Annotated in this window: 52 protein-coding genes, 2 rRNA genes and 1 other RNA gene (1 of these 55 only partly in view); 43 read left to right on the forward strand and 12 right to left on the reverse strand. The window is 58.2% G+C overall.

Going from position 1 to position 56151, the window contains the following annotated elements; all coding sequences use genetic code 11:
* The first annotated feature begins 239 nt into the window (after nt 1-239).
* The 14 genes from C7H10_RS01210 to C7H10_RS01275 all read left to right on the forward strand — a co-directional run bounded on the left by C7H10_RS01210 (nt 240) and on the right by C7H10_RS01275 (nt 13858).
* A 23S ribosomal RNA gene (locus C7H10_RS01210) occupies nt 240-3131 on the forward strand.
* Nucleotides 3132-3237: 106 nt separating this feature from the next.
* Nucleotides 3238-3351: ribosomal RNA gene (gene rrf, locus C7H10_RS01215) — 5S ribosomal RNA — on the forward strand.
* 120 nt (nt 3352-3471) lie between these two features.
* Complete coding sequence (locus C7H10_RS01220; RefSeq protein WP_106693352.1) at nt 3472-5022, forward strand: 2-isopropylmalate synthase; 1551 nt, start codon at nt 3472-3474, stop codon at nt 5020-5022.
* A gap of 42 nt (nt 5023-5064) precedes the next feature.
* A complete protein-coding gene (locus C7H10_RS01225) occupies nt 5065-5874 on the forward strand; it encodes a hypothetical protein (RefSeq protein WP_146136786.1) in 810 nt (269 codons plus the stop codon).
* Nucleotides 5874-6353: a ribosomal protein S18-alanine N-acetyltransferase gene (gene rimI, locus C7H10_RS01230; protein WP_058092407.1), complete on the forward strand. Its 480-nt coding sequence runs from the start codon at nt 5874-5876 to the stop codon at nt 6351-6353. The genes C7H10_RS01225 and rimI overlap by 1 nt, the downstream gene beginning before the upstream one ends.
* 61 nt (nt 6354-6414) lie before the next feature.
* Nucleotides 6415-7995 carry a peptide chain release factor 3 gene (gene prfC / locus C7H10_RS01235; RefSeq protein ID WP_106693354.1) on the forward strand — a complete coding sequence of 527 codons (1581 nt, stop codon included), beginning with the start codon at nt 6415-6417 and terminating at the stop codon, nt 7993-7995.
* A gap of 19 nt (nt 7996-8014) precedes the next feature.
* Nucleotides 8015-8782 (forward strand): TatD family hydrolase, encoded by a 768-nt coding sequence (locus C7H10_RS01240; protein WP_106693356.1) that lies wholly within the window; start codon nt 8015-8017, stop codon nt 8780-8782.
* 219 nt (nt 8783-9001) lie between these two features.
* Nucleotides 9002-9430, forward strand: a complete 429-nt coding sequence (gene rplM / locus C7H10_RS01245; protein ID WP_022988664.1) for a 50S ribosomal protein L13 — start codon at nt 9002-9004, stop codon at nt 9428-9430.
* Between the two features lie 12 nt (nt 9431-9442).
* Nucleotides 9443-9835 carry a 30S ribosomal protein S9 gene (gene rpsI, locus C7H10_RS01250; protein WP_058092410.1) on the forward strand — a complete coding sequence of 131 codons (393 nt, stop codon included), beginning with the start codon at nt 9443-9445 and terminating at the stop codon, nt 9833-9835.
* A gap of 236 nt (nt 9836-10071) precedes the next feature.
* Nucleotides 10072-10668 (forward strand): ubiquinol-cytochrome c reductase iron-sulfur subunit, encoded by a 597-nt coding sequence (gene petA, locus C7H10_RS01255; protein WP_106693358.1) that lies wholly within the window; start codon nt 10072-10074, stop codon nt 10666-10668.
* Nucleotides 10668-11900 (forward strand): cytochrome b, encoded by a 1233-nt coding sequence (locus C7H10_RS01260; RefSeq protein ID WP_106693359.1) that lies wholly within the window; start codon nt 10668-10670, stop codon nt 11898-11900. Before petA ends, C7H10_RS01260 begins: the two co-directional genes overlap by 1 nt.
* Nucleotides 11900-12655 (forward strand): cytochrome c1, encoded by a 756-nt coding sequence (locus C7H10_RS01265; RefSeq protein WP_106693360.1) that lies wholly within the window; start codon nt 11900-11902, stop codon nt 12653-12655. The genes C7H10_RS01260 and C7H10_RS01265 overlap by 1 nt, the downstream gene beginning before the upstream one ends.
* 105 nt (nt 12656-12760) lie before the next feature.
* Complete coding sequence (locus C7H10_RS01270) at nt 12761-13390, forward strand: glutathione S-transferase N-terminal domain-containing protein (RefSeq protein ID WP_058092414.1); 630 nt, start codon at nt 12761-12763, stop codon at nt 13388-13390.
* 57 nt (nt 13391-13447) lie between these two features.
* Nucleotides 13448-13858: a ClpXP protease specificity-enhancing factor gene (locus C7H10_RS01275; RefSeq protein ID WP_228263750.1), complete on the forward strand. Its 411-nt coding sequence runs from the start codon at nt 13448-13450 to the stop codon at nt 13856-13858.
* Between the two features lie 27 nt (nt 13859-13885).
* On the opposite strand, the gene C7H10_RS01280 is transcribed toward C7H10_RS01275, so the two are convergent.
* Genes C7H10_RS01280 through C7H10_RS01290 form a run of 3 tightly spaced genes read right to left on the reverse strand, consistent with a single transcriptional unit; the run spans nt 13886 to nt 16737 of the window.
* The gene (locus tag C7H10_RS01280; RefSeq protein WP_058091019.1) at nt 13886-14476 is read right to left on the reverse strand and encodes a D-sedoheptulose-7-phosphate isomerase; all 591 of its coding nucleotides are present in this window, start codon (nt 14474-14476) and stop codon (nt 13886-13888) included.
* 8 nt (nt 14477-14484) lie between these two features.
* Nucleotides 14485-14850, reverse strand: a complete 366-nt coding sequence (locus C7H10_RS01285; RefSeq protein WP_106693362.1) for a YraN family protein — start codon at nt 14848-14850, stop codon at nt 14485-14487.
* 12 nt (nt 14851-14862) lie between these two features.
* Nucleotides 14863-16737 carry a penicillin-binding protein activator gene (locus tag C7H10_RS01290; protein ID WP_106693363.1) on the reverse strand — a complete coding sequence of 625 codons (1875 nt, stop codon included), beginning with the start codon at nt 16735-16737 and terminating at the stop codon, nt 14863-14865.
* Between the two features lie 151 nt (nt 16738-16888).
* Between C7H10_RS01290 and rsmI the strand changes: the two genes are divergently transcribed.
* The 18 genes from rsmI (at nt 16889) to lpxC (ending at nt 36560) form a co-directional block, all read left to right on the forward strand.
* A complete protein-coding gene (gene rsmI, locus C7H10_RS01295; RefSeq protein ID WP_061333006.1) occupies nt 16889-17767 on the forward strand; it encodes a 16S rRNA (cytidine(1402)-2'-O)-methyltransferase in 879 nt (292 codons plus the stop codon).
* Between the two features lie 39 nt (nt 17768-17806).
* Nucleotides 17807-18158, forward strand: an RNA gene (gene rnpB, locus C7H10_RS01300) — RNase P RNA component class A.
* Between the two features lie 304 nt (nt 18159-18462).
* Nucleotides 18463-18915, forward strand: a complete 453-nt coding sequence (gene mraZ / locus C7H10_RS01305) for a division/cell wall cluster transcriptional repressor MraZ (RefSeq protein WP_061333007.1) — start codon at nt 18463-18465, stop codon at nt 18913-18915.
* The gene (gene rsmH, locus C7H10_RS01310) at nt 18912-19868 is read left to right on the forward strand and encodes a 16S rRNA (cytosine(1402)-N(4))-methyltransferase RsmH (protein WP_106693365.1); all 957 of its coding nucleotides are present in this window, start codon (nt 18912-18914) and stop codon (nt 19866-19868) included. Before mraZ ends, rsmH begins: the two co-directional genes overlap by 4 nt.
* Before the next feature lie 26 nt (nt 19869-19894).
* Nucleotides 19895-20299, forward strand: coding sequence for a cell division protein FtsL (gene ftsL, locus C7H10_RS01315; RefSeq protein WP_106693366.1), 405 nt, complete (start codon nt 19895-19897; stop codon nt 20297-20299).
* Nucleotides 20300-20330: 31 nt separating this feature from the next.
* On the forward strand, nt 20331-22073 hold the full coding sequence (locus tag C7H10_RS01320; protein WP_061333043.1) for a peptidoglycan D,D-transpeptidase FtsI family protein: 1743 nt from the start codon (nt 20331-20333) through the stop codon (nt 22071-22073).
* Between the two features lie 4 nt (nt 22074-22077).
* Complete coding sequence (locus C7H10_RS01325; protein WP_106693368.1) at nt 22078-23562, forward strand: UDP-N-acetylmuramoyl-L-alanyl-D-glutamate--2,6-diaminopimelate ligase; 1485 nt, start codon at nt 22078-22080, stop codon at nt 23560-23562.
* A complete protein-coding gene (locus C7H10_RS01330) occupies nt 23559-24956 on the forward strand; it encodes a UDP-N-acetylmuramoyl-tripeptide--D-alanyl-D-alanine ligase (protein WP_106693369.1) in 1398 nt (465 codons plus the stop codon). Before C7H10_RS01325 ends, C7H10_RS01330 begins: the two co-directional genes overlap by 4 nt.
* Nucleotides 24941-26026: a phospho-N-acetylmuramoyl-pentapeptide-transferase gene (gene mraY / locus C7H10_RS01335; protein ID WP_058091011.1), complete on the forward strand. Its 1086-nt coding sequence runs from the start codon at nt 24941-24943 to the stop codon at nt 26024-26026. The genes C7H10_RS01330 and mraY overlap by 16 nt, the downstream gene beginning before the upstream one ends.
* 15 nt (nt 26027-26041) lie before the next feature.
* Nucleotides 26042-27382: a UDP-N-acetylmuramoyl-L-alanine--D-glutamate ligase gene (gene murD, locus C7H10_RS01340; protein WP_106693371.1), complete on the forward strand. Its 1341-nt coding sequence runs from the start codon at nt 26042-26044 to the stop codon at nt 27380-27382.
* Nucleotides 27382-28581, forward strand: coding sequence for a putative lipid II flippase FtsW (gene ftsW, locus C7H10_RS01345; RefSeq protein WP_058091009.1), 1200 nt, complete (start codon nt 27382-27384; stop codon nt 28579-28581). Before murD ends, ftsW begins: the two co-directional genes overlap by 1 nt.
* A complete protein-coding gene (gene murG / locus C7H10_RS01350; RefSeq protein ID WP_106693372.1) occupies nt 28574-29659 on the forward strand; it encodes an undecaprenyldiphospho-muramoylpentapeptide beta-N-acetylglucosaminyltransferase in 1086 nt (361 codons plus the stop codon). The genes ftsW and murG overlap by 8 nt, the downstream gene beginning before the upstream one ends.
* On the forward strand, nt 29652-31091 hold the full coding sequence (gene murC / locus C7H10_RS01355) for a UDP-N-acetylmuramate--L-alanine ligase (RefSeq protein ID WP_058091007.1): 1440 nt from the start codon (nt 29652-29654) through the stop codon (nt 31089-31091). Before murG ends, murC begins: the two co-directional genes overlap by 8 nt.
* Nucleotides 31088-32065, forward strand: coding sequence for a D-alanine--D-alanine ligase (locus C7H10_RS01360; RefSeq protein WP_106693373.1), 978 nt, complete (start codon nt 31088-31090; stop codon nt 32063-32065). The genes murC and C7H10_RS01360 overlap by 4 nt, the downstream gene beginning before the upstream one ends.
* Nucleotides 32058-32897 (forward strand): cell division protein FtsQ/DivIB, encoded by an 840-nt coding sequence (locus tag C7H10_RS01365; RefSeq protein WP_106693375.1) that lies wholly within the window; start codon nt 32058-32060, stop codon nt 32895-32897. The genes C7H10_RS01360 and C7H10_RS01365 overlap by 8 nt, the downstream gene beginning before the upstream one ends.
* 36 nt (nt 32898-32933) lie before the next feature.
* Nucleotides 32934-34169 carry a cell division protein FtsA gene (gene ftsA / locus C7H10_RS01370; protein ID WP_058091004.1) on the forward strand — a complete coding sequence of 412 codons (1236 nt, stop codon included), beginning with the start codon at nt 32934-32936 and terminating at the stop codon, nt 34167-34169.
* Between the two features lie 102 nt (nt 34170-34271).
* Nucleotides 34272-35429, forward strand: coding sequence for a cell division protein FtsZ (gene ftsZ / locus C7H10_RS01380; RefSeq protein ID WP_058091003.1), 1158 nt, complete (start codon nt 34272-34274; stop codon nt 35427-35429).
* Between the two features lie 216 nt (nt 35430-35645).
* Complete coding sequence (gene lpxC, locus C7H10_RS01385) at nt 35646-36560, forward strand: UDP-3-O-acyl-N-acetylglucosamine deacetylase (protein WP_058091002.1); 915 nt, start codon at nt 35646-35648, stop codon at nt 36558-36560.
* Between the two features lie 11 nt (nt 36561-36571).
* Here the strand turns inward: lpxC and C7H10_RS01390 are convergent, their stop codons facing one another.
* The gene (locus C7H10_RS01390) at nt 36572-37024 is read right to left on the reverse strand and encodes a DUF721 domain-containing protein (protein WP_106693376.1); all 453 of its coding nucleotides are present in this window, start codon (nt 37022-37024) and stop codon (nt 36572-36574) included.
* Between the two features lie 235 nt (nt 37025-37259).
* Between C7H10_RS01390 and C7H10_RS01395 the strand changes: the two genes are divergently transcribed.
* The 6 genes from C7H10_RS01395 (at nt 37260) to ribA (ending at nt 44616) form a co-directional block, all read left to right on the forward strand.
* Nucleotides 37260-38195, forward strand: coding sequence for a M23 family metallopeptidase (locus C7H10_RS01395; RefSeq protein ID WP_244178157.1), 936 nt, complete (start codon nt 37260-37262; stop codon nt 38193-38195).
* A gap of 89 nt (nt 38196-38284) precedes the next feature.
* Nucleotides 38285-41017: a preprotein translocase subunit SecA gene (gene secA / locus C7H10_RS01400; RefSeq protein WP_106693379.1), complete on the forward strand. Its 2733-nt coding sequence runs from the start codon at nt 38285-38287 to the stop codon at nt 41015-41017.
* 102 nt (nt 41018-41119) lie between these two features.
* Complete coding sequence (gene argJ / locus C7H10_RS01405) at nt 41120-42337, forward strand: bifunctional glutamate N-acetyltransferase/amino-acid acetyltransferase ArgJ (RefSeq protein WP_106693380.1); 1218 nt, start codon at nt 41120-41122, stop codon at nt 42335-42337.
* Nucleotides 42318-43298, forward strand: a complete 981-nt coding sequence (locus tag C7H10_RS01410; protein WP_072678056.1) for a Nudix family hydrolase — start codon at nt 42318-42320, stop codon at nt 43296-43298. The genes argJ and C7H10_RS01410 overlap by 20 nt, the downstream gene beginning before the upstream one ends.
* A 91-nt stretch (nt 43299-43389) precedes the next feature.
* Nucleotides 43390-43872 (forward strand): cyclic pyranopterin monophosphate synthase MoaC, encoded by a 483-nt coding sequence (gene moaC, locus C7H10_RS01415; protein ID WP_058090996.1) that lies wholly within the window; start codon nt 43390-43392, stop codon nt 43870-43872.
* A gap of 132 nt (nt 43873-44004) precedes the next feature.
* Complete coding sequence (gene ribA / locus C7H10_RS01420; RefSeq protein ID WP_058090995.1) at nt 44005-44616, forward strand: GTP cyclohydrolase II; 612 nt, start codon at nt 44005-44007, stop codon at nt 44614-44616.
* 56 nt (nt 44617-44672) lie between these two features.
* Here ribA and dxs read toward each other — a convergent pair whose 3' ends face one another.
* The 4 genes from dxs to C7H10_RS01440 all read right to left on the reverse strand — a co-directional run bounded on the left by dxs (nt 44673) and on the right by C7H10_RS01440 (nt 48725).
* Nucleotides 44673-46604 carry a 1-deoxy-D-xylulose-5-phosphate synthase gene (dxs, locus tag C7H10_RS01425; RefSeq protein ID WP_106693381.1) on the reverse strand — a complete coding sequence of 644 codons (1932 nt, stop codon included), beginning with the start codon at nt 46602-46604 and terminating at the stop codon, nt 44673-44675.
* Between the two features lie 136 nt (nt 46605-46740).
* Complete coding sequence (gene ispA, locus C7H10_RS01430) at nt 46741-47637, reverse strand: (2E,6E)-farnesyl diphosphate synthase (protein WP_106693383.1); 897 nt, start codon at nt 47635-47637, stop codon at nt 46741-46743.
* Nucleotides 47637-47894: an exodeoxyribonuclease VII small subunit gene (locus C7H10_RS01435; RefSeq protein ID WP_058090992.1), complete on the reverse strand. Its 258-nt coding sequence runs from the start codon at nt 47892-47894 to the stop codon at nt 47637-47639. The genes ispA and C7H10_RS01435 overlap by 1 nt, the downstream gene beginning before the upstream one ends.
* 57 nt (nt 47895-47951) lie before the next feature.
* On the reverse strand, nt 47952-48725 hold the full coding sequence (locus C7H10_RS01440; protein WP_106693384.1) for an NRDE family protein: 774 nt from the start codon (nt 48723-48725) through the stop codon (nt 47952-47954).
* Nucleotides 48726-48824: 99 nt separating this feature from the next.
* Here C7H10_RS01440 and C7H10_RS01445 point away from each other — a divergent pair, with 99 nt between their 5' ends.
* From C7H10_RS01445 to C7H10_RS01460, 4 genes are all read left to right on the forward strand, one after another.
* Complete coding sequence (locus tag C7H10_RS01445) at nt 48825-49622, forward strand: sulfite exporter TauE/SafE family protein (protein WP_106693386.1); 798 nt, start codon at nt 48825-48827, stop codon at nt 49620-49622.
* Nucleotides 49623-49632: 10 nt separating this feature from the next.
* The gene (gene lgt, locus C7H10_RS01450) at nt 49633-50421 is read left to right on the forward strand and encodes a prolipoprotein diacylglyceryl transferase (RefSeq protein WP_106693387.1); all 789 of its coding nucleotides are present in this window, start codon (nt 49633-49635) and stop codon (nt 50419-50421) included.
* Nucleotides 50418-51257, forward strand: a complete 840-nt coding sequence (locus C7H10_RS01455) for a thymidylate synthase (protein ID WP_106693389.1) — start codon at nt 50418-50420, stop codon at nt 51255-51257. Before lgt ends, C7H10_RS01455 begins: the two co-directional genes overlap by 4 nt.
* 392 nt (nt 51258-51649) lie before the next feature.
* The gene (locus C7H10_RS01460; RefSeq protein WP_061333027.1) at nt 51650-52165 is read left to right on the forward strand and encodes a dihydrofolate reductase; all 516 of its coding nucleotides are present in this window, start codon (nt 51650-51652) and stop codon (nt 52163-52165) included.
* Between the two features lie 20 nt (nt 52166-52185).
* Here C7H10_RS01460 and C7H10_RS01465 read toward each other — a convergent pair whose 3' ends face one another.
* On the reverse strand, nt 52186-53709 hold the full coding sequence (locus C7H10_RS01465) for a DEAD/DEAH box helicase (protein WP_106693390.1): 1524 nt from the start codon (nt 53707-53709) through the stop codon (nt 52186-52188).
* Between the two features lie 197 nt (nt 53710-53906).
* Between C7H10_RS01465 and C7H10_RS01470 the strand changes: the two genes are divergently transcribed.
* On the forward strand, nt 53907-54695 hold the full coding sequence (locus C7H10_RS01470; RefSeq protein ID WP_106693392.1) for an acyl-CoA thioesterase: 789 nt from the start codon (nt 53907-53909) through the stop codon (nt 54693-54695).
* A gap of 12 nt (nt 54696-54707) precedes the next feature.
* Here C7H10_RS01470 and C7H10_RS01475 read toward each other — a convergent pair whose 3' ends face one another.
* From C7H10_RS01475 to C7H10_RS01485, 3 genes are all read right to left on the reverse strand, one after another.
* Nucleotides 54708-55607, reverse strand: coding sequence for a haloalkane dehalogenase (locus C7H10_RS01475; protein WP_061333030.1), 900 nt, complete (start codon nt 55605-55607; stop codon nt 54708-54710).
* A gap of 122 nt (nt 55608-55729) precedes the next feature.
* Entirely contained in the window at nt 55730-55978 is a 249-nt protein-coding gene (locus C7H10_RS01480; RefSeq protein WP_058090983.1) for a hypothetical protein, read from the reverse strand.
* 97 nt (nt 55979-56075) lie between these two features.
* A protein-coding gene (locus C7H10_RS01485; protein ID WP_061333031.1) for a hypothetical protein crosses the window boundary here: on the reverse strand, nt 56076-56151 show its 3' end. It continues 275 nt past the right edge of the window; only the last 76 of its 351 coding nucleotides appear in the window; the start codon falls outside the window, past its right edge; its stop codon occupies nt 56076-56078.

Here is a 56151-nt window from a genome sequence, read left to right on the forward strand (position 1 = left end):
CTTTCTGATCACTGGGTCAGATTTGCTCTTTAACAAATTGGACGAGATAGAACACGAATAGATTTCTCTCATTATCTCCGAGAGAAACTGTTCAAAGTGATAGCGATTTCAAGCGTTATCCGGTGTTGTCGTTGAAGTGGTTGTTATATTGCTTCAAGTGACTGTCTCGAAACAGGGTTCTGTATCAGGCTTGCCTGGTAAAGGATGCTGAATCGTGATCAGTTGTCTTGGGGTTATATAGTCAAGCAACTAAGCGCATACGGTGGATGCCTTGGCAGTCAGAGGCGATGAAAGACGTGGAAGCCTGCGATAAGGTTCGGGGAGCTGGCAAACGAGCTGTGATCCGGACATCTCTGAATGGGGAAACCCACCTGGTTTCGGCCAGGTATCTTACACTGAATCCATAGGTGTAAGAGGCGAACCGGGGGAACTGAAACATCTAAGTACCCCGAGGAAAAGAAATCAACCGAGATTCCCTAAGTAGCGGCGAGCGAACGGGGACCAGCCCTTAAGCTGGACAACTGGTAGGAGAAGGCTCTGGAAAGTGCCGCCATAGTGGGTGATAGCCCCGTATCCGAAACCTGAGTCCAGTGAAATCGAGTAGGTCGGCGCACGAGAAACGTTGACTGAACATGGGGGGACCATCCTCCAAGGCTAAATACTCCTGACTGACCGATAGTGAACCAGTACCGTGAGGGAAAGGCGAAAAGAACCCCTGTGAGGGGAGTGAAATAGACCCTGAAACCGTATGCGTACAAGCAGTCGGAGCAGACTTGTTCTGTGACGGCGTACCTTTTGTATAATGGGTCAGCGACTTATGTTCAGTGGCGAGGTTAACCGTTTAGGGGAGCCGTAGGGAAACCGAGTCTGAATAGGGCGAATTAGTCGCTGGGCATAGACCCGAAACCGGGCGATCTATCCATGAGCAGGTTGAAGGTGCCGTAACAGGCACTGGAGGACCGAACCCACTGTCGTTGAAAAGCCAGGGGATGACTTGTGGATCGGAGTGAAAGGCTAATCAAGCCCGGAGATAGCTGGTTCTCCCCGAAAGCTATTTAGGTAGCGCCTCGGACGAATACCACAGGGGGTAGAGCACTGTTTCGGCTAGGGGGTCATCTCGACTTACCAACCCGATGCAAACTCCGAATACCTGTGAGTACTATCCGGGAGACACACGGCGGGTGCTAACGTCCGTCGTGAAGAGGGAAACAACCCAGACCGCCAGCTAAGGTCCCAAAGTACCAGTTAAGTGGGAAACGATGTGGGAAGGCTCAGACAGCTAGGAGGTTGGCTTAGAAGCAGCCATCCTTTAAAGAAAGCGTAATAGCTCACTAGTCGAGTCGGCCTGCGCGGAAGATGTAACGGGGCTCAAACTGGTCACCGAAGCTGCGGCTGCATACTTTGTATGCGGGGTAGGGGAGCGTTCTGTAAGCCTGCGAAGGTGTGTTGAGAAGCATGCTGGAGGTATCAGAAGTGCGAATGCTGACATGAGTAACGACAATGCGGGTGAAAAACCCGCACGCCGGAAGACCAAGGGTTCCTGCGCAACGCTAATCGGCGCAGGGTGAGTCGGCCCCTAAGGCGAGACCGAAAGGTGTAGTCGATGGGAAACGGGTTAATATTCCCGTACCTTGGATAGCTGCGATGGAGAGACGGAGAAGGCTAGGTGAGCCGGGCGACGGTTGTCCCGGTTTAAGCGAGTAGGGAGTGGACTTAGGCAAATCCGGGTCCACAATCCTGAGACGCGACGACGAGTGCCCAAGGGCGCGAAGTCATTGATGCCCTGCTTCCAGGAAAATCTTCTAAGCTTCAGGCTATTCGAGACCGTACCCCAAACCGACACAGGTGGTCAGGTAGAGAATACCAAGGCGCTTGAGAGAACTCGGGTAAAGGAACTAGGCAAAATGGTGCCGTAACTTCGGGAGAAGGCACGCCGGTGTGTACGTGAAGCCCCTGCGGGTGGAGCGGAAGCCGGTCGAAGATACCAGGCCCCTGCGACTGTTTATTAAAAACACAGCACTCTGCAAACACGTAAGTGGACGTATAGGGTGTGACGCCTGCCCGGTGCCGGAAGGTTAATTGATGGGGTTAGCACTCGTGCGAAGCTCTTGATCGAAGCCCCGGTAAACGGCGGCCGTAACTATAACGGTCCTAAGGTAGCGAAATTCCTTGTCGGGTAAGTTCCGACCTGCACGAATGGCGTAACGATGGGGGCGCTGTCTCTACCCGAGACTCAGTGAAATTGAAATCGCCGTGAAGATGCGGTGTATCCGCGGCTAGACGGAAAGACCCCGTGAACCTTTACTATAGCTTCACAGTGAACTTTGAGCATGCTTGTGTAGGATAGCTGGGAGGCTTTGAACCCGGGACGCCAGTTCCGGTGGAGCCAACCTTGAAATACCAGCCTGGCATGTTTGAGGTTCTAACTCTGACCCCTTATCGGGGTTGAGGACACTGTGTGGTGGGTAGTTTGACTGGGGCGGTCTCCTCCCAAAGCGTAACGGAGGAGCACAAAGGTGGGCTAAGTACGGTCGGACATCGTACGGTTAGTGTAATGGCACAAGCCCGCTTGACTGCGAGACAGACACGTCGAGCAGGTACGAAAGTAGGTCATAGTGATCCGGTGGTTCTGTATGGAAGGGCCATCGCTCAACGGATAAAAGGTACTCCGGGGATAACAGGCTGATACCGCCCAAGAGTTCACATCGACGGCGGTGTTTGGCACCTCGATGTCGGCTCATCACATCCTGGGGCTGAAGCCGGTCCCAAGGGTATGGCTGTTCGCCATTTAAAGTGGTACGCGAGCTGGGTTTAGAACGTCGTGAGACAGTTCGGTCCCTATCTGCCGTGGACGTTGGAGATTTGAGGAAAGCTGCTCCTAGTACGAGAGGACCGGAGTGGACGAACCGCTGGTGTTCGGGTTGTGTCGCCAGACGCATTGCCCGGTAGCTATGTTCGGACAGGATAACCGCTGAAAGCATCTAAGCGGGAAGCCCCTTCCAAGATGAGATCTCCCTGAGGCCTTGAGCCTCCTGAAGAGCCGTTCAAGACCAGGACGTTGATAGGCTGGGTGTGTAAGCGCTGTGAGGCGTTGAGCTAACCAGTACTAATTGCTCGTGCGGCTTGACTATATAACACCCAAGACAATTGCGGATAACGCAGAGCAGGGCAAACGCCAGGCTCCACAGAAATCAACATCACGTTCCATCTCGTCCTTCCCAGTGATCATCCGTTTTGCCTGACGACCATAGCGGTCTGGAACCACCTGATCCCATCCCGAACTCAGAAGTGAAACAGACCAGCGCCGATGGTAGTGTGGTTCGCCCATGTGAGAGTAGGTCATCGTCAGGCTCTTAATACCAAAAGCCCCAGCATCCTTGATGCTGGGGCTTTTTTATTTGTGCTTCGGGAGAAGTGATATACTCCCTACCATTATCCAAACCCAAACCAAGTTTTGATGGGAGCCTTCCAATGGCCGCAACTGATCACCTGGTCATTTTTGACACTACTCTCCGTGATGGCGAACAGAGCCCTGGCGCCACCATGAACAAGAACGAGAAGCTGCGTATTGCCAAGGTGCTCGAGAAATTGCGCGTGGATGTGATAGAGGCCGGCTTTGCAATTGCCAGTCAGGGCGACTTCGAAGCGGTCAAGGCCATCGCAGAAACCATCAAGGATTCCACGGTATGTAGTCTTGCTCGTGCCCTGGATAAAGATATTGATCGTGCGGCGGAGGCCATCCGCCCAGCGGACAGCGGCCGTATCCATACCTTTATTGCCACCTCACCGATCCATATGAAGCATAAGCTGCAGATGGAGCCAGACCAGGTGGTGGAGCAGGCGGTTCGGGCGGTAAAGCGTGCTCGTAGCCATACCGACGACGTGGAGTTTTCCTGTGAAGACGCCGGTCGTTCCGAGCTGGATTTCCTGTGCCGAATTATCGAAGCGGCGATTGATGCCGGCGCCCGAACCATTAATATTCCAGACACTGTCGGTTATGCAATCCCCGAGCAGTTCGCTGAAACAATTCGACAGCTATTGAACCGTATCCCCAACGCTGACAAAGCCATTTTTTCCGTCCATTGTCATAATGATCTGGGGCTGGCTGTGGCTAACTCTCTTGCTGCGGTTACCAGTGGTGCCCGCCAGGTGGAGTGCACCATTAACGGTCTGGGTGAACGTGCCGGTAATGCTTCTCTGGAAGAAATCGTGATGGCGGTGCGTACCCGCCAGGATCTCTTCAATATTGATACACGAATCGATACCCAGCACATCGTGCCGGCGTCCCGGCTTGTGTCGACCATTACCGGTTTTCCGGTTCAGCCCAACAAAGCGATTGTCGGAGCCAATGCCTTTGCCCATGAATCCGGAATCCATCAGGATGGCGTTCTGAAGCACCGGGAAACCTATGAGATTATGCGCGCGCAAGACGTGGGCTGGCATACCAATAGCCTGGTTCTGGGTAAGCATTCCGGTCGTAACGCCTTCCGTACCCGGTTACTGGAACTGGGCATTCAGTTCGATACCGAGTCCGAGCTGAATGAAGCGTTTACCCGTTTCAAGGCCCTGGCTGATCTGAAGCACGAGATTTTTGATGAAGATCTCCAGGCCATAGCCAGCGACACGCGTCAGAAAGACGAGGAGGGGCGTTATGGTCTCGTCTGCATGCAGGTCTGCTCGGAAACCGGTGTTGTACCCAAGGCTCATCTGACCCTGACCATGGATGGCAAGGAACACACGGTTGAGGCCGAGGGCAGTGGTCCGGTGGATGCAACATTCAAGGCGATTGAGTCGCTGGTTGATTCAGGCTGTAATCTCCAGCTGTATTCCGTGAATAATATAACCAGTGGCACCGATGCCCAGGGCGAAGTGACCGTGCGCCTTGAGCGTGGCGGGCGTATTGTCAATGGCGTTGGCTCTGATACTGATATCATCATCGCATCAGCAAAGGCCTATATCGAGGCGTTGAACCTGATTGCCAGAGGTGGTATTCGTCAGCACCCTCAGGTGGCCGATGTCTGATAATGACGCTGTGTGGCACTTGTCTCCGGTCAGAGGCATGACGTGATCCGAACAGAAGCGGAAAGGCAGTTCTATCTCGGGGCCGCAGGCATTCATCTGTGGTATGCCCGCGCACCGCTGCCTGGCGCGGCGGCAAGCCCGGAGTATGATTTCGGCGTTGCCGAAGTCGAGCCAGCCCCGGTCGTTGTTGATGCGCCGGCAACCAAGCGTACCGTGCCCAATCGCCCTGCCGTTGATCCCGGCAATAAAGACCGTCTGGCGCAACTCAAAAATCTGATGGAGACCGGCGCTGGTAAACCAGATAAAGCAGCGCCGCTGGCCGAGGCTGAGTCGCAAGTTGTGGATTCCGTCGAGCCAGACTCGGCCGCAGAACTGTTGGGTGAAAATCAGCCCGAGGTCAGCCCACGGGTTGCTTCGATCAAAGATATCGCTCGGCTGTGTCTGCAGTTCTGGGTGGGAGATAGAGTTCTTTTGCTTGCCAATCTCTCCGAGGAAGCCAGTTTCAGCATGCAGGACGCACTGGCTCGCAACATTCTTCGCAGTCTCGGTGAGCAGACCCTGGACATGTCAGACGTCATTCGCTGGCCACTGTTCAATAATCTGAGGGTGTCGCTCAACAGTGATGCAGATCTGACGGGCTTACTGCGGCAAGCGCTGGTCCCTGCCACTGGCAAGTCTGTCATAGCGCTTGGTCTGGGAGCCGGGGCCGGTGCGGTACCCAATATCCTTTCCGACGTTATGGGTCGCGGCCCGGAAGTGGTGTTTGACGCCTCCCTTGCTGGCCTGGCAAGTAACCCGGTATTGAAACGAGAGTTATGGCAAAAGATTCGCTCCCTGGGCACGAAGGATTAATGTCGACACAAATCCTTCGCCAGGTTCAGAATCAGGACCTGACGGTCCGCAGCCTCGTGGAATCCGATCTCCCCCGAGTGATGGAACTGGAGCGCCTGGGGTATTCTCACCCCTGGCCGGTGTCTGTATTCCAGGACTGTTTTAAGCCGCAATATCGACTGTGGGCGCTGATGCAAGGCGATGAGTTGGTAGGTTATGCCGTAGTCAACTATATGGTTGATGAGGCTCACCTGCTGAATGTCTGCGTGCATCCTGCCCTGCGGGGTCACGGAGCTGGCCGTTACTTGTTGCGCTACGCCGTGGCTGAATCTATCCGGGACGGAATGGTACAGATGATTCTGGAAGTCCGGCAAAGCAACGAAGCGGCGGCTGCGTTGTATGCCAGCGAGGGATTTGAGGAAATCGGCCGCAGGCCCGGCTACTACCCGGATGCCACTGGACGAGAAGATGCCCGCGTAATGGTCTATCGGTTCACCTGACCCCACGCTACCCCGTATAATAGTCCGTTTTTCACCCAACCCAATCAGGTTTCCGTTGTTTATGTCTAACCTATCCCAGGAAGTGGCCAAGCGCCGCACCTTTGCGATTATCTCGCACCCGGATGCCGGTAAAACCACCATTACCGAGAAAGTGCTGCTCTTCGGTCAGGCGCTTCAGAAAGCCGGAACGGTCAAGGGCAAGAAGTCCGGCCAGCACGCAAAGTCCGACTGGATGGAGATGGAAAAAGAGCGGGGTATCTCGGTCACCACCTCAGTGATGCAGTTTCCTTATGGTGGCAAGCTGGTCAACCTGTTGGATACCCCAGGTCACGAAGACTTCTCTGAGGATACCTATCGGACCCTGACGGCGGTTGATTCGTGCCTGATGGTTATCGACAGCGCCAAGGGCGTTGAGGAACGCACCATCAAGCTGATGGAAGTGACCCGCCTGCGTGATACGCCAATCATCACCTTCATGAACAAACTGGATCGCGACACCCGGGACCCGATCGAGTTAATGGATGAAGTGGAAGATGTTCTAAAAATTGCCTGCGCCCCCATCACCTGGCCGATTGGCATGGGCAAGAGTTTCAAGGGTGTCTACCACTTGTATCGGGATGAAGTGATCCTCTATCAGACTGGCCAGGGCCACACCATTCAGGAAAAGCGGGTTGTCAAAGGCCTGAATAACCCCGAGCTCGATGAAGCGATTGGCGGCTATGCCGCTGACCTGCGTGACGAAATTGAATTGGTTAAGGGTGCGTCTCATGAGTTTGATCATGAGGCATTCCTTGCCGGGCAACTAACCCCGGTGTTCTTTGGTACCGCACTCGGTAATTTCGGTGTGGACCATATGCTGGATGGCCTGGTTGACTGGGCGCCTGCGCCCCAGGGGCGCGAAACGGATGTGCGCAAGGTTGAGCCGGCGGAAGATACTTTTTCCGGTTTTGTATTCAAGATCCAGGCAAACATGGACCCACAGCATCGTGACCGGGTCGCGTTCCTGCGTATCGTGTCAGGTCGCTACAATCAGGGTATGAAGGCGCGCCATGTGCGGATTGGTAAAGAGGTGAGGTTCTCCGATGCACTGACGTTCATGGCGGGTGATCGTGAGCATGCCGAAGAAGCTTATGCCGGGGATATCATCGGCCTGCATAACCACGGCACCATCCAGTTGGGTGATACCTTCACCGCAGGCGACGACATGAAGTTTACCGGCATTCCCAACTTCGCACCGGAGCTGTTCCGTCGTATCCGGCTCAAGGATCCTCTCAAGGCCAAGCAGCTGCAGAAAGGGCTGATTCAGCTCTCCGAAGAGGGGGCTGTACAGGTGTTCCGGCCGATGAAGAACAACGACCTGATCGTGGGTGCAGTTGGTGTGCTGCAGTTCGACGTGGTGGTGAGTCGTCTCAAGAGTGAATACAAAGTCGAGGCTGTTTACGAGCCGATCAACGTCGCTACAGCGCGTTGGGTGAGTTGCAGTGATGAGCGCAAGCTGGATGAATTCCAGCGCAAGAACCAGGACAACCTGGCGCTTGATGGCAGTGACCGCCTGGCCTATATCGCCCCGACGATGGTGAACCTGAATCTGGCTCAGGAGCGTTATCCTGACATCCAGTTCCATAAAACCCGGGAACACTAACCAGCCACCGGAGGATTCCATGCAGCTGGTCGATGCCCATTGTCATTTCGATTTCCCCGAATTTGACGGGGTTCGCGATCAGGTTCTGGATACGGCCAGGGCTCGGGGTGTGGAGGCGCTGGTGGTTCCGGGGGTGCGCAGGGTGGATTGGGATCGGGTTGAGGCGCTGGCGTCCCCGGCACGCGGGCTCTGGTATTGTCTTGGCATTCATCCTTGGTTCGTCGACGAGCACAGCGAGCAGGATCTGGTGGTTCTGGAAACTCGGCTTTCGGCCCGGCCCGAGGGCTGCGTAGGGCTTGGTGAGTGTGGCCTTGATGCCCTTCATGGCGATCTCGCTGCACAATTGCCGTGGTTCCAGGCGCAGATCGACATTGCGGCCGGGCTAACCTTGCCTCTGGTCATCCATTCGGTGCGCAGCCATGATCAGGTGCATGGCCTGCTGCGATCGTCCGGCTGGTCCGGCAGGGCCCTGATTCACGGGTTTTCCGGCAGCTACCAGCAAGCCAGGAAACTGGTAGATCTGGGCTGCTTTATCGGTGTGGGGGGTGTGATTACCCACGACCGGGCCCATAAAACCCGCGATGCCATTGCACGGTTGCCCCTGGAGGCGCTGGTGCTTGAGACCGACGCGCCGGATATGTCGCCAGCCGGTGTGGCCAAGGGGCAGAATTCCCCGGTGTACCTGCTGAACGTTGTGCAAGCGTTGGCGGAGCTTCGGGGCGGGCCGGTTGAGGCAGTCGCAGAAACCCTGTACGACAACGTCCAACGGTTATATGGTTGGCGCTGAGTTCAGGGGAGAATAGGGGATTGACGAAACACCTTGAGGCAGGGTTGGCTTTCCTTGCGGCTTCGAGTATACTTCGCGCCCTGGCTTTTCAAGGCGACGTCACTATCTCAGCCCCGAATGGTGGCGACGTCAACATACAGGTATGAACCTCCTCCGGATGCCTTGCATTTACCGGTGGTGGTTTTTAACGTTTCTTATATAGCGTTCAAGGCGGAATCAATGAAGACTCTGAGTGCGAAACCAGAAACAGTAAAACGTGACTGGTACGTTGTAGACGCAGCCGGCAAGACGCTGGGTCGTCTGTCAACCGAAATCGCCCTTCGTCTGCGGGGCAAGCATAAGCCTGAGTATACCCCTCACGTGGACACTGGCGACTACATCATTGTTATCAATGCCAGCCAGGTGAAGGTTACCGGCAAAAAGGCATCAGCAAAAATGTATTACAGCCATACCGGCTTTCCGGGTGGAATCAAATCCATCAACTTCGAGAAGCTGGTTGACAAGGCTCCCGAGCAAATCATTCAGAAGGCTGTAAAAGGCATGCTTCCGAAGGGCCCGCTCGGCCGCGCCATGTTCAAGAAGCTGAAAGTGTACGCAGGCGCTGAGCATGCTCATGCCGCCCAGCAGCCCAAAGAACTCGACATCTAACGGAAGGCGAATATGTCTGTAGCACAAAATTACGGTACTGGTCGCCGCAAATCATCCACGGCTCGCGTCTTTATCAAGCCGGGTAGCGGTAACATCTCCATTAACGGTCGCACCATCGAAGATTTCTTCGGTCGTGAAACTCTTCGCATGATCGTTCGTCAGCCGCTGGTTGTTGCTGAGTCAGCTGATCGATTCGACATCACCATCACTGTAAAAGGTGGCGGTATCAGTGGCCAGGCCGGCGCCATTCGCCACGGTCTGACTCGTGCGCTGATGGAATACGACGAAACTCTGCGCCCTGCGCTGCGTAAGGCGGGTTATGTTACCCGTGACGCCCGTAAGGTTGAGCGTAAGAAGGTTGGTCTGCGCAAGGCGCGTAAGCGTCCTCAGTACTCCAAGCGTTAATCGGCACCACTGTCGATGGAAAAACCCGATCCTATGGTCGGGTTTTTTTGTGTCTTTCTGGTGGCCAGAATTTTGATCTGACGCAGGGATAGGCTCTTGGGTGAGCCTTTCCGGCTTGTAAGCGAGGGGTAATTTCATTACCATTTCAGCGCTTATATTTTTGGGTTGTGAAGTCCTTTTCGAAGCGCAGTGCCGGTTTTCCGCGTCTGTGCCTCGCCTGATGGGAGAAAACCATAATGAGTAATGGCGACGTGAACCAAGGTCGACGCCGGTTTCTGATCGGCGCAACGTCCGTGGTGGGTGGTGTCGGCGTCGTCGGTGCAGCGGTTCCTTTCGTGGCGTCCTGGAATCCCAGTGCGAAAGCGGAAGCGGCCGGTGCTCCGGTAACCGTAAGTGTCGACAAAATCGAGCCGGGTCAACAGATTACCGTCGAGTGGCGGGGTAAGCCGGTGTGGATTATCCGGCGTACCGAGGAGATGATTGAGAACATCGAAAAGCTGTCTCCGAGAATGAAAGACCCTGAATCTGAAACGGCGAGTCAGCAGCCGGCCTATATTTCCGGTGCTCAGCGTTCTCTCAAGCCGGAGTTCATTGTTCTTGTGGGTATCTGTACCCACCTGGGCTGTGTGCCGAGCTACCGCCCCGAAGTGGCGCCTGCCGATCTGGGTAGCGAGTGGTTGGGCGGCTTGTTCTGTCCGTGCCATGGCTCCCGATTCGACTTGTCCGGTCGTGTGTTCTCCAATCAGCCGGCTCCGCTGAACCTTGAGGTTCCGCCGTATCGGTTTGATGACGATGCGACCATGACCATTGGTCTTGATCCGGAGGCAGCGTAATGCAGAAGCTTATTAACTGGGTAGACGAGCGTCTGCCAATTGTCGATGCTTGGAACAAGCATGTAGGTAAGTATTACGCGCCGAAGAACTTCAACATGTGGTATTTCTTCGGTTCGCTTGCCATGCTGGTGCTGGTGAACCAGCTGGTTACCGGTATCTGGCTGACCATGAGCTACAACCCGTCTGCAGAAGGCGCCTTTGCCTCTGTGGAATACATCATGCGCGATGTGGAGTGGGGTTGGCTGTTGCGTTACCTGCACTCTACCGGTGCCTCTGCGTTCTTCGTGGTGGTCTACCTGCATATGTTCCGTGGCCTGATGTACGGCTCTTACCAGAAGCCCCGTGAACTGATCTGGATCTTCGGCATGTTGATCTATCTGGTGCTGATGGCCGAAGCTTTCATGGGCTACCTGCTGCCATGGGGCCAGATGTCCTACTGGGGCGCCCAGGTTATCGTTAACCTGTTTGGTGCCATCCCGGTGATTGGTGAAGACCTGTCTCTGTGGATTCGTGGCGACTACCTGATTTCCGGTATTACCCTGAACCGTTTCTTTGCCCTGCATGTGGTTGCATTGCCGATCGTGCTGCTGGGTCTGGTGGTACTGCACATTCTTGCTCTGCACGAAGTGGGTTCCAACAACCCTGACGGTATCGATATCAAGAAGAATAAGGACGAGAACGGTATCCCGAAAGACGGTATTCCGTTCCACCCTTACTACACCGTGCATGACCTGCTGGGTGTGGCGGTGTTCTTCTTCATCTTCTTCATCGTCGTGTTCTACTTCCCTGAAATGGGTGGCCTGTTCCTGGAGAAGCCGAACTTCGAGCCGGCTAACAGCCTGAAGACGCCAGAGCACATTGCGCCGGTGTGGTATTTCACTCCGTTCTACGCCATGTTGCGGGCGGTGACCGTCGACCTGTTCGGTCTGGATGCCAAGTTCTGGGGCGTGGTTGTGATGGGGGCGGCAATTGCCATCCTGTTCGTGCTGCCATGGCTCGACAAGAGCCCGGTGCGGTCCATCCGCTACAAGGGTTGGATGAGCAAGGTGGCTCTCGCCATCTTCGTGGTCAGCTTCATCATTCTGGGTTACCTGGGCATTGTTCCGGCCACTGAGGGGCGGACCATTGCGGCCCAGATTCTGACGGTGCTGTACTTCCTGTACTTCATTCTCATGCCGTTCTACACGCGCATGGAAAAAACCAAGCCAGTACCAGAGAGGGTGACAGGATAATGAGAAAGCTGATTTTTGGTCTTTTCATCGCGATCCTGCCGGCCCTCGGGCTGGCGGCCGGCCCCTCAGGTCCTCTGGATACCATGAAGCCGGATCACACCAACAAGGAATCCTTGCAGCGGGGCGTGGCTCTGTTCACTAACTATTGCATGGGCTGCCACTCCATGGAGTACGCTCGTTACAAGCGGGTGTCTGACGACCTGGAGATTCCGGCCGAGCTGTACGAGGAGAACCTGATCTTCACCGGCGCCAAGATCGGCGAACTGATGCAGATCTCCATGGGTAAGGACATGGCCGCAGGCTGGTTCGGTGCTCCGCCACCTGACCTGACTCTGGTTACCCGTGTGCGTGGTGAGTCCTGGGTTTACTCATACCTTCGTGGTTTCTACAAGGACGATTCCCGTCCGCTGGGTGTAAACAACGTGGTGTTCGACAACGTTGGTATGCCGCATGTGATGGTAGAAATGCAGGGTCTGTGTGCTGTGGAGCCGCGTATTGGCGTTGGCGCTTCGGTTGAGCCGCTCAGTGGCAACATCAACAATGCCGATGTGTGCCCGGAGTATGCAATTGAAGGCAGCATGTCAGCAGCAGACTTCGACCGTGCCATGTGGGACTTGACCAACTTCATGTCCTACATGGGTGATCCGGTGAAGGTCGAACGTGAGCGTCTGGGGATTTTCGTGCTGATCTTTGTGGCGATCTTCTTCATCTTTGCGTACCTGCTTAACCGCGAGTACTGGAAAGACGTGCACTAAGATTTAGGGTATAATCCCGTATCCTGAATTCCAGCGGGTCGGTAAGGTCCGCTGGAATTTTGCGTTTGTGGATTGTTTCGATTTTTAGAATCGTGAGGTAGCTATATGGGCGTTGTGACCAAGCGGTCATCAATGACGTTTTTCTCGGATCCGGCCAGTCATTACAGCCACCGTGTTCGCATTGTTTTGGCTGAAAAGGGTGTAACCGTTGATATCGTAGACGTGGATCCGGACAACCCGCCTGGAGAATTGGCGGATCTGAATCCGTATAACGCCCTGCCTACTCTGGTGGACCGGGATCTCGTTCTGTACGAGCCCAACATCATGATGGAGTACCTGGACGAACGTTTCCCGCACCCGCCATTGTTGCCGGTATACCCGGTCGCGCGGGCCAACAGTCGTCTGATGATTCACCGTATTCAGAAAGACTGGTGCGGCCTGGTTGATCAGGTTCTGGCGCAGCCGACGGGCAAAGCGGCAGATGCGGCTCGTAAAGAGCTGAAAGAGAGTCTGCTGGCAACAGCGCCTCTGTTTGCGGAAATGCCGTTCTTCCTGTCAGAAGAGTTCACTATCGTGGATTGCTGCATCGCGCCAATTCTCTGGCGCCTGCCGGCGCTGGGCATTGATCTGAGTGACAAGCAGGCCAAGCCTATTCAGAAATACATGGACAGCATCTTTGCCCGGGAAGGTTTCAAGGCAAGCCTTTCAGACCTGGAAGAAGACATCCGAAGCTGATCGGCAAGCCCGCATGGCGGGGCAGGAGTGGTTGCAGTGCCTGATATGAGTGTCACTATGACGTCTAGCCGTCCATACCTGGTGCGATCCCTGAACGAGTGGATTCTGGATAACGACTGTACTCCCTACATCGTCGTCGATGCGGGTGTACAGGGCGTTCAGGTGCCGACAGAGCACGTCGCCAACGGTCAGATTGTTTTGAATATCAGTCCCGGCGCCGTGCGGGGGCTGGTGATCGGCAATGGCGCGCTTGAGTTCAGTGCCCGCTTTGGCGGGGTGCCCATGCAGGTGTTTATCCCGTTGCAGGCCGTGATGGCTATCTACGCCAAGGAAAATGGTGAGGGGATGGTGTTCGGCAGTGAGCCGGGTTCACCGGACCCTGATGGCGGAGCGGATGGAGATGCGCCGGCTGACAGGCGATCCGATGAGCGCCCGAGTGGGCGACCAACCCTGAAAGTGGTGAAGTAAAAAAGCCGGCGAAAGCCGGCTTTTTCGTTATCCGCCAAACAGTTTGTGGTCAACCAGGTCGCACAGGGTGTTGATGATCAGCAGCATCAACGGGGTGGCTTCATGGGGTGCCAGATCATTCAGTGCAATTTCATGGTCTTCTGGGTGCATTAGCGAGGTGATGTCTGACTTTTCCCGGGCACTCAGAACGACCACCTGCATCTCCCGGTCGTGGGCGGCCTGGATCGCCTGGATGAGGTTGGCCTTGTGGCCGTCATCGACAATGACAAACAGAAGGTCACCGGGTTTGCCGATGGCACGAACCTGTCGGGAGAAGGTGTCGTTGAACCGGTTATCCCTGCATATGGCCGAATAGGTAGTGGCATCCGCACCGAGGTTGATGGCGGGCAGTGCCGGCCGGTCCTGCTCAAAGCGATTCAGCAGTGCCGTGCAGAAATACTGGGCCAGGATATTGGCGTTGCCATTGGCGCAGGCGATCAGTTTGCCGTCCTGCAGCAGGGTATTCACAAAGGCATCTGCCACGTCCTCGATATCCGGCCCAGCGGTGCTGGCGGCCTGGGCAGTCTGTTCCATGTGGTTGGCAAACCACTGGTTAATCTTTTGTGCGGTGTCGGTCATTGGTTCGGTTATTCTGCCTGGATTGCGTTTTTGATCCATTGTACCCGGTATTTGCGCACCGTACCCGGCATGATCGCGACGACGTCAATTCTCGAGGCGATGTTCCACAAGCCATGCCGGTGCAGGTAATAAGAGGCAGCCCGGAGCAGTCGTCGCTGCTTGCCATACGTTATGGAGCTGGCTGGGTCTACCAGGCTGCCATCGCCGCGATAGCGAACCTCGAAGAATACAAGTGTCTCTCCGTCCCGGCCAATCAGGTCAAGTTCTCCGCCACGGTTGTAGACGTTCTGTTCCAGAATGGCAATGCCGTTTTTCGCCAGATAGCGGGCGGCCACCCCTTCGTAATGACTCCCAATGGCGCGTTTGCCTTCCATGGCTTATGTCCTCTACAGGCGCTGGCTTTCGCCTCGCTCAGTTTTTTCGGTGGCTTCCCGTGCAGGATCCTGGCTTAGCTCCGGAGCAAGTACCGGGCGCCCATTCTGGAACTGTGCCCAAAGTTGATGGCGATGGATGGCGCCGTCCGGGGTCATGGTGAGGGTGCCGGTTTGACCATCAATGGCGGCGCCTTCCACCTGCCGCAGCAGCGGCAGCCGTTTGCTCAACTGCCAGGCGTCGGCCCCCATGGCAAACAGCCGGCCCAGTTGGCCGCGCGCGCCGCTGAGATTCTGCTCGGACTGGGTGCGCAGTGGGTTGTCCTCGGCCAGTACCCAGGGGATGTCGGTAAACATCACCCGGTTCAGGTCGCGATCGCGCCCCGGGTCGGGGGTGCCCTCGTAGACAATGGACGGCGCATATACCGGCAGGTCGCCAGAGAAGTAAAACGCAAACAGCGGATTGAACTGGCGTGCCACGTTGGGTTGCGCAACCAGTACAATGGCCTCGGCATCCTGTCGGCGACGGGGTTCGAACTCTACGTTCTGGCCAATGGTTCTTTCCACCTGGATAGCCCGCTGCCGGGATGTGGTGACCCCGAGCAGGTCGGCGGTAACTGACCGGAAGTTGTCCTCCGGGAAGAACCGTTCAATGTCGAGCACGGAACCGTTGTGGGTAGCCATGCGTTGCAGCAATGCCTGTTCCACGCGATCACCCCATTCGCCCCGGGGAATGAGCACCAGGATCTGGCGGAGCGACTGCGCTGCCAGCTGGTCGGCAATCTGCCGGGCTTCATCTTCGGCTGATAGGCCGAACTGGTAAAGCCCGTCGGGCACACGGCTGTCCGCCGGCAGGTAATTCAGCCCGAGCACTGGAACGGCAAGTGTGTTTCTCGAACTCAGGCCTGCAAGTGCGTCTTTCTCGAGGGGGCCAACAATCAGGTCAATGTTCTGGCCAGCCAGTTCTTCATACAGCGCCGTAAAAGGTTTGCTGGAGGTGTCGACGATGCGGATATCGGTTTTGCTGCGGTCCGCGCTGTCATCACTGAAATAGGCAGCGAGGAAGCCGTCCCGGATTGCGCGCCCGGCACTTGCCAGAGAGCCCTGCAGGGGAAGTGCCAGTACGATGCGTTCCGGCCGGCTGGTGGCCAGTTCCGACAGCAGGCGAAGGTCTGTGGGCAGGATCTGTGCCGCGGGGTGCCCTGGCCAGTTATTCTGCCAGGCCCTGATCAGACGCCCCTGTTCGTCAAGGCCGACATCGCGGGCGCGCAAGGTGGTGGCCAGCTCCAGCCAGCCCTGTTCTTCGAAGCCGATGGCTGTTTCTGAAGCTTCATTCAGCGCTTGCCCGGGGATTGTCCTGAGGTATTGCCAGATCTGGTCGTGGGTGTCCTGTGGGTCGCTTTGGGTGTCAGTCTGGCTGAGCAGCATCAGCGTAAGCGCGGCGGACAGCTGATCATCATTGAGGGCGAATGTCTCAGCCTGTAGTTGCGCGGCTTTTGCCATGATGTCTGACGGGTAGCCGAGGAAGTGGTCTGGCGACAGATTGCCGACCAGTTCATTCGCCCAGTCGCTATCTTGCAGTTCGACGGCGCTGGCCATGGACAGAAGTAATTTCTGGCCGGTTAGCTGGCTGTCGATCATGTCCAGCTGCTGGTTGCGGAGAATCTGGCGCGCCGCCCTGTGGTTGCCCTGATCCTGGAAGTTGCTGGCCATCCGCAGCAGGTAACGCTGTGCTGTTACGGGGTTTCGTTCGCTAGCAGCAAGTTCGAGTGCACGCTCTGGTGTGTCTGCAACCTGGCTGTCCAGGTTGACGGTGGCGCAACCCGCAGTCAGAAGGATGACCAGGGTGATCAGGGCAAAAAGTGTTCGATGGCTGCGGTATTTAGTCATGGCAGGCTCGGAGTCTCCGGATCATTAGGCTTGTGGTGCCGCTTTATTGGTGGCAAGTTTACCAGCTCCCGGCCCATTTCACATGACATGCCTGTCATGGGTGCCGGGTTGCACGGGAGTGACGCAGCTCCTGTCTTCTATCGGTGGGAGTATGTGTATGTCCGGTTCGGAAAATGTCCGGAAAGAGATGGATGGTGTTCTGTATGTGGTTGCAACGCCAATTGGTAATCTGGACGATCTCTCTGACAGGGCGCGTCAGACCTTGGCAAAAGTGGACCTGGTGGCTGCGGAGGATACCCGTCACTCCGGACGGTTGCTCCAGCATCTTGGGTTGAGCAAACAAATGTTGGCGCTGCATGACCACAATGAGCGTGCTCGGGTAGCAGGTATTCTGGATGCGCTGGCGGCGGGGCGGCAGGTAGCGTTGGTATCTGATGCTGGCACACCGCTGATCTCGGACCCGGGTTACTTGCTGGTTCGCGAGGTTCGCGCGGCGGGTTACCGGGTGTCGCCGGTGCCTGGCCCGTGTGCGCTGGTTGCCGCCTTGTCTGTGGCGGGGTTGCCGACCGACCGGTTTCTGTTCGCAGGCTTTTTGCCAGCCAAGCGCTCGGGCCGGCAGGCTGCGTTGACGGAATTGGCGCGGGAGCCAGCGACTTTGGTGTTCTATGAGTCGCCACATCGCATTATCGAATTTATGAAAGACCTGGCTGAGGTATTGGGGGCGGATCGGGAGTGTGTGTTGGGGCGAGAGCTGACCAAGACCTTTGAGACCTTCTACAGTGGTCGCGCGGATGAGGTGCTTGAACAGCTTGAGAGTGATCCTCATGGAGCCAGGGGCGAGTTTGTGGTGATGGTCCGTGGCGCGGCGCCGACACCCGCTGGAGAAGCCTCCGTTCTGGACACCGATAAACTGCTGGAGTTGTTGATCAAGGAGTTGCCGGTGAAGAAGGCGGCCCGGATTGCGGCGGAAGTCAGTGGTCTGGGTAAAAATGAGCTCTACCAGCGCGCGTTGGAGCTGAAAGATCATTAAGGCCTTGCATGGCGGCGGATGCGGGGGTATTGTCGGCACCGAGCTCGCTAGGCAGTCGCCGCCGGTTTCGATCGGGGGAGGAAAGTCCGGGCTCCGCAGGGCAAGGTGCCAGGTAACGCCTGGGCGGCGCGAGCCGACGGAAAGTGCAACAGAAAGTATACCGCCTAAGCGCCTTCGGGCGCCGGTAAGGGTGAAATGGTGCGGTAAGAGCGCACCGCGTGGCTGGCAACAGTCCACGGCGATGGTAAACCCCACCTGGAGCAAGACCAAATAGGAATCCAATGGCGTGGCCCGCGCTGGATTCGGGTAGGTTGCTTGAGGCCTGCGGTGACGCAGGCCCTAGATGAATGACTGTCCAAGACAGAACCCGGCTTATCGGCGAGCTCGCCATTTTCTCTTTTGATGTAATGCCCATCCTTCTCACAATTCGGCCTTTATAGCCAAAAAATCTTAAACCTCAGAAAGGCTCTTTAGAGTTTTCTGCAGGTGCTTGTTTTTTCTCCTTTTCTTTACGTCTTTTTAACGATTTTCTAAGTTTCCCCTTTGTAACCTCTTGTCATTAAAGGAACTTTCGCCTGTGTGGTGCCGAATGCGGCGCTTGCATTGTCTTTTGCGTGTTTCTATAGTGTGCGGAAGTGGGAAAAAGTGGTTTCAAGTGGTTTTTTGTGGAAATAGCAGCCTTGGATACGGCATAAATGAGCAACTTTCTTGGCAGTCATGCCATCAATATGGACGCGAAGGGTCGCCTGGCGATCCCGACAAAGGTGCGCGAGGAACTCGCGCAGCTTTGTGGTGGCCGTATTGTTCTGACCGCCAATGCCGATGAAGAGCGCTGTCTTTTGCTGTATCCAGAGCCGGAGTGGGAAACCCTCAGGCCCAAAATTGAAGCGCTGCCGAACATGAATAAAGCCGCCCGGCGTTTACAGCGGCTGATTCTCGGTAATGCGGCGCCCATGGAGCTGGATTCCGCTGGCCGCATCCTGGTGCCGCCGACGCTGAGAAGCTACGCGCACCTGGAGAAAAAGTTGATGCTGATTGGTCAGGGCAAGAAGCTGGAGCTCTGGAGCGAGGAGCGCTGGTTTGCCTGGCTGGATGAATCTTCTGGCGATGACGATATGCCGCCGGAAATGGAGGCGCTGTCGCTATGACCGAAACAGAGCAGGCGTCAGATCAGCCATTCCGGCATCGCTCGGTGCTACTGGATGAGGCTGTCGATTATCTGATCAATGATCCAGCTGGTCGTTATGTGGACGCCACCTTCGGTCGGGGCGGTCACAGTCGTCTGATTCTGGGCCAGTTGGACGCTCAGGGCAGCTTGATGGGTATCGATAAAGACCCGGAAGCCATTCAGGTTGCTAAAGATCTGGCAGCACAAGATAGCCGGTTTTCCTGGTATCACGGCTCCTTTTCTGAGTTGAGTCAGGCTCTGGACAGTCAGCAGTGGCCGACGGTGCAGGGTGTGCTGATGGATCTCGGGGTGTCGTCGCCACAGCTGGACGATGCTGCGCGCGGTTTTTCGTTTATGCGCAATGGCCCGCTGGACATGAGGATGAACCCTCAGGAGGGGCAAAGCGCTGCTCAATGGCTGGCAACCGCAGACGAGCGCGACATCGCAGATGTGATCTGGCGCTACGGCGAAGAACGTTTCTCTCGCCGTATCGCGCGTCTGGTAGTTGCCCGCCGGCAGGAAGAGGCCATTGAAACAACCCGCCAGCTGGCGGAGTTGGTGGCTGAGGCGGTGCCCAAGAAAGAAAAGCACAAACACCCGGCCACCAGAACGTTTCAGGCTATCCGAATCTTTATCAATCGGGAGCTGGAAGACCTGGAAGTCGGTTTGGCTGCTGCGGTCGAGCGCCTGGCGCCAGGCGGTCGCCTGGTGGTGATCAGCTTTCACTCGCTTGAAGATCGCCTGGTAAAGCGCTTCATGCGGGATTTGGCCCGTGGCCCGAAGATACCAAAGGGTGTGCCAGTGACCGCTGACCAGGAGCGCTCCGAGTTTTGCCTGGTAGGTAAGGCCAGCAAGGCCAATGAGCAGGAAATTACCGAAAACGTCCGTGCCCGTAGTGCAGTCATGCGGGTACTGGAAAGACGAACCAACTAATCGAATTCGCAGGGGAGCGCGACGTTATGGGCGCGGTAGCCATCGAACAACCAACCAAAACCACCAAGCTCAGCAAGCAGCGGGTTCGTGACGGCGTGGCAACCGCCGTGCGCCTGTCCCGGCAGGTTTTCGACACCACGCGGGAGACCCGGGTGGTGGTGACTCTGGCGTTGGTGGCGGTGTTAACACTGTCTTCCATCGGTGTTGTTGTCAGTGCCCACGAAAACCGGGAGTTATTCAATACGTTGTCCGGGTTGCAGCAGCAACGTGATGCTTATCAGCGGGAATGGAGTCAGCTCTTGCTTGAGCAGAGTGCGCTGAGTGCTCATGGGCGCGTAGAACACCTGGCGGCAGAACGTTTCAATATGGTGGTGCCGGGGCGACAGGACATAGTTCTTGTGCCGCTGATGTCTCCGGTTGCGGCGAAATAACGATCATAACAAACACATCAGGGTGATCGATTTGTCCGGTCAGGGAAAGCAGGCAGCAAACTGGCAGCAGCGTTTGTCCGCGGGGTTGAAGGCCTGGCGCTTCGGCTCGGTGCTGGGCGTTTTTCTGCTGGTGATGCTGGGTATTGGCTGGCGTCTGGTCGATCTGCATGTGGTGGATAAGGAGTTTCTGCGCCAACAGGGCGATGTCCGGACTATCCGGGTTGAATCGATTGACGCTCATCGTGGTGTGGTTAGCGATCGCCATGGTGAGCCATTGGCGGTCAGCACCCCGGTTCAGACACTGTGGGCAAACCCCTCTGAAACTGATCCTGATGATCCCCGGTTGGCGGGTCTGGCTCGCCTGTTGGGTATGACCGAAGGTTCGCTGCGGGAGCGTTTGCGTACGTTTGCGGGTCGTGAATTCATCTATCTGCGCCGGAAAGTTCAGCCCAGCCTGGCGCGTGAAGCGCTGGATCTTGGGATCGGTGGCATCTATGCCCGGCAAGAATACCGTCGGTACTACCCTGCCGGAGAGGTGACTGCGCATGTGGTCGGTTTCACCAATATCGACGAACTGGGGCAGGAAGGGATTGAACTGGCCTATAACCAGTGGCTAACCGGCGAGCCCGGGCGCAAGCGGGTACTCAAGGACAATCGTGGGCGTGTCATCAAAGACCTGATGCTGATCCGGGATGCCCGCCCCGGCCGGGATCTTGAGCTCAGCCTGGACCTGAGGCTTCAGTACCTGGCCTACCGAGAACTCAAGGCAGTGGTAACTGCCCATAACGCCCGGGGCGGCACGCTGGTCATGCTGGACGTGGATACCGGTGAAGTTTTGGCAATGGTTAACCAGGGTTCATACAACCCCAATGACCGGGCCCAGTTATCCGCGGATAATCTGCGCAACAAAGCAATCACCGACTTGTTTGAGCCAGGCTCCACCATCAAGCCGATTACCATCGCGGCGGCACTGGAATCCGGCAAGTACCAGGTTAACAGCACCATAGACACCTCACCCGGCTTTCGCCGATTTGGTCGTTTTACCATCCGGGATGCGCGAAATTACGGAACCATGGACCTGACAGAAATGATCGTCAAATCCAGTAACGTGGGGGTCAGCCAGATTGCCACGGAGCTTGGGGGCGATGTGTTGAGGAATCTGTTCGCCAGGATGGGGTTGGGGCAGGCAACCGGTATCGGCTTCCCAGGGGAAGCCGTTGGTGTTTTACCGGCACCGCCAAGGTGGCGCCCGGTTGAAGAATCCACGCTGTCCTACGGTTACGGCATGAGCGTGAACGCCTTGCAGTTAGCCCAGGCCTATATGGTGATTGCTAATGGTGGCATCCGTTACCCCTTAAGCCTGATGAAGCAGGATGCTCCGCCCCAGGGGCAGCGGGTACTGAGTGAAGACGTGGCGTTTGCCGTGCGCGGTATGCTGAAAGAGGCCGTGGCGCGGGGAACGGGTGGTCGCGGCCAGCCGGGTCTCTATGCCGCCGGAGGCAAGACCGGCACGGTTCATCTCGTGGGCGCCCGGGGTTATGAAAAGAGCCAGTACAAAGCGATATTTGCGGGCATGGCGCCGATTGATGATCCGCGTATCGTGACGGTTGTGGCCGTGGATGCGCCTCAATCCGGAGAGTACTACGGTGGCGAAGTGGCGGCCCCGGTATTCGCCCGGGTGATGGGGGACGCACTGCGACTGCTGAATGTGAAGCCAGAACTGGAAGTCAGCGGGGCCAAAGCGCCCCGTCAGGCTCCCGGAGAGAGAGGGTAACACCATGTGCATCACATCTATCAGCAACTTGTTACAGGGTATTGTCGACGTGCCATCGGTGTTTGATGTCACGATTCATGGGCTGAAGACCGACAGCCGAACGGTGGCGTCGGGGGATGCGTTTATCGCACTGGCCGGGACTCGAACGTCATCGGAGCAATACGTTGACCAGGCGATATCGGCGGGTGCCACTGCGATACTTCTGGAAGCTTCGGAATCGAGGGAATGCCACGAACGCCATGGCGCGTTGGTGGTGCCCGTGGTGGGGCTTCGGGCCCAGTTGGGGCGGATTGCAGATCGATTTTTCGAGCATCCCTCCCGGCATTTGCGGCTGATTGGCGTGACCGGGACCAACGGGAAAACATCGGTCACCCAGTACATCGCACAACTTTTAAAGGAAACCGGCACCCCTTGTGGTGTGCTGGGCACTCTGGGATATGGCATGCCGGGTAACCTTCAGCCGGCAACCCACACCACGCCGGACGTGGTCCAGGTCAACCGGGTACTTAACCGAATTCGAAACGACGGTGGTCGTGCAGCGGTGATGGAGGTGTCATCCCATGCCTTGGATCAGGGGCGGATTGACAAGCTGACCATGACCGGAGCGGTGTTTACCAATCTTACACGGGACCACCTGGACTACCACGGCTCCATGGAAGCCTACGGCGAGGCCAAAGCCCGATTGTTTCGCAGGGAAGAGCTGAACTTTGCGGTAATCAACTTTGACGATCCTTTTGGGCGGCAGTTATTTGAACAGCTCAATGGGCAATGTGACCGGGTTCGTTACAGCCTGCATGAGGCGCAGACCGAGTTGTGGCTGAAAGATTTCGCGCCGGTGGCGACTGGCTTCCGGGCTCGTGTTGATGGCCAGTGGGGCGAATTCGACCTGCAGGTGCCGTTATTGGGTAGCTTCAACGCCAGCAATGTACTGGCGGCACTGGCTACGGTCCTGACGCTGGGGGTGCCTGTTGACAGGGCAGTCGCCGCAACGGCAGGCCTGACCCCGCCACCGGGGCGGCTGGAGCGGTTCACCGGTGCCGACGGCCGGAACGTGGTTGTGGACTACGCGCACACGCCGGACGCCCTCGCCAATGCCTTGGCGGCCCTGCGCTCCCACGTCACCGGCCGGTTGATCTGCGTGTTCGGTTGTGGTGGTGACCGGGACCCCGGAAAGCGTCCGGAAATGGCCCGCGAGGCGGAGAAACAGGCAGATGTGATCATCGTCACCGATGACAACCCTCGATCTGAACACCCGGCGCGGATTGTCCGTGATATTGAGCAGGGTTTTTCAAAGGAAGGGTGTTTCAAGGTTATCCATGACCGCGCTGAGGCGATAGCGGCAGCGGTGACCATGGCCGGGCCGGAAGATCTGGTGCTGATCGCCGGGAAGGGACATGAAGCCTGGCAGGAGATTGCCGGGCAGAAGCTTCCGTTCAGTGATGCAGAGCAGGTTCGCCACCTATTGAAGCTGAATGGGGGTGTGGCATGATGCGCGCCTTTTCGCTGGCGGAGGCCCGCGACTGGTTGCAGGCAACCGTTGCCGGATCCGTTTCTGCGCTTGATGCGGTTCGGTTTGACGGCGTTTCCACCGACACCCGGTCTGTGGTGCCAGGGCAGCTGTTTGTGGCACTGCGAGGCGAGCGGTTTGACGGTCACGGATTTGTCCGGCAAGCGATGGAGCAGGGAGCGGTTGCGGCGGTTGTGGATACCGCCGACAGCTCCCTGGCGATCCCACAGTTGGTGGTCGCCGATACGGTGGATGCGCTGGCGCGGCTCGCGGCCGGAAATCGCGATGAAAGCAGCGCTCGCTTGTTGGCGGTGACCGGCAGCAGTGGCAAAACCACGGTCCGGGAAATGACGTCGGCGATTCTTGCGGGCATGGGGCCGACTCTGACCACGGAGGGCAACCTGAATAATCACATCGGGGTGCCGCTGACCCTGTTCCGCCTGGCGCCAGAGCACCGGTTTGGTGCCATTGAGTTGGGTGCCAGTGGCCTGGGAGAAATTGCCCACACGGTGGCGGTGGTTCGCCCAGAAGTGGCAATCCTGACCAACGCCGGCCAGGCACATCTGGAAGGCTTCGGCAGCTATCAGAACATTGTACTGGCCAAGGGTGAAATTATTGATGGTGTGCCCGCCGATGGGGTGGTTGTGCTGAATCGCGACGACCCCGCTTTTGACCAGTGGCGCGAGCGGGCGGGCCGGCGCCGGGTGCTGAGCGTTTCCCGGCTCGGGGTTTCAGATGCTGACTATCAGGCGGTCGCCAGCACCCCGATGTCAGAGGGGTTTGAAACCGAAGTAACCGGTCCGGAAGGCTGGCATTGCAAGGTTCGTATACCGCTGGCCGGCGAACACAACATAACCAATGGTCTGCTGGCGCTGGCGGCTTGCCGGGCGCTGGGAGCCACGGATCAACAGATCGTGGACGGCCTGGCAGGGGTGCAGGCGGTGAAAGGGCGATTGCAGGTACTGAACCCCGCAGCCGATTTGACCGTGATTGATGACAGCTACAACGCCAACCCGGCGTCCATGATCGCTGCCCTGAATGTGCTGGCGGGTTACCCCGGTACTCGGGTGGCGGTATTGGGTGCCATGGCGGAGCTGGGTGCGGAGGCTGCCGAGTTGCACCGGCAGGTGGGTGTCCATGCCCAGGCCAAAGGCATTGAGCGCCTGTTGGCGGTAGGCCCGGGTGCAGAGGCATACGAGGCCGGTTTTGGTGCCGGCACTGAAATTTTCCAGAGTCATGAGCAGGCTGTGCCGGCCATCGTGGATGGCCGGCAGGGCGCTATAACAGTTCTGGTGAAAGGTTCTCGCAGTTCCGCCATGGATCGCGTGGTGGAGGGGATTCAGACAAAGGTGAAAAACACATGCTGCTCTGGCTGACAGAGATTCTATCGCAATACTTTTCCGCACTGACGGTGTTTCAGTACCTGACCCTGCGCGCCATTCTGGGCGTGCTCACAGCGCTGTTGATATCGCTGCTGATCGGGCCGGTGATGATTCGCAAGCTAAGCCAGTACCAGATTGGCCAGGCGGTGCGTGATGATGGTCCGCAGACCCATCTCAGCAAAGCCGGAACACCGACCATGGGCGGTGCGCTGATTCTGGTGGCGATTGCGATTTCCACCCTGTTGTGGGCGGATCTGAGCAACCGCTACGTCTGGGTGGTGCTGTCTGTCACGCTGCTGTTTGGTGCGATTGGCTGGGTTGATGATTACCGTAAAGTGGTTGAGCGTAATCCCCGTGGCCTGCCTGGGCGCTGGAAGTATTTCTGGCAATCGGTCATCGGTGCTGCCGCAGCTATTGTGCTTTACATGACGGCATCGCTGCCCCAAGAGACCTCGCTGTATCTGCCATTCCTGAAAAACGTATCACTGACCCTGGGGCCGGTGATGTTCATTCTTCTGACCTACTTTGTGATCGTTGGTAGCAGCAACGCCGTGAACCTGACCGACGGTCTGGATGGCCTGGCCATCATGCCGACGGTGATGGTGGCGAGTGCGCTGGCGATCTTTGCCTATGTGTCTGGTCATGCCCAGTTCGCCAACTATCTGCTGATTCCACACCTGCCGGGTGCCGGTGAGCTGATCGTGTTCTGCTGTGCGCTGGTCGGGGCGGGGCTTGGTTTCTTGTGGTTCAACACCTATCCGGCTCAGGTGTTCATGGGGGATGTAGGTGCACTTGCACTGGGCGCTGCCCTGGGCGTGGTGGCCGTGATTGTCCGCCAGGAGATCGTGCTGTTCATCATGGGCGGCGTGTTTGTGATGGAAACCATCTCGGTGATCCTGCAAGTGGCTTCGTTCCGGCTGACCGGGCGTCGCATCTTCCGCATGGCGCCGTTGCATCACCATTTTGAATTGAAAGGCTGGCCCGAACCGCGCGTTATTGTGCGTTTCTGGGTGGTCACTGTGGTTTTGGTACTGATTGGCCTCGCCAGTCTGAAAATCCGATAGGAAGTGGTTACAGCTATGAGTGTCATTGTTTCGGATCGTCGCACATTGGTAGTAGGGCTCGGTAAAACCGGGCTCTCCTGCGTGCGCTATTTGTCCGGAACGGGCCGCGACATTGCTGTGGCTGACAGCCGGGAAAACCCGCCCGGGCTGGAAGAACTGCGCGCGGGCTGGCCGGATATACCGGTCTATCTCGGAGCGTTTGATCCCTCGTTGTTTGCCGGTTTTAACGAACTGGTGGTCAGCCCGGGTATTGCCATTGCGGAGCCAGCCATTGCCGCTGCCGCCAAAAATGGCGCTCGAGTTCGCGGTGATATTGATGTGTTTGCCGACGCGGCAGATGCACCCATCATAGCCATCACGGGTTCCAACGGTAAGACAACGGTCACCACTCTGGTCGGGGAAATGGCCCGGGCGGCGGGGCGGAACGTCAAGGTTGGCGGCAATATCGGTACACCCGCCCTGGAACTCCTTGGTCAGGGCGCAGACCTGTATGTGCTGGAACTCTCGAGTTTTCAACTGGAAACCACCGAAGAACTGAACGCCGAGGCCGCCACCGTGCTCAATGTCAGTGACGATCACATGGACCGTTACCCGGACAAAATGGCGTACTTTCAGGCAAAACAGCGGATTTACCGGGGCTGTAAGAACGCCATTGTGAATCTTGACGACGCCCTGAGCACTCCCATGGCGCGGGATAACCTGCGGTTTATCTGTTTTGGCTTTAATCGGGTGAACCCGGAGACCTTCAGCACCCGGGACGACGATCAGGGAACCTGGATAACCTTCGGGTTCGACAACCTGTTGCTGGCCAGCGAGCTCAAGCTGATGGGGCGGCACAACATCAGCAACGTGATGGCCGCATTGGCCCTTGGTCACGCAGCGGGCCTGCCAATGGAGACCATGCTTGGGGTGGCACGTGAGTTTACCGGCTTGCCCCATCGCTGTGAGTTTGTCCGGCATCTGGATGGCGTTGATTACATCAATGATTCCAAAGGCACCAACGTGGGTGCCACTGTTGCCGCGATCGAAAGCCTGGCGCCCCAAGACGGCCAGGTAATCCTGATTGCCGGTGGCGATGGCAAAGGCGCTGACTTCAAACCCCTGGCGGAACCCGCAGCCAGATACTGCCGTGCGGTCGTATTGATGGGGCGTGATGCCGACACCATTGCCAGGTCGTTGGCCGACGGTGTTGACATCGTTAAGGCAGAGTCGCTGGCCGAGGCCGTCGAGCAAGCGCGCCGGCTGGCGCAGCCAGGCGACCGGGTGGTGTTGTCACCGGCCTGCGCCAGTTTTGACATGTTCCGGGATTATAACGATCGCGGAGACCAGTTCCGTGTGTTGGTGGAGGCCCAGTGATGCAAGTGGGTGCAGCCAGTTACCGGCCACAAGCCTGGTTAGGTGATCTCCAGCCCCTGCCAGTGCTGGTGGTGACATCCGTTGCGCTTCTGGTGCTGGGCGTGGTGATGATTTCGTCTGCCTCCATGGATATGGCAGCGGCCACCATGGGCAACAGTTATCACTATGTGATCCGGCAGGTGCTGTTTGCGGCGCTCGGTTGCCTCATGGCCCTGGTCGCCGTGAATGTGCCGGTGTCCTGGTGGGAGCGCAGCGGGTGGCTGCTGCTGGGTGTCGGCATGCTCGTCTTGGTGCTGGTGCTCACACCCATGGGGCGCACAGTCAACGGCTCAACCCGCTGGATTCCTCTGGGACTGTTCAATGTGCAGGTATCCGAGGTGGCCAAGCTTTGCCTGATCGCCTATCTGGCCGGATACGTGGTTCGGCGCCGGAATGAGTTGCTGAACACCTGGTCCGGGTTTCTGAAGCCCCTGGTGGTGTTGGGCCTGGCGTCGGTGCTGCTGGTGATTCAGCCAGACTTCGGCGCCACCGTGGTGTTGGTCACCGCCGCAGCGGGCATGATCTTCCTTAGCGGCGTTCGGCTAACCCGGTTTGCTCCGTTGATCGGCATCCTGGCGTTGCTGGGAACCGTTCTGGTGGTTACCCAGCCGTATCGTCTGAAGCGGGTGGTGAGCTATCTGGACCCCTGGAAAGACCAGTTTGATACCGGGTACCAGCTTACCCAGTCGCTGATTGCTTTCGGTCGGGGCGAATGGGCCGGTGTTGGCCTGGGCAATTCGATCCAGAAGCTGTTCTATCTGCCGGAGGCACATACCGACTTCATCTTCGCCATCATCGCCGAAGAGTTTGGTTTGTTGGGCTCGCTGATTGTGTTGGCATTGTTCACCGCACTGGTGGTGAGCGGGTTGGTGATCGCGCGGCGGGCGGAGAAAGCGGGTATGCCGTTTGGTGCGTGCTTCAGTTATGGCCTTACCCTGCTGATGGGTCTGCAGGCGGGTATCAATATGGCCGTCAGCACGGGATTGTTACCCACTAAGGGACTGACGCTGCCCTTGGTGAGCTACGGCGGATCCAGCCTGATGATGACCTGCATTGGTATCGGCGTGTTGGCAAGGGTTGAAATTGAACGGCTTGATAAGGTGCGAATGAATTCAGAACAAACCAGAAAAAAAACGCGGGGAGGTGCTGTGTATGAGTAAGCCCCGTCGTTTTCTGATGATGGCTGGTGGCACCGGTGGCCACGTATTCCCCGCGCTGGCGACCGCCCGTGCGCTGCAGGACAGAGGCCACGAGGTGTTCTGGCTGGGCGCAAAGGGCGGTATGGAAGAGCGGCTGATTGGCGAGACGGATATTCCGCTGTCGCTGATTCATGTTTCCGGGCTTCGTGGCAAAGGCAAACTGGCCCTGTTGCTGGCACCGATCCGCTTGATGCGCGCTCTGGGTGAGGCGTTCACCGTGCTGCGAAAGATCAAGCCGGATTGCGTTGTGGGCATGGGTGGCTTTGTGACTGGCCCCGGTGGCATCGCTGCCTTTCTGCAGCGTGTGCCCCTGGTGATCCATGAGCAGAATGCCATCGCGGGAATGACCAACCGTTGGTTGACTCGGGTTGCGGATACGGTGCTCGAAGCCTTTCCCGGGAGCTTTGGTGCGAACGTGGTCACCCGCTGCACCGGCAACCCGGTGCGCAAAGATGTCACCGAAATCGACGAGCCGGAGCGCCGTCTCAATGGCCGGACCGGGCCGGTGCGTGTTCTGGTTGTGGGCGGCAGTTTGGGTGCCCGGGTTTTCAACCAGCAGGTACCAGCTGCACTGGCGTTGTTGCCGGAGGAACTGCGCCCGGAGGTTCGGCACCAGTGTGGTGAAAAAAATGCGCAGGAAGCCCGGGACGCCTATGAGGCTGTCGGTGTCTCGGCCAGTGTTGAACCGTTTATCCGGGACATGGCCGAAGCCTACGCCTGGGCAGATATTGTGGTGTGTCGGGCTGGAGCCCTGACGGTATCAGAACTCTGCGCCGCTGGCGTCGGGGCCGTGTTGGTCCCTTTCCCCCACGCGGTGGACGACCACCAGACCCGCAATGGCGAACACATGGTAAAAGCAGGGGCAGCCATTCTGATACCCCAGCAGATGATGACTCCGGATGTGCTGGCGGAGACCTTGAAAGATCTCGCAGGCGACCGGGAACGAATTTCGACAATGGCGACGGCCGCCCGCTCACTGGCCCGCCCTGATGCAACGGAGAGAGTCGTGAATTACTGTCTGGAGGCCGCCAATGGCTGAAGTAACCAATCCGCCGCTGGTCTATCAGGTGCCCGAAATGCGCCGTATTCGCCGTATCCATTTTGTTGGTATCGGCGGTGCGGGCATGAGTGGCATCGCAGAGGTGCTCAAGAACCAGGGTTACGACGTGTCCGGGTCGGACCTGAAAGAGAGTCCGGTTACCGGCCGCCTCCGCGCCATGGGCGTAGAAGTCCAGATCGGCCATCGGGCGGAGAACAGTGAGCAGGCAGACGTCGTGGTCGTCTCTTCTGCTGTCGCTGGCGACAACCCTGAGGTGACAGCCGCCCGCAGCCGCCGCGTGCCGATCGTACCGCGAGCAGAAATGCTGGCGGAAATCATGCGCTATCGCCATGGCATTGCCATCGCTGGCACCCACGGCAAGACCACCACCACCAGCCTGATTGCCTCGATTCTTGGGGAAGCGGGCCTGGACCCGACCTTTGTCATTGGCGGCAAGCTCAACAGTGCCGGTACCAATGCCCAGCTCGGTGGCTCCCGGTACCTGGTGGCAGAGGCTGACGAAAGCGATGCATCGTTCCTGCACCTGACCCCAGTGATTTCGGTGGTGACCAACATCGAAGCCGACCACATGGATACATACGGCGGTGATGTTGAAAAACTGAAACAGACGTTCGTGGACTTTCTGCACAACCTGCCATTCTACGGCATTGCCGTGATGTGTGTGGATGACGCCTACGTGCAGGAAATCATTCCGAGGATATCCCGGGCCATCATTACCTACGGCATCGACAACCCGGATGCGGATTACCGGGCCGAGCAGATCAGTTCAGATGGTCTGAGAACCCATTTTGTTGTGCGCCGCCCAGGGAATCGCTCAGACCTGACGGTCGAGCTGAAAATGCCGGGCCGTCACAATGTTTTGAATGCTCTGGCTGCCATTGCCGTTGCCACCGATGAAGGGGTGGATGATCAGGCAATCTGTCGGGGCCTGGCGGGCTTTGCCGGTGTCGGCCGGCGCTTCCAGGTGTATGGCGAATACCGGATTCCGCAAGGGTCGGTAACGCTGGTGGACGATTACGGGCACCATCCCACGGAAGTGGAAGCGGTTATCCGTGCCGCACGCGATGCCTGGCCTGGCCGGCGCATTGTCATGCTGTACCAGCCCCATCGCTACACCCGTACCCGGGATTTGTACGAAGACTTTGTACGTGTGTTGTCGGAACTCGATGGCCTGTTATTGATGGATGTGTATTCAGCCGGCGAGCCGGCAATACCCGGTGCCGATGGCCGTGCCCTGTGCCGGAGTATCCGGCAGCGTGGCAAGGTTGAGCCGGTGTTCGTCGAGGAAAACCGGGAAATCGAAAACCTGTTGGAAAGTGCCCTGAAAGACGGCGACCTGCTGATTACCCAGGGTGCCGGCGATATTGGTGGCGTTGCTGCACGACTGGCTGCGGCGGGAGTGAGCAAGTGAGTGATTTGAGTCATACCAACGCACAGCCCTATCAGGCATCACCGGAACTGGTGAAAGCCTTCGGGCGCGTGGCGGTCTTCATGGGGGGCGATTCCGCAGAGCGGGCGGTGTCCCTGAAGAGTGGCCAGGCTGTGTTGTCGGCGTTGCAGTCGGCCGGCGTTGATGCCTTTGGTATTGACGTGCGTGGCTGCCTGCTGAAAACCGTCGAAGCTCCGGAGTACGACCGGGTGTTTATTGCCCTGCACGGCCGGGGCGGCGAGGACGGCACCCTGCAGGCGATTCTGGGGCAGGCGGGCATTCCCTACACCGGCAGCGAGGTTTTGGCCTCGGCCCTGGCCATGGACAAGTTACGTACCAAGTATGTATTCCAGGGCTGCGGTCTGCCAACGCCTGCATTCCGGGCCATGACCTCCGCCGCGGAGGCGGATGAGATTATCCGGAGCCTGGGCACACCGTTGAGTGTCAAGGCGGCCCACGAAGGTTCCAGTATCGGGATCTTCAAGGTTCACAATGTCGAAGAGCTGGCGGAGGCCTATCGAAAGGCAGCGGAAATCGATGATCTTGTGCTGGTGGAGCAGTGGATTGAGGGGCCGGAATTTACCGTCAGCCTGCTTCAGGACAAAGCTCTGCCGGCCATTGGCCTGAGTACAGACCATACCTTTTACGACTACGACGCCAAGTATCTGGCCGATGATACCCGGTACCGGATTCCGTGTGGCCTGGCCCCGGACGATGAAGTCCGGTTGCAGCACCTGGCGCTGGACGCCTTTCGGGTGCTCGGGTGCAGAACCTGGGGGCGGGTCGACATCATGCAGGATGCTGACGGCGAATTCTGGTTGCTGGAGGCGAACACTGTCCCTGGTATGACTGACCACAGCCTGGTGCCGATGGCCGCCAAGGCAGCAGGCATCAGCTTCGAAGAACTGGTCGTGCGGATTCTCAAGGACACGCTGCCGGAGGCGACGAATGCTTGAAACATTACTGATCCGGAGCCGGGCGGTACCGCCCGAGCCGCCCCGGCGACGGGGGGCAACCTCGGTCGGACCGGAGCGGGACCGGTTTGGTGTGTTGCGAGGGGTATTGTCGGCGGTGCCTTGGCTACAGGTGGGGCTGGGCGCAACCATTGTTCTGCTGGCGGCCATGGTGCCCTGGGCAACCGACCGGCTGCTTACTGCCATGGACCAGCAGATCATTGCGGTGGATGTGCGCGGAGACTTTGTTGGCGACAGCTCGGTGGCCGTGGAGCGTGCTGCCGGCGCCTGGATTGGCAAGAGTTACTTCGCCACCGATCTGGCGGAGGTGAAAGCCGAACTGGAACGTCGGCCCTGGGTAGCCTCGGCGGCGGTAAGGCGGGTTTGGCCAGGGCGGCTGGAGATCGACATCCGGGAGAAAAAGCCATTGGCGTATTGGACGGATGGCCGGCTGGTAAGCAGGTCAGGCGAGCTATTCCTGCCGCCAAACCCGGAAGTGGCGGGCAGATTGCCCAGGCTGGCGGGGCCGGATGAGCGGGTGCGAGAGGTGATTTCCATGGCCCGCACCATGAGTGACCAGTTGGCCGGTTACGGGCTCGGATTTGCTGGCTTGTCCCTGGAACAACGGGGCGCCTGGACACTCACGCTGTCAAACGGCATTGAGGTGGTTTTGGGGCGTGACAAGGTCGAGCAACGTTTTGAGCGTTTTATTACGGTTTATGAGAACCGCCTGGCTTCGCGAGTGGACGAAGTCAGTCGGGTTGATGCCCGCTACTCCAACGGCGTGGCGGTGCAGTGGAAGTCGGACGTGGCAACCGCCGCGCCGAAATCCTGATAACGATTATTACGAACCTGGGGTTTGGTGAAACACATGTCATCGGTTGAAACGGAAAACATGATTGTCGGCCTGGATATCGGAACTTCCAAAGTGGTTGCGATTGTCGGCAAGCGCAAGATGGATGGAACCATCGAAGTGGTTGGTATCGGCTCACACCCGTCCCGCGGCCTCAAGCGGGGGGTGGTGGTGAATATCGAAACCACGGTTCAGGCCATCCAGCGGGCAGTGGAGGAAGCTGAACTGATGGCTGGCTGCCGAATTCATTCGGTCTACGCAGGCATCGCGGGCAGTCATATCAAGAGCCTGAACTCCCACGGTATCGTGGCCATCCGCGACCGGGAAGTGACTCAGGCCGATATCGACCGGGTGATCGACGCGGCCCAGGCGGTTGCCATACCCGCTGATCAGAAAATCCTGCATATCCTGCCGCAGGAATTCGTGATCGATAACCAGGAAGGCATCAAGGAGCCCATGGGCATGTCCGGTGTGCGCCTGGAAGCCAAGGTGCACCTGGTGACCTGCGCGGTAAACGCGGCACAGAACATCGAGAAATGTGTGAAACGCTGCGGCCTTGAGGTAGACGACATCATCCTTGAGCAGCTGGCATCGAGCCACGCGATTCTGACCGAGGATGAAAAAGAGTTGGGTGTCTGTGTGGTGGATATCGGTGGGGGTACCACCGATATCGCGGTGTTTACCGGCGGTGCGATCCGCCATACCGCGGTGATTCCCATTGCCGGTGATCAGGTCACCAATGACATTGCCATGGCGCTGCGCACGCCAACGCAAAATGCCGAAGAGATCAAGATCAAATACGCCTGCGCGCTGACTCAGCTCGCCGGTGCCGACGAAACCATCAAGGTTCCCAGTGTCGGGGACCGGGCGCCCAGAGACCTGTCACGGCAGGCGCTGGCGGAAGTGGTGGAGCCCCGTTACGAGGAGCTGTTCACCCTGGTGCAGTCGGAACTTCGCCGGTCGGGATTCGAAGACATGATTCCCGCAGGCATCGTGATTACGGGCGGTTCGTCCACCATGGAAGGGGTGGTGGAGCTGGCCGAAGAAATCTTCCACATGCCGGTAAGGCTGGCCTGTCCGCAGGCGGTCTCCGGCATGACCGAAGTGGTCAACAACCCGATCTACGCCACTGGTGTGGGGTTGTTGATTCATGGCTTCCGGCAAATGGATCTTGGCCGGGCGCCGGTGCTCAAAGGGGAGGATGCACCTTCCCTGATTGAGCGCATGAAAGCCTGGTTTACCGGTCACTTCTGACGGTGAATCAGCAGGTAGTACACGAAGGTATCTCGAAAAACACAAAACGATCGAATGAAACCGGTCTGGAAAGACCGGAAACAGCACGAAGGAGTAGGGGATATGTTTGAACTCGTTGATAGTGTTCAGCAAAACGCAGTTATAAAGGTTGTCGGTGTTGGCGGTGGTGGCGGTAACGCCGTTCGTCACATGCTTAACAGCGACATTGAAGGTGTGGAGTTTATCTGCGCCAACACAGACGCCCAGGCACTGAAAGACCTGGACGCCCGCCAGATTATCCAGCTTGGTGGCAATATCACCAAAGGTCTGGGTGCTGGTGCCAACCCGGAAGTGGGCCGTCAGTCTGCCCTGGAAGATCGTGATCGTATTGCCGAGGCGCTCAGCGGCTCGGATATGGTCTTTATCACCGCCGGCATGGGTGGTGGAACCGGCACCGGTGCCGCGCCTGTTGTCGCGGAAGTGGCCCGGGAGTTGGGTATCCTGACCGTTGCCGTGGTCACCAAGCCGTTCCAGTTTGAGGGTGGCAAGCGTATGAGCGTGGCCGAGTCCGGCCTGAAAGAGCTGGGCGAGAGCGTTGATTCACTGATCACCATCCCGAACGAGAAGCTGTTGGCGGTCATGGGAAAGAAGACCAGCCTGCTGGACGCCTTTGCCTCCGCCAACGACGTGTTGCTGGGCGCGGTTCAGGGTATCGCTGACCTGATCACCCGCAACGGTATGATCAACGTTGACTTTGCCGATGTTAAAACCGTGATGTCCGAAATGGGCAACGCGATGATGGGTACCGGCCGCGCCACCGGCGAGAACCGCGCCCGTGAAGCCGCTGAGGCCGCCGTTCGCAGCCCGCTGCTGGAAGACATCAACCTGCAGGGCGCCAAGGGCATCCTGGTCAACATTACCGCCGGCATGGATCTGAACCTGGGCGAATTCTCCGAAGTTGGCGACATCGTTCGTGAATTTGCTTCAGACGCCGCCACGGTGGTGGTGGGCACGGTTATCGATCCGGAAATGACCGACGAGCTCAAGGTCACCGTGGTGGCGACGGGTCTCGGCGGTGAACGTGAGAAGCCCACCAAGGTGGTGGACAACTCACGCACACTGGACGGCAAGACCGATTACAACCAGTTGGATCGGCCTGCTGTGCTGCGTCGTCGTGCGGTTTCGCAGGGCAATGTGGCGCTGGACCAGAGCAAAGAAAGCGAAGAGCAGGGTGTGGACTATCTCGATATTCCCGCATTCCTTCGCCGGCAGGCTGATTGATAATCTGTCTCACCTGTGTTCGGGGGTATCGGTTTCAACGCAGTCAGATGGAACCTTTAGTCCGGAATAAACGTGAGCTGGTTGGCCATAGCGGATGACTATTGCAATTTTTAAGTAAAGTCATGTTGGCTAAATGGTACTCAGTCTTGAATTCTGATATTCTCCGGGCAGTTTTTTGCTCAGAATATCGACTTTTTGTGACGGAATGATGAACCGATGATCAGACAACGGACACTCAAAAATACCATCCGTGCGACCGGTATCGGCCTGCACTCAGGGGAAAAGGTTTACCTGACCCTGAAGCCGGCTCCGGTTGATACGGGCATCATCTTCCGCCGTACGGACCTCGACCCAATGGTTGAGATCCGGGCATGCGCGGAAAATGTAGGTGAGACCATGCTGTCCACGACGCTGGTAAATGACGGTGTCCGTGTGGCGACCGTAGAGCATTTGCTCTCAGCCATGGCTGGTCTTGGCATTGACAACTGCTATGTCGAACTGAGCGCGGCGGAAGTGCCGATTATGGATGGTTCAGCTGGGCCGTTCGTATTCCTGCTGCAGTCTGCCGGCATTTCCGAACAGGATGCCGCCAAGCGGTTTATCCGCATCAAGCGGGAAGTCACCATCGAAGAAGGTGACAAGAAAGCGACCTTCCTGCCGTTTGAAGGCTTCAAGGTCAGCTTTGGTATCGACTTTGACCATCCTGTGTTCAAGGGTCGTGCCCAGACCGCAACGGTGGATTTCTCCAGCACGTCTTTTGTGAAGGAAGTCTCCCGTGCCCGTACCTTCGGGTTCATGCGCGATATCGAGAAGCTGCGTGCGATGAACCTGGCGCTGGGTGGCAGCGTGGACAATGCCATTGTGGTCGACGACTACAAGATCCTTAACGAAGATGGCCTTCGTTATGACGATGAGTTCGTCAAGCACAAGGTTCTGGACGCGATCGGCGATCTCTACCTGCTGGGCAACAGCCTGATCGGTGAGTTCCGCGGTATCAAATCCGGTCACGACTTGAATAATAAGCTGCTGCGCAAGCTCAGGGCGGAAGAAGACGCATGGGAAGTGGTGACCTTCGATGATGAAGCCACTGCTCCTATCTCTTACATGAAACCTGTGCTCGCGGTGGGTTAAGGCCGGAAGCCTTAATCCCGGACGTGGCTTGCGAGTTTTTCGAGAACCTCGCGTAGTGCTTTATCCTTCGTGTGCCCGGCTTCCTCTTTGAGGAGCCGGGCATTTTCTTTGCTGAGGGGCGTCATTTTCGCCTCCGGTTTGTCCCGGTACCTCAAGGGTGACACCTTGATGCGAACCTTCCAGACAAACCTGAACAACTCCTGCTCCCGCAGCTTTTCCATGATCTCGTGTTGACGGAACCGTAACCGGGTAGCCTTGCTGGCGTTGTCGGTGGCCAGCACCAGTTCTCCGTCGGTACAGCTGACAAAACGCGTGCCGTCTGCCAGCTCCTCCGGAGCCGCGTCGAGCACCAGTTGTTCCGCCTGCTGGTGAAGCTCGGCTTTGGTCAGCAGGGCTTTCAGAGTAGAGCCGGGGCTGGAAGCCACTTTGCCAAAGATCATTTTTTGGTCATTTTTTTTGCTCATAACCGGCTTTTTTCTCGACGGGACTGTTTACGATTGGTTACACTTCGGCACGCTTTGTGCGTAGCGCTGATAACACACTCGTTTTACATTGTGGGTAATGAGTATGTCTACCGGGCGCTGCGATTTATCAGTACGTAGTTGTTGCCAAGGATAGCAGAACCGCTCGGATATTTATTTCCGGGCCGCAGCACTACAGGGACAGGTATGCGGCTCTTCAATGAAATCGAATGACGATATGAACGTAATATTCGTTGGCAAACGCCACGGCCGTTCCCGGGCAATCGCGCTCAACGCCGGTATTGTTGCAGCTCTGGTGTTTACTGTGCTGGCGCTGCTGTTGGCGGCTGGCTGGGCGGGTTATCAGGTGGCCGTGGCAAAGGCGGAAGCCAAAAAGCCCACAGAGACCGAATTGGTATCTACCTGGCAAGACAAGCTTCAGGAGCAACGGGCCGAGGTGACGCGGGTTCGGGAGAACGTGCAGCAGCAGGTGGACGCTTTGACACTCCGGCTTGGTGATATCCAGGGGCGGCTTCTGCGACTGGATGCCCTTGGTCAGCGCTTCGTTGAGTCCGGGCTGGTGGCCAGCGATGAATTCAACTTTGATCAGCCGGCGGCTGTTGGTGGCCCCGAAGACGGTATGGGTGGTGAGTCCTACAGTGCCCCTGAGTTGACCGATATGATCGAGCAATTGGAGCGCACGCTGGATGATCGTGAAAAGCAGCTGCGATTGCTTGATAAGGTGGCGTCCCGCAACAAGCTCGAAGACGAGCTGTATCTGCAGGGCCGTCCCATTACCTGGGGCTGGTTGTCGTCCCCTTACGGATACCGTACCGACCCCTTCACTGGCAAGCGCCGCTGGCATGCCGGAGTGGATCTGGCGGGTAAGGAAGGCAGTGATATCATCACTGTCGGTGCCGGCGTTGTGACCTTTGCCGGTGACCGCTTTGGCTACGGCAATCTGGTTGAGGTAGATCACGGCGACGGGCTGGTTACCCGTTATGCCCACGCCAAGACCATCAAGGTCGAAACCGGTGATGTGGTCCAGAAAGGGCAGGTTGTGGCACTGATGGGAAGCACCGGCCGGTCTACTGGCCCCCACGTGCATTTTGAAGTGATCCGCAATGGCAAGTCCGAAAATCCTGAGAAATATATCCAGCGCGCAAGCCGCTGATTCCATTCCCGTGAACCCCACCTTTTGTCCTGTCGCCAAATAAGGTTAGAATGCCGGCTTCCTCCGTTTAACTGAAGAAGCAGTGGTCTATGTTCACAAAGCTTGCAACGAAGATGTTCGGCAGTAAAAACGCCAGAGAAATCAAGCGGATGCGAAAAGCCGTTACGCGCATCAATCAACTTGAAGAGGCGCTGGGCGGGTTGTCGGACACCGAGTTGCAGGGCAAGACCGCTGAATTCCGCCGGCGTCTTGATGAGGGCGAAGCCCTGGATGCCCTGCTGCCCGAAGCCTTTGCCACCGTTCGCGAGGCCAGCCGCCGGGTGATGGGCATGCGTCATTACGACGTACAGCTGATTGGTGGTATGACCCTGCACGAAGGCCGCATTGCCGAGATGAAGACCGGTGAGGGTAAAACCCTGGTGGCCACCGCAGCGGTTTATCTCAACGCATTGCCCGGCAAGGGCGTTCACGTTGTCACCGTCAACGATTACCTGGCAAGCCGTGATGCCGAGTGGATGGGCAAGCTGTATCGCTTCCTTGGCCTGACCATTGGCGTGGTCGTTGCTGGTCAGCCACCGGAAGAGAAGCGCGCCGCCTACCAGGCGGATATCACCTACGGTACCAACAACGAATTCGGCTTTGACTACCTGCGCGATAACATGGCCTTCAGTATTGATGACAAGGTTCAGCGCGGTCTCAACTTTGCCATCGTGGATGAGGTGGATTCCATCCTGATCGACGAAGCCCGTACCCCCCTGATTATTTCCGGTGCTGCCGAAGATTCCTCGAAGCTCTATCAGGCCATCAATACGCTGATTCCGGGCCTTGAAAAAGGCGAGGTCAGTGAATCCGGAGAAAGCTCCGGCGACTTTACCATCGACGAAAAGTCACGCCAGGTGGAGCTCACCGAGGCCGGTCATGAGAAGGTTGAAGAATTACTTCTGGAGCGAGGCCTGCTGCAGGAGGGCGAAAGCCTTTACTCGGCAGCCAACCTGAGCCTGCTGCACCACGTTCATTCAGCCCTGCGGGCTCATCACCTGTTCCAGAAGGATGTCGACTACATCGTTCAGGGTGGTCAGGTGGTAATCGTTGATGAACACACCGGCCGGACCATGCCGGGCCGCCGCTGGAGCGAAGGCCTGCACCAGGCCATCGAGGCGAAAGAAGGCCTGAAGATCCAGGCCGAAAGCCAGACCCTGGCGTCGACCACCTTCCAGAACTATTTCCGTCTGTACGACAAGTTGGCCGGCATGACCGGTACCGCAGACACCGAAGCTTTCGAATTCCGCCAGATCTACGGCCTGGATGTGGTGGTCATTCCGCCCAATAAGCCGATTCAGCGGATTGACTACAACGACCTGGTGTACCTGACCCAGGAAGAGAAATTCCACGCCATCATTGATGAGATCAAGGATGTCACGGGCGAAGGTCGGCCTATCCTGGTGGGTACCGCATCCATCGAGGCCTCCGAACTGTTGTCCATGCTGCTCAAAAAGGCCCGGATCGAGCACAAGATCCTCAACGCCAAGCAGCATGACTCTGAGGCACTGATTATTGCCCAGGCGGGCCGCCCCGGCGCAGTGACGATTGCAACGAACATGGCCGGTCGTGGTACGGACATTGTGTTGGGCGGTAACTGGGAATACGAAGTGGCCGCCCTGGATAATCCGTCCGAGGAAGAAGTCGCCCGCATGAAGGCGGAATGGACCGAACGCCACAATCAGGTGCTGGATGCCGGTGGTCTGCATATTATCGGTACCGAGCGTCACGAATCCCGGCGGATCGACAACCAGTTACGGGGCCGTGCCGGCCGTCAGGGCGATCCGGGTTCTTCCCGTTTCTTCCTGTCGCTGGAAGATAACCTGATGCGGATCTTTGCGCCTGAACGGGTGAAGAACCTGATGCAGGCCATGGGTATGAAAAAGGGTGAGGCCATTGAGCACCGTATGGTCACCAACGCCATCGAGAAATCCCAGCGCAAGGTGGAAGGCCGTAACTTCGACATGCGTAAAACCCTGCTGGAATACGATGACGTAGCCAACGATCAGCGCACGGTGATTTACGACCAGCGTAACGAGGTGATGGCGTCTGACGACATCTCCGAGATGGTCGACACCATTCGCAGCGATGTGGTTGACGCTATGGTCAGCGAGTTTATTCCGCCCCAGAGCATGCCGGAACAGTGGGACGTGGCCGGGCTGGAAGCGCAGCTGCAATCTGAAATGGCGATTGATCTGCCGATTCAACAGTGGCTGGATGAAGACAGCAAGCTGTATGAGGAAAACCTGCGCCAGAAGATTCTCGACGCTATCGTCACCGAATATAAGGCGAAAGAAGAGATTGCTGGCGCAGAGCCCATGCGCAAGTTCGAGAAACAGGTGTTCCTGCAGGTGCTCGACACCCTGTGGAAGGAGCATTTGTCGAACATGGACCACCTGCGCCGGGGTATCCACCTGCGCGGTTACGCTCAGAAGAACCCGAAACAGGAATACAAGCGCGAAGCCTTCAACCTGTTTGAGACCATGCTGGACACCATGAAGCGTGACGTCACCCGTGTGTTGTGTCATGTCCGGGTTCAGAGTCGCGAAGAGATGGAAGAGATCGAGCGCCGCCGCAAGGAAGAGCTGGAGCGGGAAATGGCCCGGGCCAAGTTGCGGCACGATCAGACCAGTGCCACCCAGGGTGAGGATGCTGGCCAGGGCAACCAGGCCCAGGGCACCCCGGAGACCTTTGTTCGCCAGGAGCGCAAGGTAGGGCGAAACGAGCCGTGTCCCTGCGGGTCTGGCAAGAAGTACAAGCAGTGTTGCGGTAAGGTCAGCTAAAACCTGAGCAGCAACCTCGGCACCAGAACCCGCAATCGGCCAGTGTATGGGCGGTATGCGGGTTTTGTCGTTTACAGTTTCGGATAAATTCAGGAGGCAGGCATGGCAGTAGGTCCCGGAACCTTACCCGAGTTTTACCCGGTGGCGGGTATCAAGGTGGGGATTGCGAGTGCGGGTATCAAAAAGCCCGGGCGTAAAGACATAGTGGTGTTTGAGTTGGTGCCGGAGGCGAGGGTAGCGGGCATATTTACCCGCAATCAGTTTTGCGCGGCTCCTGTGGTACTCAGCCGTAAACACTTGGCCCAGGGCGCACCCCGCTACCTGCTGATCAACACCGGCAATGCCAACGCCGGTACCGGCGAACGTGGCATGGCCGATGCTCTGCGCTGTTGTGAAGCGCTGGCCGCCGAAGCAAGCGTTAGCCCTGACGCAGTGTTGCCGTTCTCAACCGGTGTGATCGGTGAGCCCTTGCCGGTCGACAAGATTGTCAAGGCGTTGCCGGAAGCCCTGGCCAGTGCCCGGGAAGACCGCTGGGCGGAAGCCGCCAGTGGCATCATGACCACCGACACCCGGCCCAAAGGTGCGTCTGTGCGGGTGGATCTGGGTGGCCATGCGGTGACCATCTCCGGCATCAGCAAGGGCGCGGGCATGATCCGGCCAAACATGGCCACCATGCTCGGGTTTATCGCCACCGACGCCCGCATTGCACCCGACGTGCTGCAGTCATTGGCGTCGGAGCTGGGCGAGAAGTCGTTCAACCGGATTACCATTGATGGCGACACCTCCACCAACGATGCCTGCATGTTGATGGCCAGTGGCCAGTACGACGGGCCGGAAATCACCGCAGACAGCCCGCACCTGCCGACGCTGAGAGAAGCCCTTCGCCAGGTATACCTGGACCTGGCCCATGCCATTGTCCGGGACGGTGAGGGTGCCACCAAGTTTGTCACCATCGATGTCAGCGGTGCGGCCAGCCAGCAGGAGGCCCTCGATGTGGCCTATACCGTCGCGCACTCGCCGCTGGTGAAGACCGCGCTGTTTGCTTCGGACCCCAACTGGGGCCGGATTCTGGCGGCGGTGGGGCGCGCGGGTGTGCCGGACCTGGACCTGGGCTCTTTGGAAATCTATCTGGGGGATGTCTGCCTGGTGCGCAATGGTGGCCGTGCCGATGATTACTCCGAAGACCGGGGTCAGCGGGTAATGAGCCAGGAAGAAATCACCATTGCCATCGACCTCAAGCGCGGTAGCGTTCAGGAAACCGTGTGGACCTGTGACTTCTCCCACGACTATGTGACCATCAATGCCGAATACCGTACCTGAGCCTGAGACCCTGGCGGGGAAGAAGCAGATCCACGTTGCGGTCGCCGTCATTATCCGTGACGGCCGGGTTCTGATTGCCCGCCGTCCGGATCACGTGCATCAGGGCGGACTGCTGGAGTTCCCGGGTGGCAAGGTGGAGTCGGGGGAAACCGTACAGCAGGCCCTGGTTCGGGAGATTGCCGAGGAAACCGGCCTGCAGGTGCCCCTGGCCAGCCTGGAGCCGGTGATCGGTATTCGACATGATTACGGCGATAAACAGGTTTTCCTGGATGTCTGGAGAACCACCGAAGCCGAGGGGCAGCCAGAGGGCCGGGAAGGGCAGCCGATCAGCTGGCTGCGCCCGTGCGAGCTCGCCGATGCGGATTTCCCCGCCGCCAACCGCCCGATCATCAGGGCACTCAATTTACCGCAGCGCCTCGCGATTGTTGGCCCTATGGCATCCTGGCAGGACGGTATCAGCAGGCTGGAACGGTCGATTGGCGGGATGGCGGGGCAGCTGGTTGTGCTTCGGGCGCCTCAATTGCCGGATAACGATTACCTGAAACTGGCGGCAGAGGCTTTGCCGATCTGTTCCGGTGCCGGTGTCGGACTGGTTTTGCATGGGCATCCGCGCTTGCTTGGTGCGTTTCCGAAAGCTGCCGGCCTGCACCTGCCCTGGCGTGAAGCTCAGGCGCTCTCAAGGCGCCCTGTGCCGGCCGATCGATGGCTGGGGGTGTCCTGCCATGACCAGGGGCAGCTGCACCATGCGGCGGCTCTGGGTGCGGATTACGCGACGCTGGGCCCGGTGTTGGAAACGCCCACCCATCCGGGGCAACCCGGAATCGGCTGGGAGCAGTTCGAATTCCTGGTGGCCAATGCCAGGCTTCCAGTCTACGGGCTGGGGGGGCTGGCGCCAGGTCATGAAACACTGTGTCGTGAGCGGGGCGGCCAGGGCATTGCCGGTATCGGTTTCTGGTGGTGAGCCGCTGGCGGGGATTACGGATTTCCGCCGGCATCAGCCTGTGCGACAGTGGTTAAACAGTGACAGATCAACAACGAGCGGGGAGTACAGCGTGAGCAAGTTGACCCATCTGGATGATAAGGGCGAAGCCCGAATGGTGGATGTGACGAGCAAGGCCGTCACCGAGCGGGAGGCCCGGGCGGAAGCAACCATCCGCATGGCGCCGGAAACCCTGCGAATGATCATTGATGGTGAGCATCCCAAGGGCGACGTGCTGGCTACCGCCCGTATCGCCGGCATCATGGCGGCCAAGAAGACCCATGACCTGATTCCCCTGTGCCATGCCCTGAATCTGACATCGGTGAAAGTGGAGTTGTCTCCGGGGGCGGATGGCGCCTCTGTGCATATCCTTACCCGTTGCAAGCTGTCGGGGCAGACCGGTGTCGAGATGGAGGCGCTCACGGCTGCCAGTGTTGCCGCTTTGACCCTGTACGACATGTGCAAAGCCGTTGATAAGGCGATGGTGGTGGATGGTGTGCGGCTGCTGGAAAAGAAGGGTGGTCGCTCGGGACACTGGCGCGCGCCGGAACAATGATCTGCTCTCTGGCCTTGGCCGTACTCTTTCCGACCACACTGTATTCGGAGAGTAAACGTGCCAACACTACGCCAGGCAAGCAGCCGCATGATAGAATGCCCGCCCAATTTGTCAGAACCACGAGGAAATACAGTGGCTGTTCGTTACATTGAGACCTGCCGTTTGCCCACCCCCTTCGGTGTGTTCGACATGCACGGCTTTGAGGAGCCGGACACCGGAAAGGAGCATGTGGCACTAACGCTGGGCGATATTGATAGCGATGAGCCGCTGCTGGCACGTACCCATTCCGAGTGCCTGACTGGCGACGCCCTGTACAGTATGCGTTGTGATTGCGGGTATCAGCTGGAAGAAGCATTGCGCAGCATTGCCCGCGAAGGCCGTGGCATTCTGATGTACCTGCGCCAGGAAGGCCGTGGCATCGGGTTGCTGAACAAGATTCGCGCCTACCGGTTGCAGGACCAGGGCGCAGATACCGTAGAGGCCAACGAGCGACTGGGTTTCGGTGCGGATTTGCGGGACTACAGCATGTGCAAGGACATGCTCGAGCACCTGGGGATCCGAAGCCTGAAGCTGATGACCAACAACCCCAGGAAGGTCAAGGCGTTGGAGTCTTACGGAATTCAGATTTCGGAGCGGGTTCCCCTGCACGTGGGTCGCAACCCGCACAACGAACACTATCTCAATACCAAGCAAAGCAAGCTCGGCCACTGGCTCGAGACTCATCAGGATGACGACCCGGCCTGATTGAGCCGGTTGGCAGAGTCGGCTGATAGCACGGCTGCGCTATCAGCCAGCAGTGATCACTTGATGGCGGTCAGGGCGGCGTTACCGAGGCGGTCAATCCGACTGGCGATGGCGCTACGGATACCTTCCGGGTCCAGCCCGCATTCCTTGAGCAATTCCCCGTGCTTGCCATGGTCGACGAAGCGGTCAGGCAAGCCCAGCTGCAGCACCGGCAGCATCACTTCCCGTTTATTCAGGCATTCGGTCACTGCGCTACCGGCACCGCCGGCCACCACGTTTTCTTCCAGCGTTACCAGCAGGTCATGTTGTTCGGCCAGTTCCAGTACCAGGCTCTCATCCAGTGGTTTAACAAAACGCATATCCGCCACTGTCGCATTCAGGCTGTCGGCCGCTTCCAGGGCTGAGCCCAACAGGGTGCCAAAGTTAAGTATGGCCACCCGAGCGCCCTCGCGGACAACGCGACCCTTGCCGAGGGGCAGAGCCGACAGCGCCTGCTGGATTTCGGCACCGGGGCCGGTGCCCCGGGGGTAGCGCACGGCAGCTGGGCCATGGTACTGAAGACCGGTGTGCAGGAGCTGGCGAGTTTCGTTTTCATCTGAGGGGGTCATCACCACCATTTTCGGGATGCAGCGGAGATAGCTGATGTCGAACGCGCCGGCATGGGTCGGGCCGTCTTCGCCCACCAGCCCCGCCCGGTCGATGGCAAACAGCACGTCCAGATCCTGGATGGCAACGTCGTGAATCAGTTGGTCATAGCCCCGTTGCAGAAATGTGGAATAGATTGCCACGACGGGTTTGGCGCCGTCACAGGCCAGTCCGGCGGCCAGGGTGACCGCGTGCTGCTCGGCGATGGCGACGTCAAAGTAGCGGTCCGGGTAGCGTTCGGAAAACGCCAGCAGGTCTGAGCCTTCACACATGGCGGGTGTAATGCCGACCACGCGCTCATCCTGCTCGGCGGCATCGCACAGCCATTGTCCGAAGACGTTGGCGTATTTTGGTTTGGCCTGCTTCGGTTTGACCGGCTCCGGTTTGCTCGGTGGCACGGGTTCAATCTTGTTGATGGCGTGATAGCCAATGGGGTCCGCCTCTGCGGGCGCAAAGCCTTTGCCTTTGGTGGTGACCACATGCAGGAACTGCGGGCCGTCCAGCTCCCGGATGTTCTCCAGGGTTTCAACCAGCAATGGCAGATCGTGGCCATCAATCGGGCCGATGTAGTTGAAACCCAGCTCCTCGAACAGCGTGCCCGGGGCAATCATGCCCTTGAAGTGTTCTTCGGTTTTCTTCGCCAGCGCCATCAGGTGCGGGGTGCTTTTCAGCACTTTCTTGCTGCTGTCCCGAACCTGGTTGTAGGTTCGGCTGGCCAGCAGCTTGGCAAAATAGTTGGACAACCCGCCCACGTTGCGGGAGATCGACATGTCATTATCGTTCAGGATGACCAGCATGTCGGCATGCAGATGGCCGGCGTGGTTCAGGGCCTCGAAGGCCATCCCGGCGGTCATTGCGCCGTCGCCGATTACGGCAATGCTCTTGCGCCCGGTATTCTGCATGCGGGCAGCAATGGCCATGCCCAGTGCGGCGCTGATCGATGTGCTGGAGTGGCCAACGCCAAAGGTGTCGTATTCACTTTCCGCGCGTTTCGGGAACCCGGCCAGGCCATCCTTGCGGCGGATGCTGCCCATCTGTTGCCGGCGACCCGTCAGGATCTTGTGGGGGTAGGCCTGGTGGCCAACATCCCAGACCAGTCGATCTTCAGGCGTATTGAAGACATAGTGCAGGGCGACGGTCAGTTCCAGAACGCCCAGGCCGGCACCAAAGTGCCCGCCGGTCTGGCCGACAGACCAAAGCAGAAAAGCCCGGAGTTCTCTGGCCAGTTGGGGAAGATCTTCCTCGGGCAGGGTGCGCAGCTGGGCGGGCACGTCAATCCGGTCAAGAATGGGCGTGTTGGGCCGCTGCGACGGGATTTCCCTGAAAATGTATGTGTCCTGCATCAGCTCGGGTCTTTATCGGAATATGGATTCTATGACTGGCATTATAAGGGAACAGGGAGGTGTGTTTCACACTTCCCGGGCCAGATGTTACAAAACGGTGTCGTCAAACCGGCCGATTCTTGTTTGTCAGCGCGGTTCAGTGGCTTCTGGCCACCACATAATCGGCCATGGCCCTCAGCACCTCGGCTTCGTCGCCGAAACTGTCCAGGGCACTTTGGGCCTGATCCAGCAGCTTCTCCAGGTGTTCCCTGGCACCGGAAACACCCAGCAGGGCCGGATAAGTGGGTTTCTCCCTGGCGGCGTCCGAGCCCTGTCGCTTTCCGATGACTTCGGTATCGCCTTCAATATCCAGCAGGTCATCCTGCACCTGGAACGCCAGGCCCAGGGCGCTGGCAAAATCAGACAGGGCGGCCAGTTGTTGATCTGTGACCGAACCGGATGTCAGCGCGCCAAGGCGAACACTGGCTTCGATCAGGGCGCCGGTTTTATGGCGATGCATGGACTCAAGTTGTTCTATGGTCAATTGGCGGCCAACCGATTCCAGATCAATGGCCTGGCCACCAACCATGCCTTGATGTCCGCTGGCGGTCGCCAGTTCCCGAATCATTGCGATGCGTTGTTGGTCTGACAGCTCCGGGGCCTCCGCCAGAAGTGCAAAGGCCAGGGTTTGCAGCGCATCGCCGGCCAGTATGGCGCTGGCTTCGTCAAACGCGATGTGAACGGTTGGTCGGCCACGCCGGAGGTCGTCGTCATCCATGGCGGGCAGGTCGTCGTGCACCAGGGAATAGGCGTGCACCAGTTCCAGCGCACAGGCGGGGGCCAGCGCCGCTAATGGATCGGCGCCGATGGCGCGGGCTGCGGCCAGGCACAGTGCCGGGCGAATGCGCTTGCCACCGCCCAGAACGCTGTAGCGCATGGCCTCATCCAGCCTGGGTGAGGCGGCGCCATCGCGAATGGAGCGTTCCAGTGCCTGGTCGATTTGCTGGCGGGATTGCTCCAGAAATTCCAGAGCCAGGGACAGGCGCTCACTCATCAGTTGGCATCATCCGCTGAAAAGGGACGGGTCTCCAGGGAGCCATCGCTGTTCTGAACCAGCTGTTCAACACGCTGTTCGGCGGTTTTCAGGGCGGTCTGGCATTCTCGGGTGAGCTTTACGCCCCGCTCGAAGGCTGCCAGTGACTGCTCCAGCGAAAGCTCTCCCTGCTCAAGATCGCGAACCAATCGCTCAAGTTCGTCCAGGGATTTTTCAAAGTCGGCAATGGATGTGCTGCTGTTATTCTCACCGGCCATGGGCGACCTCCGGTCAGGTGTTTCGGAAATTGCGCGGATTATATCAGAGTCCCTGAGCTATCGCTGCCAGGCGAATTGGCGTTTTTCCAGAGTTGTGGCATTCGGTCCCCAGGATTGCTCGGTGACTGACACCTGGCCCTGTCGGGACACGGTAACAACCGTGGTTGCTCGGGTTCCGTAGTGGTCGCCGACGATGAATGATGAAGACAGAAATCGCTCGGTTTCCATGCCAACGCCGGTATCCGGAAGGCTCTGGTCTGGCGCTGGCGTGGTGTCCTGTAAGAGTGACAGTAGCTGTTTGTGCAGCGGCGCCGGGTCTTTGCGCGCTTGTTCCACGCAGTGGCCAACGGCCTTGCGTAGCCTCAGCAGTTTTGGCCAGGGGGTCTGCAGCAGGTGGTTGCTCAGGCCATAAACGCCCCGGAATACCTGCCGGCCAGGGTGGGCGTCCCGATTGCTGTAATACCAGCCTCCAAGCCCGGTCAGCTTCACCAGGTTGAACCCTGCGTAGCGGCCCGGCTCTGCATCCAGTGAGGATTGCAGTTCACTGGTTGAGAGTCTTAGTGCGTGTAAGGGCAGTTCGCCACGGCTTTGGCGGCCAGCCTCGGGGCTTCCCTCCCGCACGTTGGTCACGGCTGTTACCGTGCCGTCGGTATTGACCGCCAACCAGGTGCCGCCGGATTCCAGGTCCTGTCCGGCCAGAATTTGCTGGCCGTTGTTGTCCTGCCACCAGTCCATGGCGGCGGTGGGGCGCCGGAAGAACTCGTCCCGGTTGGCTGCCACCACCAGGGGAAATTCCGGGCTTTGTCCGATGGCGAAAGCAATGAGGCACATGGTCGATGGCAATCCTTTAATTGAATTGGGAGGCTGCAGCGGTTGGCAACAATGCGTATCATACCAGCCTGATTTATTCCCGGGATTAAGCAAACAAACATGACCCTGATCGGTATATTCATTCTGTACCTGACACTAGGTGCACTGGCAGGCACCATGGCTGGCCTGTTCGGAATCGGTGGTGGCCTGGTTATCGTTCCGGTGCTGATTTTCACTTTTGGCTTCCAGGGGTTCAGTTCCGAGATCGCCGCTCACCTCGCTATTGGTACTTCTCTGGCCACTATTGTCTTTACGTCTATCAGTTCCATACGCACCCACCATATCCATGGGGCTGTCCGGTGGGAACTGGTGCGGCCCATGACGGTCGGAATCATCGTCGGGGCATTGGCCGGCGCGTGGACGGCGTCGCTGCTGAGTGGCCCGATGCTGAAAACCATCATTGGCGCCTTTGCGATTCTGGTCGCGCTGAAAATGCTGCTGGAAGCAAACCCCAAGCCTGGTCGGGATGTGCCTGGAAACGCCGGGCTCGGGGTGGCCGGTGGGTTTGTGGGCTGGGCATCTGCCATCTTCGGAATTGGTGGTGGCACAATCTCCGTGCCTTACCTCACCTGGTGTAACGTGCGCATGCAACAGGCTGTCGCCACGTCCGCGGCTTGCGGCTTGCCGATTGCCTTGGCCGGCGCTGCTGGCAACATCTGGACCGGCTGGCAGAACCCGCAGCTGCCTGATTTCAGTGTTGGGTTTATCTATTTGCCGGCGTTGGTCGGTATTGTTGCCACCAGTGTCTTTTTTGCCCGTTTCGGCGCAAAGCTGGCGCACAAGCTGGATGGCCGCCTGTTGAAGAAGATATTTGCCGTTGTGCTGATCCTCGTCGGCCTCCGATTCCTGCTGAGTTGAGAGCGTATTCATGTTGCAACACCCGCAGATTGACCCGGTGGCTATTGCCATCGGCCCCCTGAAAATCCACTGGTATGGCCTGACCTACCTGGTTGGCTTCGCCGCCGGCTGGTGGCTTGGCCGCCTGCGTAGCCGCAAACCCTGGTCGCCCCTGAATGAAGAGCAAGTAGGTGACCTGCTGTTTTATATGGCCCTGGGTGTCATTCTCGGTGGCCGTTTCGGGTATGTGGTGTTTTATAACTTCGATGCCTTCCTGGCCGACCCGCTATGGTTGTTGCGGGTGTGGGAAGGGGGGATGTCGTTCCATGGCGGCCTGCTGGGCGTCATGCTGGCGATGTGGTGGTTCGGGCGTAAAACGTCGGCCGGGTTCTGGAGCATCGCCGATTTTGTGGCGCCGCTGGTGCCGGTGGGCCTGGGCGCGGGCCGCATCGGCAATTTTATCAACGGGGAGCTTTGGGGCAAACCTACGGATGTGTCCTGGGGCATGGTGTTCCGCACCGCCCCCGACAGCCTGGCCAGGCACCCCTCCCAGATCTATCAGTTTGCCCTGGAAGGGGTGGTGTTGTTCGCCATCCTGTGGTGGTTCTCCTCCCGGCCCCGCCCGAAAATGGCCGTCTCTGGCCTGTTTCTGGCCTGCTATGGCAGTTTCCGATTCTTTACCGAATTCTTCCGCCAGCCTGACCCGCAACTGGGTTACCTGGCCTTCGACTGGCTGACCATGGGGCAGGTGCTGTCGTTGCCCATGGTCGTTGCTGGCGCTGCCCTGATTGTTATTGCTTACCGGAGAAACGCTGCATGAAAGCTTACCTCGACCTGATGCAAGACGTTGTTGACAACGGATTCGACAAGGGCGACCGCACCGGCGTTGGCACCCGCTCCGTGTTCGGCCGGCAAATGCGCTTCAATCTGCAGGATGGCTTCCCCCTGGTGACCACCAAGAAAGTCCACCTACGCAGCATCATTTACGAATTGTTGTGGTTCCTGAAAGGTTCCACTGACAACAACTGGCTGGCGGAACGAAAGGTCAGCATCTGGAACGAATGGGCACTCGATAACGGCGACCTGGGGCCAATTTATGGCAAGCAGTGGCGCAGCTGGCAGTGCCACGACGGCCGCGTGATCGACCAGATCAGCGAGGTTATCGAGCAAATCCGAACCAAGCCCAACTCCCGGCGCCTGATTGTCTCCGCCTGGAACCCGGCGGAACTTCCGGACGAGTCGGTCAGTCCGCAGGAGAACGTGCGGGAAGGGCGCATGGCGCTGGCGCCCTGCCACTGCCTGTTCCAGTTCTATGTGGCGGACGGCAAGCTGTCTTGCCAGCTGTACCAGCGCAGCGCGGATCTGTTTCTGGGGGTGCCCTTTAACATTGCGTCTTATGCTTTGTTGACCCACATGATTGCCCAGCAGTGTGATCTGGATGTTGGCGAGTTTGTGCACACGTTTGGGGACTGTCACCTCTACAGTAATCACCTGACCGACGATATCGTGTTCGAGCAGCTAAAGCGCGAGCCCCGTGCCTTGCCCAGGCTGGTCATCAAGCGCAAGCCGGAATCCATCTTCGACTACGAGCTGGAAGATTTCGAATTCGAAGGCTATGACCCTTACCCGGTGATTAAGGCTCCGATAGCGATCTGATCCCGAGCCTGGGATCGCGGTCCGGTTGGCTGGGGGGAGGCAGGACAGCGGGTGGGGCTTTCCGAAAAACGCTGTGAATACGTCCGTGTACGCTTGGCTCCGCCATCCATGGCTCCGCACATTTTCGGAAAGCCCCACCCGCTGCCCTGCTTTCGAACAATGGTGATCGAAGATCCCGGATGCGCAGTAAGGTTTTAAATAGGCCGGCCTGCCTGAATGGTTAAGCCGCAAGGGGGCGGGGATGCCTCTCCAAAAATGTGCGGAGCCAGGGATGGCGGAGCCCAAGCCGCGCAGGGATGCCTTGAGGCGTTTTTTGGAGAGGCATCCCCGTCCTCTTGCCGCCCCCAAGGCTCAAGCCAAAGGCCCAGAACTCCAGGTTATGAGGAAAAAATATGAGAAAGGCACTGATTGTTGCGATGTCCCGGAACCGCGTCATTGGGCGGGACAACAAGCTCCCCTGGTATCTGCCTGGCGATCTGCGTTACTTCAAGCAAGCCACTATGGGTAAGCCGATCATCATGGGGCGGAAAACCTGGGATTCCATTGGCAGGCCACTGCCGGGACGGATGAACGTGGTGATTTCCCGAAACCCGGCATGGGAAGCGCCGGCCGGCACGGTCGCGGCGGCATCATTGAATGACGCGTTAGTCAGAGCAGAAGCCCAGGCGGAACTGGAGGGCGGTGATGAGGTAATGATCATCGGCGGTGGCCAGATCTACGCCGAGGCGTTGCCCATGGTCGACCGGATGTACATCACACAGGTGCACGCCGAGGTAGATGGCGACGCTTACTTTCCGGAAGTGAACTGGGATGACTGGGAAGAAATCGGACGCGAAGATTTCTCCGCGTCTGATCATAATCCTTACGACTACAGTTTCGTCGTCTACCAGCGTAGCCGGTCAGCCTGACCGGCTAGCGGTTCTGGCCTTCAGCGCGGGGCGCGCTTGGGGCCATTGGCAGAGGGCTTGCCGCCCTTGCCAGCAGGCTTGCCCTTGGGTGGGCCCTTGCGGAAGCCGGGCTTGCCATCTTTGCTGAATTTCTTGCCAGGAGCGCCTTTACGGAAGCCACCTTTGCCGGGAGGCGGGCCTTTGCGGTCGCGACGGGGCGCTGCGGACACTTCCGGCAGGGCTTCGGGCTGCTCCAGCGGCAGTGAATCCGGCTGGGAGGCTTCAAGCAAGCAGGCCAGGGCGCCAGCAACGGCCGCCATGTCCATGTCATTGCGCTCGGCAATGTCGTCCAGCAGGGCAATGGCCTTGGCAGATCGGGGATCGTTGGTGAAGCCCAGCAGTTGCTCTTCAAACTGCTCTACTCGCATTTTCTGCAGCGCAGCCGGTGACGGCAGCTGGTACGGTTCCATCGGAGAGTTGGTGGCCCGCTCCAGGGTGCGCAGCCAGCTGCGCTCGCGCGGTGTGACCAGCAAAATCGCCTTGCCGGTGCGGCCCGCACGGCCGGTGCGGCCAACCCGGTGGATGTACGCCTCGGTGTCGTAGGGCACGTCGTAGTTGATCACGTGGGTAATCCGGGGTACGTCCAGGCCACGGGCAGCAACGTCAGTGGCGATGATGATGTCTTTCTTGCCGCGCTTGAGGTCTTCTACGGTCTGTTCACGCTGGCGCTGGTTGAGGTCACCACTCAGGGGCGCAACCGCATGGCCACGGGCTGACAGTTTTTCAGCCAGCAGGGTGGTTTCTGCCTTGGTGCGTACAAAGATAATGGAGGCGTCGAACGGCTCCACTTCCAGGATGCGGGTCAGGGCATCCAGTTTGCGCTCGGCGTAGACCGGTAATACGAATTGCGAGATACGCTCAACCGTGCGGGTTTCGCTCTCGATTTTTACTTCTGTCGCATTCTTGAGATAGGTTTGCGCAACCTTCTTGATCTGCGGCGGCATGGTGGCCGAGAACAGGGCGCGCTGACAGGTGTCCGGTGTCTTCGCCAGAATCGCTTCTACGTCGTCGATAAAGCCCATGCGCAGCATTTCGTCTGCTTCATCCAGCACCAGTGCCTTCAGGCTGCCCAGCTTCAGGGTGCCTTTGCGCAGGTGGTCCAGCATCCGGCCTGGCGTACCCACGATGACCTGGGCGCCACGCTTCAGGCCGCGGATCTGTGGCGCAAAGTCCTGGCCGCCGTAAATCGGCAGAACGTGGAAGTGTTTGAACTTGCTGGCGTAGGTGGTGAACGCCTCGGCCACCTGAATGGCCAGCTCCCGGGTAGGAGCAAGCACCAGAATCTGGGGCTCTGCAACGCTGGCATCAATGCGGCTCAGCAGCGGAAGTGCAAACGCGGCCGTTTTGCCAGTACCGGTCTGGGCAACACCCAGTAGGTGGTTGCCGGCCAGCAAGGCTGGAATGGATTGCGCCTGGATGGGCGACGGGGTTTCATAGCCAACTGCGGAGACGGCTTCCAGTACTGCTGGATCCAGCCCCAGTTCGGCAAAAGACAATTCTGACATGAATGTACTCGGTATTCGGAGGGTATCGCATTACAAATGCAATGCATGATTTTGAAACATTATAGTCGGTTTGGGCAGTCTTTAACATGACTATTGCCGGTAATAGGGTAGGTAGTTGCCGGGGAAGCCGCTTGCCAGCTTCGGTAAACTGCGGCAGTCTTGGTTGTTTGCAGGCTAATTAACAGGAATGGAAGAGTATGACGTTCGATGAGCTTCTGAATTCGGTGCGCGAGGGCCGAGACGTTGTGATCCCGGCCAGTTGGGGGCAGGGACGGGCTACCTTCGGTGGGCTGGTAGCGGCACTGGCGTTCGATGTGATGGCGTCGAAAGTTGCTTCTGGCAGGGCGATGCGGGCGATGCAGGTGTCGTTTGTCGGGCCGGTGGAACCGGATGTGCCTGCGGTGTTTGAGGCAGAGCTGTTGCGTGAGGGCAAGGCGGTCTCTCAGGTTCAGGGGCGAATTCTGCAGAACGGTGAGACCAGACTGGCATGCCTGGCGAGTTTTGGCGGTGACCGGGAGTCGTCGGTTCAGGTAGCGCCATCGCCTGCCCCGGCGGCTGCTCCGGTAAACCAATGCCAGGAGTTGCCATACATTCCCGGAGTTACCCCGGAATTTACCCAGCATATCGACATGCGTTGGGCGTTCGGCAACATGCCGTTTTCCGGCAAGGGTGGTCGTGATATGGGGGGCTGGATGCAGTTCCGGGAAACGCCCTCTGCTCTGACCGACGCGCACATTGTGGCGTTGGTGGATGCCTGGCCGCCTGCGTTATTGCCGCACTTGAAAGGTCCTGCACCGGCCAGTTCCCTGAGCTGGGCGTTGGAGATTGTGCACCCGCGGCCGACCATGAAGCCGGGAGAGTGGCTGCTCTACAGGGCCACGATTGATCAGGCAGGTGCCGGTTACGGCCATACCCATGCCGGTATCTGGACTGAGAGCGGCGAACTGGTGGCGCTGAGCCGCCAGACAGTGACCGTTTTTGGTTGAATGGGTGGGGGCTCAGGCCGCCATTTCAGCTTTCAGGGCATCCAGTATGACCCGGGCAAACTCCCTGGGGGAGTCCTCCTGCAGGAAATGGCCACCGCGCAGGGTAATGTGGGGCTGTCCTAGTGCCCCGGGAATGCGTCTTTGCATGTGACGATCACCTCCCCGGGTGATCGGATCGCCATTGCTGAAGCAGGTGATGAAGGGCTTGCGCCATTTCTCCAGGATTCGCCAGGCCTCACGGTTGGCGGCGCTGGCTGGATCATCCGGTGAAACCGGAACCAGGCCCGGAAAGGCGCGGGCGCCCGCTTTGAATGCCGCGCTCGGAAAGGGTGCCTCGTATGCCGCCATCTCACCCGGGCTCAGAGCCCTTTCGGTACCCAGCTGTATGATGCGGGCCACGGGAAACCAGGGGCTGTGGCTGGCAAACGCTTTCCAAGCACGGAACACTGCAGGCACCGGCGAGTCTCCGGTAGGCAGCATGCCGTTACCGACAATGATCCGGCTGAAACGTCTGTGATGTTCTGCGGCCAGTCTCAGGCCAAGCAGTGATCCCCAATTCTGACACACCAGGGTGATGTTGGTGAGGTTCAGGTCTTCCAGCCAGCGGGCCAGCCAGCTCATATGGCTACTGTAGCTGTAATCGGTCACATTGGCTGGTTTGTCGGATTTTCCGAAGCCGATCAGATCCGGTGCCAGTACCCTGTAACCTGCTTCTGCGACCATGGGGATCATGTGCCGGTAAAGGTAGGACCAGGAGGGCTCGCCATGCAGCATGACCACCGGTGCTCCATTGGTCGGACCTTGATCGACGAAGTGCATGCGCAGGCCTGGCTCAACGTCCAGATAATTTGCTTGGAAGGGATAATCCGGAAGGCCTGCGAAGCGGGCTTCGTCGGTTCTCAGAATACGCATGCCATCGACTGTCCTGACTGATTGGTTGCGTGATTGTCTTTACGGCAATCGTCGGAAATCAGGATAAATCAGATGGAAATTTTGTGTGTTTGAGTTGCGTAACAGTGCGTTGCCGGTTTGAATCAGGACGCGATATCAAACAGGCGTTCAGGGTTGTCAATCCGGGCCAAAGCATCGTCACAACAATTGACGGCGCCACAGTCGTCGGCCGAGCACAGGCCGATGGTATGGCAATGGATGTCCTGATGGCCGTCGCCCTGGTTTCTGAAAATCCTGGCTCTGGAAAGAATGGAACGGCAATGGCCGCATAACAGTGTCGGCACGGCACTGCCTTCGGCCAGGATGGCGGTGTAATGGGTAGTATTTGTCATAATAATCCTCCTGATCCATAGAACATAAGGACAAAATGTGACAGTTCAAAGTCGCCACAGTGATCCTGCATTGGTTCGGGTTCAGCAGTTATACGTATCAGGCGTCAGGATCGACCACGGGGCGACGGTTTGAGCGTTTGTCCTCCCAGTCCAGGTCTTTCGGGTCGTACCAG

This window comes from Marinobacter shengliensis, from assembly GCF_003007715.1.
GTDB classification, from domain to species: domain Bacteria; phylum Pseudomonadota; class Gammaproteobacteria; order Pseudomonadales; family Oleiphilaceae; genus Marinobacter; species Marinobacter shengliensis.

What these genes read in the sequence shown, in the direction of transcription:
- C7H10_RS01220 (WP_106693352.1), top strand. Translation starts at nt 3,472, where the DNA reads ATGGCCGCAACTGATCACCTGGTCATTTTTGACACTACTCTCCGTGAT.
- rimI (WP_058092407.1), top strand. Translation starts at nt 5,874, where the DNA reads ATGTCGACACAAATCCTTCGCCAGGTTCAGAATCAGGACCTGACGGTC.
- prfC (WP_106693354.1), top strand. Translation starts at nt 6,415, where the DNA reads ATGTCTAACCTATCCCAGGAAGTGGCCAAGCGCCGCACCTTTGCGATT.
- C7H10_RS01240 (WP_106693356.1), top strand. Translation starts at nt 8,015, where the DNA reads ATGCAGCTGGTCGATGCCCATTGTCATTTCGATTTCCCCGAATTTGAC.
- rplM (WP_022988664.1), top strand. Translation starts at nt 9,002, where the DNA reads ATGAAGACTCTGAGTGCGAAACCAGAAACAGTAAAACGTGACTGGTAC.
- rpsI (WP_058092410.1), top strand. Translation starts at nt 9,443, where the DNA reads ATGTCTGTAGCACAAAATTACGGTACTGGTCGCCGCAAATCATCCACG.
- petA (WP_106693358.1), top strand. Translation starts at nt 10,072, where the DNA reads ATGAGTAATGGCGACGTGAACCAAGGTCGACGCCGGTTTCTGATCGGC.
- C7H10_RS01260 (WP_106693359.1), top strand. Translation starts at nt 10,668, where the DNA reads ATGCAGAAGCTTATTAACTGGGTAGACGAGCGTCTGCCAATTGTCGAT.
- C7H10_RS01265 (WP_106693360.1), top strand. Translation starts at nt 11,900, where the DNA reads ATGAGAAAGCTGATTTTTGGTCTTTTCATCGCGATCCTGCCGGCCCTC.
- C7H10_RS01270 (WP_058092414.1), top strand. Translation starts at nt 12,761, where the DNA reads ATGGGCGTTGTGACCAAGCGGTCATCAATGACGTTTTTCTCGGATCCG.
- C7H10_RS01275 (WP_228263750.1), top strand. Translation starts at nt 13,448, where the DNA reads ATGACGTCTAGCCGTCCATACCTGGTGCGATCCCTGAACGAGTGGATT.
- C7H10_RS01280 (WP_058091019.1), bottom strand. Translation starts at nt 14,476, where the DNA reads ATGACCGACACCGCACAAAAGATTAACCAGTGGTTTGCCAACCACATG.
- C7H10_RS01285 (WP_106693362.1), bottom strand. Translation starts at nt 14,850, where the DNA reads ATGGAAGGCAAACGCGCCATTGGGAGTCATTACGAAGGGGTGGCCGCC.
- C7H10_RS01290 (WP_106693363.1), bottom strand. Translation starts at nt 16,737, where the DNA reads ATGACTAAATACCGCAGCCATCGAACACTTTTTGCCCTGATCACCCTG.
- rsmI (WP_061333006.1), top strand. Translation starts at nt 16,889, where the DNA reads ATGTGTATGTCCGGTTCGGAAAATGTCCGGAAAGAGATGGATGGTGTT.
- mraZ (WP_061333007.1), top strand. Translation starts at nt 18,463, where the DNA reads ATGAGCAACTTTCTTGGCAGTCATGCCATCAATATGGACGCGAAGGGT.
- rsmH (WP_106693365.1), top strand. Translation starts at nt 18,912, where the DNA reads ATGACCGAAACAGAGCAGGCGTCAGATCAGCCATTCCGGCATCGCTCG.
- ftsL (WP_106693366.1), top strand. Translation starts at nt 19,895, where the DNA reads ATGGGCGCGGTAGCCATCGAACAACCAACCAAAACCACCAAGCTCAGC.
- C7H10_RS01325 (WP_106693368.1), top strand. Translation starts at nt 22,078, where the DNA reads ATGTGCATCACATCTATCAGCAACTTGTTACAGGGTATTGTCGACGTG.
- C7H10_RS01330 (WP_106693369.1), top strand. Translation starts at nt 23,559, where the DNA reads ATGATGCGCGCCTTTTCGCTGGCGGAGGCCCGCGACTGGTTGCAGGCA.
- mraY (WP_058091011.1), top strand. Translation starts at nt 24,941, where the DNA reads ATGCTGCTCTGGCTGACAGAGATTCTATCGCAATACTTTTCCGCACTG.
- murD (WP_106693371.1), top strand. Translation starts at nt 26,042, where the DNA reads ATGAGTGTCATTGTTTCGGATCGTCGCACATTGGTAGTAGGGCTCGGT.
- ftsW (WP_058091009.1), top strand. Translation starts at nt 27,382, where the DNA reads ATGCAAGTGGGTGCAGCCAGTTACCGGCCACAAGCCTGGTTAGGTGAT.
- murG (WP_106693372.1), top strand. Translation starts at nt 28,574, where the DNA reads ATGAGTAAGCCCCGTCGTTTTCTGATGATGGCTGGTGGCACCGGTGGC.
- murC (WP_058091007.1), top strand. Translation starts at nt 29,652, where the DNA reads ATGGCTGAAGTAACCAATCCGCCGCTGGTCTATCAGGTGCCCGAAATG.
- C7H10_RS01365 (WP_106693375.1), top strand. Translation starts at nt 32,058, where the DNA reads ATGCTTGAAACATTACTGATCCGGAGCCGGGCGGTACCGCCCGAGCCG.
- ftsA (WP_058091004.1), top strand. Translation starts at nt 32,934, where the DNA reads ATGTCATCGGTTGAAACGGAAAACATGATTGTCGGCCTGGATATCGGA.
- ftsZ (WP_058091003.1), top strand. Translation starts at nt 34,272, where the DNA reads ATGTTTGAACTCGTTGATAGTGTTCAGCAAAACGCAGTTATAAAGGTT.
- lpxC (WP_058091002.1), top strand. Translation starts at nt 35,646, where the DNA reads ATGATCAGACAACGGACACTCAAAAATACCATCCGTGCGACCGGTATC.
- C7H10_RS01390 (WP_106693376.1), bottom strand. Translation starts at nt 37,024, where the DNA reads ATGAGCAAAAAAAATGACCAAAAAATGATCTTTGGCAAAGTGGCTTCC.
- C7H10_RS01395 (WP_244178157.1), top strand. Translation starts at nt 37,260, where the DNA reads ATGAACGTAATATTCGTTGGCAAACGCCACGGCCGTTCCCGGGCAATC.
- secA (WP_106693379.1), top strand. Translation starts at nt 38,285, where the DNA reads ATGTTCACAAAGCTTGCAACGAAGATGTTCGGCAGTAAAAACGCCAGA.
- argJ (WP_106693380.1), top strand. Translation starts at nt 41,120, where the DNA reads ATGGCAGTAGGTCCCGGAACCTTACCCGAGTTTTACCCGGTGGCGGGT.
- C7H10_RS01410 (WP_072678056.1), top strand. Translation starts at nt 42,318, where the DNA reads ATGCCGAATACCGTACCTGAGCCTGAGACCCTGGCGGGGAAGAAGCAG.
- dxs (WP_106693381.1), bottom strand. Translation starts at nt 46,604, where the DNA reads ATGCAGGACACATACATTTTCAGGGAAATCCCGTCGCAGCGGCCCAAC.
- ispA (WP_106693383.1), bottom strand. Translation starts at nt 47,637, where the DNA reads ATGAGTGAGCGCCTGTCCCTGGCTCTGGAATTTCTGGAGCAATCCCGC.
- C7H10_RS01435 (WP_058090992.1), bottom strand. Translation starts at nt 47,894, where the DNA reads ATGGCCGGTGAGAATAACAGCAGCACATCCATTGCCGACTTTGAAAAA.
- C7H10_RS01440 (WP_106693384.1), bottom strand. Translation starts at nt 48,725, where the DNA reads ATGTGCCTCATTGCTTTCGCCATCGGACAAAGCCCGGAATTTCCCCTG.
- C7H10_RS01445 (WP_106693386.1), top strand. Translation starts at nt 48,825, where the DNA reads ATGACCCTGATCGGTATATTCATTCTGTACCTGACACTAGGTGCACTG.
- lgt (WP_106693387.1), top strand. Translation starts at nt 49,633, where the DNA reads ATGTTGCAACACCCGCAGATTGACCCGGTGGCTATTGCCATCGGCCCC.
- C7H10_RS01455 (WP_106693389.1), top strand. Translation starts at nt 50,418, where the DNA reads ATGAAAGCTTACCTCGACCTGATGCAAGACGTTGTTGACAACGGATTC.
- C7H10_RS01460 (WP_061333027.1), top strand. Translation starts at nt 51,650, where the DNA reads ATGAGAAAGGCACTGATTGTTGCGATGTCCCGGAACCGCGTCATTGGG.
- C7H10_RS01465 (WP_106693390.1), bottom strand. Translation starts at nt 53,709, where the DNA reads ATGTCAGAATTGTCTTTTGCCGAACTGGGGCTGGATCCAGCAGTACTG.
- C7H10_RS01470 (WP_106693392.1), top strand. Translation starts at nt 53,907, where the DNA reads ATGACGTTCGATGAGCTTCTGAATTCGGTGCGCGAGGGCCGAGACGTT.
- C7H10_RS01475 (WP_061333030.1), bottom strand. Translation starts at nt 55,607, where the DNA reads ATGCGTATTCTGAGAACCGACGAAGCCCGCTTCGCAGGCCTTCCGGAT.
- C7H10_RS01480 (WP_058090983.1), bottom strand. Translation starts at nt 55,978, where the DNA reads ATGACAAATACTACCCATTACACCGCCATCCTGGCCGAAGGCAGTGCC.